The 57,671-nt window shown below is 69.3% G+C and carries 56 protein-coding genes, 1 tRNA gene and 1 pseudogene (2 of these 58 running past the window's edge); 50 read left to right on the forward strand and 8 right to left on the reverse strand.

Annotation, left to right across the window (positions count from 1 at the left end; translation table 11 throughout):
* The 36 genes from BX283_RS40560 to BX283_RS09045 all read left to right on the forward strand — a co-directional run.
* A protein-coding gene (locus BX283_RS40560) for a hypothetical protein (RefSeq protein WP_180357112.1) crosses the window boundary here: on the forward strand, positions 1–356 show its 3' portion. Its footprint begins 340 nt before the window's first position; only the last 356 of its 696 coding nucleotides appear in the window; the start codon falls outside the window, past its left edge; it ends in the stop codon at positions 354–356.
* Positions 357–391: 35 nt separating this feature from the next.
* Positions 392–1,759, forward strand: coding sequence for an ATP-binding protein (locus BX283_RS08865; RefSeq protein ID WP_101387088.1), 1,368 nt, complete (start codon positions 392–394; stop codon positions 1,757–1,759).
* Between the two features lie 84 nt (positions 1,760–1,843).
* Positions 1,844–3,316 carry an SCO6880 family protein gene (locus BX283_RS08870; RefSeq protein WP_101387089.1) on the forward strand — a complete coding sequence of 491 codons (1,473 nt, stop codon included), beginning with the start codon at positions 1,844–1,846 and terminating at the stop codon, positions 3,314–3,316.
* Positions 3,313–3,891: a hypothetical protein gene (locus BX283_RS08875; RefSeq protein ID WP_101387090.1), complete on the forward strand. Its 579-nt coding sequence runs from the start codon at positions 3,313–3,315 to the stop codon at positions 3,889–3,891. The genes BX283_RS08870 and BX283_RS08875 overlap by 4 nt, the downstream gene beginning before the upstream one ends.
* 41 nt (positions 3,892–3,932) lie before the next feature.
* Positions 3,933–4,406, forward strand: coding sequence for a DUF6238 family protein (locus BX283_RS08880; protein ID WP_101387091.1), 474 nt, complete (start codon positions 3,933–3,935; stop codon positions 4,404–4,406).
* Positions 4,407–4,486: 80 nt separating this feature from the next.
* The gene (locus BX283_RS08885; protein ID WP_101387092.1) at positions 4,487–6,001 is read left to right on the forward strand and encodes an ATP-binding protein; all 1,515 of its coding nucleotides are present in this window, start codon (positions 4,487–4,489) and stop codon (positions 5,999–6,001) included.
* A 16-nt stretch (positions 6,002–6,017) separates the two neighbouring features.
* Positions 6,018–6,587: a hypothetical protein gene (locus BX283_RS08890; protein ID WP_180357113.1), complete on the forward strand. Its 570-nt coding sequence runs from the start codon at positions 6,018–6,020 to the stop codon at positions 6,585–6,587.
* A gap of 164 nt (positions 6,588–6,751) precedes the next feature.
* The gene (locus BX283_RS08895) at positions 6,752–7,531 is read left to right on the forward strand and encodes a hypothetical protein (protein WP_101387093.1); all 780 of its coding nucleotides are present in this window, start codon (positions 6,752–6,754) and stop codon (positions 7,529–7,531) included.
* A gap of 145 nt (positions 7,532–7,676) precedes the next feature.
* Positions 7,677–8,027 carry a hypothetical protein gene (locus BX283_RS08900; RefSeq protein WP_143676410.1) on the forward strand — a complete coding sequence of 117 codons (351 nt, stop codon included), beginning with the start codon at positions 7,677–7,679 and terminating at the stop codon, positions 8,025–8,027.
* Positions 8,024–8,638, forward strand: a complete 615-nt coding sequence (locus BX283_RS08905; RefSeq protein WP_101387095.1) for a hypothetical protein — start codon at positions 8,024–8,026, stop codon at positions 8,636–8,638. The genes BX283_RS08900 and BX283_RS08905 overlap by 4 nt, the downstream gene beginning before the upstream one ends.
* Positions 8,639–8,846: 208 nt before the next feature.
* A complete protein-coding gene (locus BX283_RS08910) occupies positions 8,847–9,866 on the forward strand; it encodes a hypothetical protein (RefSeq protein ID WP_257582308.1) in 1,020 nt (339 codons plus the stop codon).
* A gap of 130 nt (positions 9,867–9,996) precedes the next feature.
* On the forward strand, positions 9,997–10,569 hold the full coding sequence (locus BX283_RS08915) for a hypothetical protein (RefSeq protein ID WP_257582310.1): 573 nt from the start codon (positions 9,997–9,999) through the stop codon (positions 10,567–10,569).
* 64 nt (positions 10,570–10,633) lie between these two features.
* Complete coding sequence (locus tag BX283_RS08920) at positions 10,634–11,380, forward strand: glycosyltransferase (protein WP_306822862.1); 747 nt, start codon at positions 10,634–10,636, stop codon at positions 11,378–11,380.
* Positions 11,380–11,925, forward strand: a complete 546-nt coding sequence (locus tag BX283_RS08925) for a hypothetical protein (RefSeq protein WP_101387097.1) — start codon at positions 11,380–11,382, stop codon at positions 11,923–11,925. Before BX283_RS08920 ends, BX283_RS08925 begins: the two co-directional genes overlap by 1 nt.
* 13 nt (positions 11,926–11,938) lie before the next feature.
* Positions 11,939–13,351 (forward strand): hypothetical protein, encoded by a 1,413-nt coding sequence (locus BX283_RS08930; RefSeq protein WP_257582312.1) that lies wholly within the window; start codon positions 11,939–11,941, stop codon positions 13,349–13,351.
* Positions 13,341–13,559 carry a hypothetical protein gene (locus tag BX283_RS08935; protein WP_257582313.1) on the forward strand — a complete coding sequence of 73 codons (219 nt, stop codon included), beginning with the start codon at positions 13,341–13,343 and terminating at the stop codon, positions 13,557–13,559. The genes BX283_RS08930 and BX283_RS08935 overlap by 11 nt, the downstream gene beginning before the upstream one ends.
* Before the next feature lie 48 nt (positions 13,560–13,607).
* A complete protein-coding gene (locus tag BX283_RS08940; RefSeq protein ID WP_101387099.1) occupies positions 13,608–13,859 on the forward strand; it encodes a hypothetical protein in 252 nt (83 codons plus the stop codon).
* Positions 13,843–14,436 (forward strand): hypothetical protein, encoded by a 594-nt coding sequence (locus BX283_RS08945; RefSeq protein ID WP_101387100.1) that lies wholly within the window; start codon positions 13,843–13,845, stop codon positions 14,434–14,436. The genes BX283_RS08940 and BX283_RS08945 overlap by 17 nt, the downstream gene beginning before the upstream one ends.
* Complete coding sequence (locus BX283_RS08950; RefSeq protein ID WP_101387101.1) at positions 14,433–15,701, forward strand: MFS transporter; 1,269 nt, start codon at positions 14,433–14,435, stop codon at positions 15,699–15,701. The genes BX283_RS08945 and BX283_RS08950 overlap by 4 nt, the downstream gene beginning before the upstream one ends.
* 29 nt (positions 15,702–15,730) lie before the next feature.
* Positions 15,731–16,171: a hypothetical protein gene (locus tag BX283_RS08955; protein WP_143676411.1), complete on the forward strand. Its 441-nt coding sequence runs from the start codon at positions 15,731–15,733 to the stop codon at positions 16,169–16,171.
* A gap of 275 nt (positions 16,172–16,446) precedes the next feature.
* Positions 16,447–16,668 carry a hypothetical protein gene (locus BX283_RS08960; protein WP_101387103.1) on the forward strand — a complete coding sequence of 74 codons (222 nt, stop codon included), beginning with the start codon at positions 16,447–16,449 and terminating at the stop codon, positions 16,666–16,668.
* Between the two features lie 194 nt (positions 16,669–16,862).
* Positions 16,863–18,005 (forward strand): AAA family ATPase, encoded by a 1,143-nt coding sequence (locus BX283_RS08965; RefSeq protein ID WP_180357430.1) that lies wholly within the window; start codon positions 16,863–16,865, stop codon positions 18,003–18,005.
* Positions 18,002–19,801, forward strand: coding sequence for a hypothetical protein (locus BX283_RS08970; protein ID WP_101387105.1), 1,800 nt, complete (start codon positions 18,002–18,004; stop codon positions 19,799–19,801). The genes BX283_RS08965 and BX283_RS08970 overlap by 4 nt, the downstream gene beginning before the upstream one ends.
* 34 nt (positions 19,802–19,835) lie before the next feature.
* Entirely contained in the window at positions 19,836–20,333 is a 498-nt protein-coding gene (locus BX283_RS08975; RefSeq protein ID WP_101387106.1) for a hypothetical protein, read from the forward strand.
* A 249-nt stretch (positions 20,334–20,582) separates the two neighbouring features.
* Entirely contained in the window at positions 20,583–21,413 is an 831-nt protein-coding gene (locus BX283_RS40020) for a hypothetical protein (RefSeq protein WP_143676412.1), read from the forward strand.
* 551 nt (positions 21,414–21,964) lie between these two features.
* Positions 21,965–22,321 (forward strand): hypothetical protein, encoded by a 357-nt coding sequence (locus BX283_RS08990; RefSeq protein ID WP_257584273.1) that lies wholly within the window; start codon positions 21,965–21,967, stop codon positions 22,319–22,321.
* Positions 22,318–23,220 (forward strand): hypothetical protein, encoded by a 903-nt coding sequence (locus BX283_RS08995; protein ID WP_101387109.1) that lies wholly within the window; start codon positions 22,318–22,320, stop codon positions 23,218–23,220. The genes BX283_RS08990 and BX283_RS08995 overlap by 4 nt, the downstream gene beginning before the upstream one ends.
* A 23-nt stretch (positions 23,221–23,243) precedes the next feature.
* Positions 23,244–23,951, forward strand: a complete 708-nt coding sequence (locus BX283_RS09000; RefSeq protein ID WP_101387110.1) for a hypothetical protein — start codon at positions 23,244–23,246, stop codon at positions 23,949–23,951.
* A 20-nt stretch (positions 23,952–23,971) separates the two neighbouring features.
* Positions 23,972–24,712 (forward strand): hypothetical protein, encoded by a 741-nt coding sequence (locus BX283_RS09005; protein WP_101387111.1) that lies wholly within the window; start codon positions 23,972–23,974, stop codon positions 24,710–24,712.
* Positions 24,713–24,740: 28 nt separating this feature from the next.
* Entirely contained in the window at positions 24,741–25,151 is a 411-nt protein-coding gene (locus BX283_RS09010) for a hypothetical protein (RefSeq protein WP_101387112.1), read from the forward strand.
* 672 nt (positions 25,152–25,823) lie between these two features.
* Positions 25,824–26,213: a hypothetical protein gene (locus BX283_RS09020; RefSeq protein ID WP_101387113.1), complete on the forward strand. Its 390-nt coding sequence runs from the start codon at positions 25,824–25,826 to the stop codon at positions 26,211–26,213.
* The gene (locus BX283_RS09025; RefSeq protein WP_101387114.1) at positions 26,210–27,019 is read left to right on the forward strand and encodes a DUF317 domain-containing protein; all 810 of its coding nucleotides are present in this window, start codon (positions 26,210–26,212) and stop codon (positions 27,017–27,019) included. Before BX283_RS09020 ends, BX283_RS09025 begins: the two co-directional genes overlap by 4 nt.
* A 45-nt stretch (positions 27,020–27,064) precedes the next feature.
* Positions 27,065–27,424 (forward strand): hypothetical protein, encoded by a 360-nt coding sequence (locus BX283_RS09030; protein ID WP_101387115.1) that lies wholly within the window; start codon positions 27,065–27,067, stop codon positions 27,422–27,424.
* A complete protein-coding gene (locus BX283_RS09035; RefSeq protein WP_101387116.1) occupies positions 27,421–27,789 on the forward strand; it encodes a hypothetical protein in 369 nt (122 codons plus the stop codon). Before BX283_RS09030 ends, BX283_RS09035 begins: the two co-directional genes overlap by 4 nt.
* A gap of 106 nt (positions 27,790–27,895) precedes the next feature.
* Complete coding sequence (locus BX283_RS09040) at positions 27,896–29,692, forward strand: type IV secretory system conjugative DNA transfer family protein (protein ID WP_101387117.1); 1,797 nt, start codon at positions 27,896–27,898, stop codon at positions 29,690–29,692.
* A gap of 158 nt (positions 29,693–29,850) precedes the next feature.
* A complete protein-coding gene (locus tag BX283_RS09045; protein ID WP_143676413.1) occupies positions 29,851–30,309 on the forward strand; it encodes a hypothetical protein in 459 nt (152 codons plus the stop codon).
* Positions 30,310–30,361: 52 nt separating this feature from the next.
* On the opposite strand, the gene BX283_RS41505 is transcribed toward BX283_RS09045, so the two are convergent.
* Positions 30,362–31,750: a hypothetical protein gene (locus tag BX283_RS41505; RefSeq protein WP_257582324.1), complete on the reverse strand. Its 1,389-nt coding sequence runs from the start codon at positions 31,748–31,750 to the stop codon at positions 30,362–30,364.
* Positions 31,751–32,790: 1,040 nt separating this feature from the next.
* Here BX283_RS41505 and BX283_RS09055 point away from each other — a divergent pair.
* From BX283_RS09055 to BX283_RS09075, 5 genes are all read left to right on the forward strand, one after another.
* Positions 32,791–33,663 carry a hypothetical protein gene (locus tag BX283_RS09055; protein ID WP_101392237.1) on the forward strand — a complete coding sequence of 291 codons (873 nt, stop codon included), beginning with the start codon at positions 32,791–32,793 and terminating at the stop codon, positions 33,661–33,663.
* Positions 33,660–34,901, forward strand: coding sequence for a DNA cytosine methyltransferase (locus BX283_RS09060; RefSeq protein ID WP_101387119.1), 1,242 nt, complete (start codon positions 33,660–33,662; stop codon positions 34,899–34,901). Before BX283_RS09055 ends, BX283_RS09060 begins: the two co-directional genes overlap by 4 nt.
* Complete coding sequence (locus tag BX283_RS09065; protein ID WP_101387120.1) at positions 34,901–36,019, forward strand: DnaB-like helicase N-terminal domain-containing protein; 1,119 nt, start codon at positions 34,901–34,903, stop codon at positions 36,017–36,019. The genes BX283_RS09060 and BX283_RS09065 overlap by 1 nt, the downstream gene beginning before the upstream one ends.
* Positions 36,020–36,076: 57 nt before the next feature.
* Positions 36,077–37,459 (forward strand): DUF317 domain-containing protein, encoded by a 1,383-nt coding sequence (locus BX283_RS09070; RefSeq protein WP_101387121.1) that lies wholly within the window; start codon positions 36,077–36,079, stop codon positions 37,457–37,459.
* Between the two features lie 458 nt (positions 37,460–37,917).
* The gene (locus BX283_RS09075) at positions 37,918–38,517 is read left to right on the forward strand and encodes a thiol:disulfide interchange protein DsbA/DsbL (RefSeq protein ID WP_101387122.1); all 600 of its coding nucleotides are present in this window, start codon (positions 37,918–37,920) and stop codon (positions 38,515–38,517) included.
* A 305-nt stretch (positions 38,518–38,822) separates the two neighbouring features.
* Here the strand turns inward: BX283_RS09075 and BX283_RS09080 are convergent, their stop codons facing one another.
* Both BX283_RS09080 and BX283_RS09085 read right to left on the reverse strand, forming a co-directional pair.
* The gene (locus tag BX283_RS09080) at positions 38,823–39,692 is read right to left on the reverse strand and encodes an IS5 family transposase (RefSeq protein WP_101387123.1); all 870 of its coding nucleotides are present in this window, start codon (positions 39,690–39,692) and stop codon (positions 38,823–38,825) included.
* A 405-nt stretch (positions 39,693–40,097) separates the two neighbouring features.
* A complete protein-coding gene (locus BX283_RS09085; RefSeq protein WP_101387124.1) occupies positions 40,098–40,985 on the reverse strand; it encodes a DUF5655 domain-containing protein in 888 nt (295 codons plus the stop codon).
* Between the two features lie 96 nt (positions 40,986–41,081).
* On the opposite strand from BX283_RS09085, the gene BX283_RS09090 reads away from it, so the two are divergent.
* From BX283_RS09090 to BX283_RS09100, 4 genes are all read left to right on the forward strand, one after another.
* Positions 41,082–41,345 (forward strand): AlpA family transcriptional regulator, encoded by a 264-nt coding sequence (locus BX283_RS09090; RefSeq protein ID WP_257582331.1) that lies wholly within the window; start codon positions 41,082–41,084, stop codon positions 41,343–41,345.
* A gap of 668 nt (positions 41,346–42,013) precedes the next feature.
* Positions 42,014–42,442 carry a hypothetical protein gene (locus tag BX283_RS40025; RefSeq protein WP_143676414.1) on the forward strand — a complete coding sequence of 143 codons (429 nt, stop codon included), beginning with the start codon at positions 42,014–42,016 and terminating at the stop codon, positions 42,440–42,442.
* Positions 42,443–42,619: 177 nt separating this feature from the next.
* Complete coding sequence (locus BX283_RS40030; protein WP_143676415.1) at positions 42,620–43,543, forward strand: hypothetical protein; 924 nt, start codon at positions 42,620–42,622, stop codon at positions 43,541–43,543.
* A gap of 141 nt (positions 43,544–43,684) precedes the next feature.
* Positions 43,685–48,034 carry a hypothetical protein gene (locus BX283_RS09100; protein WP_143676416.1) on the forward strand — a complete coding sequence of 1,450 codons (4,350 nt, stop codon included), beginning with the start codon at positions 43,685–43,687 and terminating at the stop codon, positions 48,032–48,034.
* Between the two features lie 63 nt (positions 48,035–48,097).
* On the opposite strand, the gene BX283_RS09105 is transcribed toward BX283_RS09100, so the two are convergent.
* Both BX283_RS09105 and BX283_RS42415 read right to left on the reverse strand, forming a co-directional pair.
* A complete protein-coding gene (locus BX283_RS09105) occupies positions 48,098–48,706 on the reverse strand; it encodes a hypothetical protein (RefSeq protein ID WP_101387127.1) in 609 nt (202 codons plus the stop codon).
* Between the two features lie 317 nt (positions 48,707–49,023).
* Positions 49,024–49,284 carry an IS3 family transposase gene (locus BX283_RS42415; RefSeq protein ID WP_101387128.1) on the reverse strand — a complete coding sequence of 87 codons (261 nt, stop codon included), beginning with the start codon at positions 49,282–49,284 and terminating at the stop codon, positions 49,024–49,026.
* 287 nt (positions 49,285–49,571) lie between these two features.
* On the opposite strand from BX283_RS42415, the gene BX283_RS09115 reads away from it, so the two are divergent.
* Both BX283_RS09115 and BX283_RS09120 read left to right on the forward strand, forming a co-directional pair.
* Entirely contained in the window at positions 49,572–50,693 is a 1,122-nt protein-coding gene (locus tag BX283_RS09115) for an endonuclease VII domain-containing protein (RefSeq protein WP_257582334.1), read from the forward strand.
* Between the two features lie 283 nt (positions 50,694–50,976).
* Positions 50,977–51,053: transfer RNA gene (locus tag BX283_RS09120), tRNA-Pro, on the forward strand.
* A gap of 167 nt (positions 51,054–51,220) precedes the next feature.
* Here BX283_RS09120 and BX283_RS09125 read toward each other — a convergent pair.
* The 3 genes and pseudogenes from BX283_RS09125 to BX283_RS09135 form a co-directional block, all read right to left on the reverse strand.
* Positions 51,221–52,258 carry an IS110 family transposase gene (locus BX283_RS09125; RefSeq protein WP_257582336.1) on the reverse strand — a complete coding sequence of 346 codons (1,038 nt, stop codon included), beginning with the start codon at positions 52,256–52,258 and terminating at the stop codon, positions 51,221–51,223.
* 756 nt (positions 52,259–53,014) lie between these two features.
* Entirely contained in the window at positions 53,015–54,514 is a 1,500-nt protein-coding gene (locus tag BX283_RS09130; protein WP_101387131.1) for an FUSC family protein, read from the reverse strand.
* A gap of 163 nt (positions 54,515–54,677) precedes the next feature.
* Positions 54,678–55,565: pseudogene (locus tag BX283_RS09135) on the reverse strand (FUSC family protein); the annotation flags it as partial.
* Between the two features lie 280 nt (positions 55,566–55,845).
* Between BX283_RS09135 and BX283_RS09140 the strand changes: the two are divergent.
* The 3 genes from BX283_RS09140 to BX283_RS09150 all read left to right on the forward strand — a co-directional run.
* The gene (locus BX283_RS09140; protein ID WP_101387132.1) at positions 55,846–56,355 is read left to right on the forward strand and encodes an Lrp/AsnC family transcriptional regulator; all 510 of its coding nucleotides are present in this window, start codon (positions 55,846–55,848) and stop codon (positions 56,353–56,355) included.
* 175 nt (positions 56,356–56,530) lie between these two features.
* A complete protein-coding gene (locus tag BX283_RS09145; RefSeq protein WP_101387133.1) occupies positions 56,531–57,229 on the forward strand; it encodes a type 1 glutamine amidotransferase domain-containing protein in 699 nt (232 codons plus the stop codon).
* Positions 57,230–57,394: 165 nt separating this feature from the next.
* Positions 57,395–57,671, forward strand: the 5' portion of a protein-coding gene (locus tag BX283_RS09150) for a cupin (protein ID WP_101387134.1). The gene runs 47 nt beyond the window's last position; only the first 277 of its 324 coding nucleotides appear in the window; its start codon is at positions 57,395–57,397; its stop codon lies off the right edge, out of view.

Below are 57,671 nucleotides of genomic sequence, written 5' to 3' on the forward strand. Positions count from 1 at the left end.
AGCTCGCCGGCATGAGCGCGTGGATGACCACGGAATCCACGTACGCCGACTGGACATCGGTCACCGCTCAGGTCCCGGATCCGACCCTGTGGTCGCGCATGGCCGACAACGACCAGCACGCCAGCGCGACGGTCACCGAAGGCCACTTCCCCTCCGCGTTCAAGGCGGCCCTGGCCCAGGACCCGTCCGCGATCACCAAGGCGTACGTCTACGTCGTCACCGTCAACGGCAAGCAGCAGATCGCCTGGAACAAGGGCGGCCAAGGAGCCGAGGACCGCGCCGTGACCCTGGCCGTCCAGTGCCGCCCCAGCCACGACTGCACCCTGGCCGCCATCGCCCCGAACGTCACGCAGTGACCCGCGCCTGACACAAGAAAGGAGGCCAACTCCCCGTGGGTTTCTGCGATATCCCCCTCGCCGACAAGGTGTGCGGTGCGGCCGGCACCGCCAAGGGCGCCATCGACTTCGCCAGCGATCCGGGCAAGGTCATCGGCGACTGGATGGCCAAGTCCTCCGGCGAACTCGCCGCCGCCGCAGCCGACCTGGCTGCCAAGGCCGTCAACGCCACCACCCGCGTCGATCTGAACGCGGGCTGGTTCCGCGACAACTACGAGATGCTGCTGCCGATCGGCCTGGTGATCCTGGTCGCGACGTTCTGCGCCCAGCTGGTGCGCGCCGCGATGAAACGCGATGGCGAGGCCCTGACCCAGGCATTCACCGGCACCGCATCCGGCGTGATCTTCGCCTTCAGCGCCATCGCCTTGACCACCGTCGCCATCGAAGTCGTCGACGCCCTGTCCGACGGATTGTTCAAGGCGTCGCACCTGTCGATCGAATCGGCCGTGCGGCGCATCGTGAAGGTGAGCGCGATCCCGGCACTCGCCGGACTGGGCTGGCTCGTGGCGGTCTTCGCCGCCATCGGAGCCGCCATCGGAGCGTTCCTGTACTGGTGCGTGATGATGGTCCGCAAGGTCGGCATCCTCGTCATGGTCACCCTGGCGGTGTTCGCCGGTGCCGGCGGCGGCTGGGAAGTCGCCCGCCGATGGCGGCGCGGCTGGATCGAAGCCACCGCGACCTTGGTCGTCTCGAAACTCCTGATGACCGTGATCTTCGTGCTCGGCATCTCCGCCATGGGCAAGACCGAAGCCTCCAACGGCCTGGCCGCGCTCGCCGACGTCATGTCCGGCATCGTGATCATGGTGCTGGTCCTGTTGTGCCCGTACGCGACGTTCAAGTTCGTGCACTGGGCAGCAGAGGGCTCGGACGGCGAAACGATTCACCGTGCAGGCGGTGCCGGCGCCCAGCTCGCCCGGCAGCACACCGAGCGCGCGGGCCGCAAGGCCGCCGCGATGGCGGCCACCGCCGGAACCGGCGGAGCGGCAGCCGGAGCAGGCGCCGCCCCGCAAGGGCCCGACTCGGTCCCCGGGGGCGGCTTCCCCGGCGACCTTGCCGCCAACCCCACCGGTGGCGGCCAGGGCTCCGGCGGCTCCTCTGGCAGCCAGGGCATGAAGGACGGTCTGGAAAAGGCCGTTCAGCCTCCGCCGACGAGCACGCGCGATGACACCAGCGGCCAGTTCGGCGGCAGCACCGGCCAGGGCGGACCCGGCTCAGGCTCGGGCTCCCCGTCCGGCGGCGGGTTCCTGTCGAACCCGGCAGGCTCCACCACGCCTCCGCCGCAGGGCGCGCCCCCCACGCCGAACTCCGCTTCCTCGCCGGGTGCCGGAGCATCCCCTCCGCCGCCTCCGTCCACCGGTATCTGACCCTGCCCCTTTCGCACCGGAGCGGCACGCACCACTGTCTGTGCGTGCCGCCCCGGCCCCGCCCGCGCACCACCGGAACGGCCCTTGTCTGATCTCTCCATCACTCCCCTCACGGTCAAATTCCCCCACAGATCGAAGCGCGGCATCCTGCTCGGCCTCACCCTTCCCCAACTCGTCCTCGTCTCCTCGGCGTTGGCGCTGCTGCTGGTCACCGTCGTCAGTACCGGGCTGCTCGGCGCGGTCGTGCTCACCCCGCTGTGGGCCGCAGTCGCCGCCCTGGTCGCCATCCGCCGGGGTGGCCGGTCTCTGATCGACTGGGCGCCGATCGTCGTCCGCTTCTCCCGGCGCCGCAGCAGCGGGCAGACCCTGTGGCTCGCCCGGCCGGTGACCCGCCCGCGCCAGGACGGCACCCTCCACCTGCCCGGCACCGCCGCCTCCCTGCGCGTCGTCACCCCCTCCGACTCGGCAGGCGGCGCCGCCGCGGTCCACGACCCGCACCACCAGACCCTGACCGCCGTCGCCCGCGTCTCCTCCCGGGCCTTCGCCCTGCTCGACCCCGCCACCCAGAACCACAACGTCACCGGGTGGGGACGAGCCCTGGCCGGCATCGCGCGGACCGGACACGTCGCCTCGGTGCAGGTGCTGGAGCGCACCGTGCCCGACAGCGGCGACACCCTCGCCCGCCACTGGACCCAACAGGGCTACCCCAACACCCCGGTCGCCGGACAGGTGTACTCCGACCTCGTCGCCTCCGCAGGCCCGGCCGCCGCCCCGCACGAGGCGTACCTGGCCATCTCCCTAGACCTCAAGGCCGCCAAGCGCCTCATCTCCCAGGCGGGCGGGGGCTTCCCAGGCGCGTTCACCGTGATGGAGCAGACCACCAGCGCCATCGCCCAGGCCGCCCGCAGCGCCGGGCTGATGGTCACCAGCTGGCTGAGTGCCCGCGAGATCGCCGCCGTCATCCGCACCGCGTACGACCCCAAGGCGCTCTCCGGACTGCAGCAGTGGTCCCAGAGCGGGCGCGCCGAAGCCGACCCCGCTGCCGCCGGGCCGGTCGTCCAGGTCGAGGAGTACGACCGCCTCGCCACCGACTCCGCCCGGCACGCGACCTACTGGGTCGAGGACTGGCCGCGCACGGAGACCGGCGCCGGATTCCTCCACGGGCTCATGTTCACCGCCGGAGTACGGCGCAGCCTGTCCCTTACATACGTGCCCCAGGGCCTGGAGTCGGCGATGCGCGACGTGCAGCGCAAGAAGGCCGCGATCATCTCGGACGCCGCCGAACGCTCGCGGCGCGGACAGGTCGACTCCGAGGCCGACAGCGTCGAGTACGCCGACGTCAAGAACCGCGAGCGCCAGCTGATCGCCGGGCACGCGGACGTCGCCCTGACCGGGCTGCTCACCGTCTCCGCCGAGACCGACACTCTGCTGGACGCGGCGTGCGCGCAGATCGAGACCGCCGCCGTCACCGCCCAGGTCGACCTGAGAAGGCTCTTCTACCAGCAGCCCGACGCCTTCACCCTCGGCGCGCTCCCGCTCGCCCGGACCGCGCTGTGACGCCCCTCCCGCGCCCCGGATACCTGTTCGACGAACTCCGCACTCTGCTCGCCCCGGTGCAGGAACTCCAGCGGCGCCACCAGCAGCGGCTGGACGCCCACCGCACCATGGGCGAGGAGGTGATCGAGGAACAGTACGCCGCGTACGACGACGCCCGCCTGGAGACAGCCCTGGAGGCCAGCGACACCCTGGACACCCTTGTGGCGCAGCTCGAAGTGCTGGTCGCCGACCCGCCACGCCGGGCCTTCACCCTCGCTCTGCGCGGTCCCGGCGCCGACGAGGGCCAGCTTCCCTGGCTGTTCGTCGTCAACGGCGCCGACCTGGACGACGCCTACCAGAAGTTGAGCCAACTGCCGTCCTTCCAGCAGTGGTTGGACGATGTCCGCAGCCCCGGCACCTCCCGCCACGGCGAGGAAGACCTCGTCGCAGGCCAGAGCCACCCCGGCGTCCGCGGGCCTGGGACGTATATCGACCTGCGCCGCGAACAGGCCCGCGTCCTGGCCCGCCGCGCACGGGCGTGCGGCCCGCTCCTGCCTCCAGCACCGCCCCCGTCAGCGCCTGGCCGCGCCCGCTGACCTCCCCCAGCCCCCTGCCGCCCGGCACGAAGGACTCCTCTTTGACCACTCCCTCTCCGCTCGCCGACGCCCACCCGTATCTGCGGGCCGCCAGTGCCGGCGTCCGCCACCACACCCGCGCCCTGTCCCCCCGCGGCCAAGCTGGTCCCGATCCTGCGGATCGCGGCCACCTCGACGTACTGCATTCCCATCTGATCGCGCTGCACCAGCTGCTGGACCGGCTCTCCGCCTCGACGCGGCCCCCGCATCCGGCGGCCGGGCGGCACCTGGCCACCGCGGGCACCCGGCTGTGGCAGGCCAGCGCCGCCGTCCACGACGCTTTCCACCTCATACCGCCCGTCCACGAACCGTCCGTGGACGAGGCGGAGTGCCATCCCGAGCGGCTCCCCGAAGGCCCTCCGGTGCTGACCATCTGCCAGCGCCACCTCGCCGCCGGACACCTCGTGCGCCGCACCACCACCCCCAGCGACCTCACCCGCCCCGCGCCCGCGCACACCACCACCTGTGTCCAGTAACTCCCGCCTCCTGAATGGCGCCTGCCCGTACTGGTTCACGGGCTCCACCGCGCCCGCCGTCCTCTGAAAGCCGCTCCGCCATGACCCACCGGCCCGCCCGGCGCGCCCGCCGCGCCTCGGCCTCTCCACTGTTCACCCCGCACAGCACCGACCGCGCCAGCCGCAAGGCCGCACGCCGCCAACTCGCCGAGGCCGCCGCCAAGGCACGCGCCGAAGCCGCCCAGCACCCCTCCGGCACCGAGCCGGCAGAACAGGAGATGCCCGCTGCTCTCTTCCCGCCCCACGGCCGCCCCGGCCCCGCCTCGGCACGCGGCGGCAAGCTCAAGCTGCCCGCACACCGCATGACCACCGCCACCGTCGCCGGTGCCTACCCCTTCCTCGCCGAGGGCGGACTGGGCGCCGAAGGCATCTACATCGGCCGCGACATGCACGCCGAAGCATCCTTCTGTTTCGACCCGTTCGCCCTGTACGGCAAGGTCGAGGGCTTCACGAACCCGAACGTGTTGATGGCCGGGGTGATCGGCCAGGGCAAGAGCGCCCTAGCCAAGAGTTTTGCCCTGCGCTCGGTGGCCTTCGGCTACCGCGTCTACGTGCCCTGTGACCCCAAGGGGGAATGGACTCCGGTGGCCGCCGCCCTCGGCGGCACCTCCATCGCGCTGGGCCCCGGCCTGCCGGGCAAACTGAACCCGCTGGACGCCGCCCCGCGCCCGCCGTCGGTCTCCGAGACGGACTGGGCGAACGAGATCCGCAAACGGCGCCTGCTGCTGCTCGGCTCCCTTGCCCGCACCGTCCTCGGGCGGGACCTGCTGCCCATGGAGCACACCGGCCTCGACGTCGCCCTGGACGCCGTGGTCACCCGCGCCGCCGCCAACGGACGCACCCCGCTGCTCGGTGACATCGCCACCATGCTCAACAGCCCCGACCAACTCGACGCGGTCGGCGGCCTGATGTCCGGACACCTGGGCGACGCCTCCCGCGACCTGGCCCACGCCATGCGCCGCCTCGTCCACGGCGACCTGGCCGGCATGTTCGACGCCCCCTCGACCGTGATGTTCGACCCCAACAGCCCGATGCTCACCATCGACCTGTCCCGCCTGGGCGGTTCCGGCGACGACACCGCACTCGTCCTCGCCATGACCTGCGCCGCCGCCTGGATGGAGTCCGCACTCTCCGACCCAGGCGGCGGCCGTCGTTGGATCGTCTACGACGAAGCCTGGCGCCTGATGCGCCACCCCGGACTGCTCCAGCGCATGCAGTCCCAGTGGAAACTCAGCCGCGGCCTGGGCATCGCCAACCTCATGGTCATCCACCGGCTCAGCGATCTACTCACCGCCGGCGATGCCGGATCCCGCGGAAGGGCGCTGGCCGAAGGTCTGCTCGCCGACTGCTCCACCCGCATCATCTACCGCCAGGAGACCGACCAACTCCAGGCCGCAGCAGCCCTTTTGGGCCTCACTTCGGTGGAGGGCGACGCGATCGCCCACCTCAATCGCGGACGCGGCCTCTGGAAGGTCGCAGGCAGATCCTTCATCGTCCAACATCAGCTCCATCCGCACGAACTGGCCCTATTCGATACGGATTCCCGAATGCATTGAAGGGTCCGGGAGTTCCATGAATTTCGATGTGCAGCGCGACCTGATACCCCGCAACATTACCCTCCACCTTATCGACGCGTTCGATGTCATGAAGGCCAAACTCCTCGCCGCCGCCGAGCAATCAGAGCTACTTGACGAGACCGGCCGCGTGCCGGCCACTCCGTCCTATTCGGAACTGCTCCAGCACGCCGCCGACGCACAGGCCCTCTCCCGCGACGTCGTACAACTGACTGTCGACTTCGCCCGGAGCACCCACAGCACGAACCGTGCAGGCAGTGCCGTTCTCGCCCATCTCGCGACGGCAGCCACCATGTCGAGCCAGGCCGCACCGTACTTCGCCGAGACCGCGGAGACCGCCCTTGCCCTGCCCCGGTCCCCCGGCCCGACCGACCGGCAGTACCGGAAGAACCGCATGGTCATCAACCACGCCACGGCGCGCGCCTATCTGCGCCGCACATCGGAATCGCTCCGCGACGCGGCCAAGGAACTCAAAATCCACCTCGAACTCCACCAGCACTTCCCAGCACCGACCCCGCAGCAGAGCCCGGCGCCCCCGCCACCCCAGCCCAGCGCACGCCACCGCTAGAGGCAGCGACGCACCAACGCCAGCATCACCCTCTCAAGACGCCCCCTGAATCGCCCCGCGCCCGGCGCTCCGCCCAGCTATCGCCCCCATCCCGGAGGCAGCCGGAGCGACGCCCGTCCGCGCGACGCGCACCGGCAGCCCTGCCTCTCGCCTCCAAGGAGCCCATGCCTGCATCCCGCGCCGACCTCGCTTCCTTCGCCGACGCGCTCGCTGCCCGTCTGCCCGGCCACTGGCACAGCGCATATCGCCAACACGTGGAATACAGCGACCAGTTCCCCCTCGGCGAAGAGGTCTGGGACGTCGGCCACGTCCATTGGGCCGTCGACGTATTCGTCCTGGGCCATGACGCGCAACTGTCCGGCCCCAATGGCCAGCGGCTGTGCGTCATCGACCGTCCGCTGTATCGCGACCAGTTCCTCGTGGCTCCGCTCACCCCGGACGAGGGCCTCAAGCCGCACCACTTCACCGGCGTCGAGGAACCCAACGGCATCAAGGTCGGCAACGATCCGCTGCGGGCGGCCGTCGCGGTCAGCCGCCGGGTCCTGCCCCGCTATCGCAGCGCCCTGGCGGCCGTGCGCCACAACCGGCAGGTCCGGCCCGAGCCCCCGCTGCGCCCCGCTCCGCCCGAGGTCGACCAGGTCCTCACACTGACCCGGTACGCCGACGGCGTCCTCCGCGCGCCGTACACGACGGTGCCCGCCGAGGCCCGGGACGCGCTCTACATCCACGGCTTTCAGTACCTCCCGCACCAGGGCGCCTTCCTGCTGCCCGCCGCGTACGGCGCGGCCGGGCAGGCCCTGCGCATCCAGGCCGTGGCACAGCAGCTCGCCGCCCACGGCATCGGCGTGAACCTCCGGCACACCCCGCCGCCGCCCGGCGCGGCGCCCGCGCTGAACACCCGCGCCGCGCTGCCGGGCTCGACGCCCGTCACCCACCGCCGTTAGTTCCGCCCCGGGCCTCGCCGCCCCTCCCCTGCTCCAGGAGATCCCCCCTGCCCACGTCCCTCCCACTCCCCGCGGTCCCCGCCGTGCGGGTCTCACCACCCCCACCGATCCCAGCGGCCGTTACGTGTGCGGCCGTCAGGTGCTCGTGCTCACCGACCAGCTCAACGGCACGACGTCGTACGAGCACGCCGCCGACCTCACCGACCAGGTCCTGGAGCCGACCGACGGCCTGCTGGAGCGGCTCGCCGAGTTCTTCGAAGCGGCAGCCGAGAAGGCCAAGGAGTCCGACCACGACGACGCCTTCGACCCCCACTACGACCTGGAGGACGCCGCGTCCACCTTGCGTGGGCTCGGTGAAGACCTCCACGTCGCCGCCGACCGCATGCGCGCCCTGGCTCCCCGCCCTCCCGTACGCCAGACGACCAAGGCGACGGTTGCGGGCTTCGGCGTCGGGCTGCCGACGGCGGTGGCGCCCCCGCCTGGTCGCACCCGGTGACGCCGACCGAGCCGCCCGGTCCGCTCGCCGGCCTGGACCAGGCAGCGCATCTGCACTCGCTGGCCGAGCGCATCCACCATGCCGCCGACGACCTGCCTGCCCCGGAGTCCGCCCACTCGCTGGCCAGCATCAGCGAGGAGGTAGAAGACCAAGTCCATGTCGTTGCGGGCATCTTCGCCTCGCTCGCGCATGAAGCCGCCGTCCATGGCCGGGCGGTGAGGCAGCATACCGGCGCCCCGGACTCCGTTGCCCACCACAAGGTCGTCCTGATGACCCGTGCGGCTGATCCTCTCGGCTGGGCCCTGGCCAAGCTGGGCGAGGCCGTCGTCCAGATCGGCCTCCTCCATGAGATCAGCGCCGACCCACGCACACCGGAGCGGGCCCAGGCCCTCAGCCGCGCACGCACGGTCCTCGACGAACGGCTCCACAGCGCCCACCGGCACCTGACCGACGCGGCCGGCGACCTGCACCGGGACGCCGACCTGCTCGTTGCGGCGGCCGTTGGCACACGCCGTGCGCCGTCTCCCTCTCCCCATCACCGGACCCGGCCGCCTGACGCACTGCCCGTGCCTCCATCTGTATCACCCGCCACCTCCAGAACCCGCCGCTGACCTGGGCGGACGTCGCGCGCCGTCCCACTGCGGGGAGCTTCGCGCCCCGCGTCACCGGCCAGGGGAGGGCGAAACATAGCGGGCAATCCCCGGTTAGCAAAACCGGGGATTGCCCGGACCCTAGAGGCGGATCACCCACCCCCTTCCCCAGGAGCACCTCATTCGCCGCACCCTCCACCGATTCCCTCTGGCCATCGCCGCTGTTTGCGTGGCGCTGGCCGCGACCGCCTGCAGCAGCGGCAGCGACAGCCCCGAGGCCAAGAACCCCGCGCCGTCCGCCAGCGCCGACAAGCAGCGGGAGCTGCCGCCCGCGCTCACCAAGCAGCAGGCTCTGGCGGCGATCGACCGGTACTCGCAGGTCAATAACAAGGCCAACGCCGACGCAGACACCGCCCTGCTCGACTCCGTCGAGGACGGCCCGATGTATGCCATGTCGGTCTCCGAGTTCAAGGAGTCCGAGGGCCTGACCGCCTCCGAGCGCAAGGCGTACAAGCCGTGGGCGTACGACACGCAGAACGCCCAGCTGTACATCCCGCGGATCGCGGACGGTCAGCCGCGCTGGTTCGCCGCCGCACTCTCCGACACCCCGGGCAAGGCCCCCAGCAGGCTCGCCGTCTTCGCCGAACAGCCGCAGCACAAGCGGTGGGAGATGGTCTCCGCCGCCGACCTGTACGGCACAGACCTGCCCAAGGTCGCCCTGGACACTGACGGATACGCCACCGCCGTCGCGGCCAAAAGCAACAAGGACCTCGCCGTCGGGGCCGATCAGCTCAGGGAGGGCGTCCTGGACAACTTCGCCACCGGCGGGCAGAACTCCGGGAAGAAGACCTTCACCGAGAGCAAGACGAGCAGCCTGCAGATCAAGGTCCACGACGAGACCGTCACCCAGTACGGCAGCCAGGGCACCAGCACGTTCACCGGCGCCACCCACCGGTACGGCGACGCGTACGCGCTCAAGACCACCGACGGCGGCACGCTGGTCTTCTTCTCCCACACCCACACCCAGACCGACGCGGTCGCCCGCCACGGGCTGCAGCTCAACCCCGGCAAGGACGACCGGGCCTGGCTGCACGACATTCCGCGCAGCTCCATCCAGTACACGTTCGTCTGCAACGACGCCGCCACCGTCCCCGCGAAGTCCGCGCCCTCCACGCTACTGGCCTACACATGCGCCCGCACCGACGCCTCCGGCCCGCCGGTGAACTCCGCGTCCCTGCCCCGCGTGTAGCGCACGCCCTTCGGCGCACCGCACCTGGAACGGCCCGCGGCCGATCCTGGCGTAGAGCTGTCCGACGACGTCGGTCGCGACGCCGACCAGATCACCGCCCCCCCGGCCACCGCCACCGTTTCGAGGTTCCTTGTCCACCGGATCCTGCATTGCCCGCCCCACCGAGACCGGCTACACCGCCATATACGTCCACTTCGACGGCTACCCCAGCACGCGCCTCCCGCTGCTCCTGGCCGCCTACCAGTACCGCTTCGCCCGCGACGTCGAGGCCATGAGCGCTCACCTCATCGACCAGGTGACCATCGCCTGGGACGAGCTGGGCACCGACCTCCTCGACGGCGCCCCCACGCCGCTGCTCAAGCAGCTGGTCGGCGGGGAGAGATGGCCCAGCTGCGAGATGGACGACATCATCACCGCCGACGGCTCCCCGCCGGAGCAGGAGGTCATCACCGAAACCAACTCCGACGATCTGTCCTGGAGTTACGTCCTGCATCCCGCCAGCATCGAGGTCATCAGCTTGTACGCGCCCGACCGCGGACCGATCGTCGACTGGAACACCGACCCGCGCACCCGGTTCAGCGACCACCACTCCCTGTGGCTTCCCGGACAACCGGTGCCCGCCACCCGACCGCCGCGCACCGCGCCGCCCCTCGCCGCGCCGGCACCCGCCTCCACTCCCGCACGGCCCGCCACCCACCGCTGACTTCACACCCTCGCCTCTGGAGAACGTTCTGTCCTCGCACTCCCGCCCCGACATCACGGTCGTCATCGCCACCCGGCTGCGGCCCGAACGCCTGGGCTACCTCGCCGAACTGCACGCCAGCCTGATGCGGCAGACCGTGCCCTGGGAGGCCGTCCTCGTCCTCGACGGGGCCGACCGTGCGCTCCTGCCCGAACCGCTGGCCGCCGATGCCCGCGTCCGCGTGGTCGAACTGCCCCGCCCGGTCGGCGCTGCCGCCGCCCGCAACCTGGGCCTGCGCACCGTCCGCACCCCCCTGGTGTGCTACATGGACGACGACGATCTTGTCCCCGACGACAGCCTCGCCGTGAGGCATCAGCGGATCACCGAGACCGGCCTGGGCTGGGTCGCGGGCTGGAGCGCCGACCTGCACCCGGACGGCTCCACCACGATCTGGCGCTGCCCCACACCCCCCGGCGTGCACCAGCCCGGTGACGTGACCGGGTACTGGACCAGTCCCGACGCCCAGATCCCGCTCGGCCAGACCATGCTCCTGGCCCAGACCGACCTCGTCGTCGCCGCAGGTGGGCACGGCGGGCTCCCCGCCGGGGAAGACTTTCTGATGGTCAATGGCGTGACCAACCTTGCCGCGGGCGAACTGCTGCCGCACGTCGTCTATTTCTACCGGCAGCATTCCGCCCAGATGACCGCCGGCGGGGCTGCCGCCTACCGCGATCTTCGGGGCCCTTCACGGGAGTTCGCCTTCCGGCACGGACGTGCACTGCGCTCCACGCTGCAACACTCCCGCGCCCACGGGCAGGAGCTCGCGTCCTGATGACCTCCGGCGTCACTCAGGCGACCTTGGGCCACCTCGCCCGGCGGCTCAACGACATCGCCATGCAACTGCCCACCACCCACGCGGATGTGGACCCGAAGGCGCTCACCGACGACATCGCCCTGCTCGCCCATCACCTCACCTACGCCAGCGAACGCGCGCAGGAACGCTTCGCCGCCCCCGAGACAGTGCACCTCCCCGAGCGCCACACTCTGATGCGGCTCGCCGAGGCCATGACCGCCGTCACCCGCGCCATGGGCCACCTCACCGAAGCCCTCCACTGCGTGTCCACCGGCTTCCACCGCGAAGCCATCCCCGGGGTAGAGACCTCGCACCTGCGAGGCGGCCCCAAGGCACTGCGGATCATCGCGGCCGAGAAGTGCAGCACGGCCCGGACCCAGCTGGTCGCCACCGCCGCACAGCTCCATACGGAGGCCGGCGGCGGAGCCCAACAGCCCCGGCTGGCCACGATCGCGGTGGCACCTCGGCCCGTTCAACCCCTGTCCCCCGCGGTCACGGTCGCCGTGTCGCGAACTGCACGCTGACCACCTGGACCCCATGTCGCCCACACCCCCGACTCAGATCATCCTCAGCACCAGTCGCGCCAACGGACTCGTTGCCATCCCCTACGGCGAGGAGCACCGCCACGCCGCTCGCGCCCTGGAGGAAGCCGGATTCCAGCGGCTCCCCGGCGGCGCCTTCGCCGCGCCACTCACCGACGCAGCGGCCACCCGCCAAATCGCCAGCGCCCTGGTGCACCGCGCCTACGAGCACGGCGCGACCATCACCACCAGCCCCCGCCCCTACCTCGGGGACTTCGGCGACGCCCTCGCCGCCCGGCTGCCCGGCACCTGGAGCGCGCGCCTGGAGCTCTACTACAACCCGCTCGTGCAAGAGGACCTCATCGGCCCGCTGTGGGACAGCGGCGACCTCCTCCAGGCGCTGCTGCACGACCCCGTGCCCAGCGGGGCCGTCCTCAAGAACGGGCTGGGTACCGAACTGCTGCTGATCGAACGCCCCGGGCACAGCAGCGGCTACCTCCTGGGCGCCTTCGCGACCGAGGAGTACGACGACAACTGGGAGGAGCCGAATACGCCGCGCAGCATCGTGCTGCCGGGCGAGCCGGACCTCGCCGCCCGTGCGGTCGCCAACACGTTCCTGCCCGCCTACAGCCGGGCCCTGCACCACCGCCGTCTCGACACGGTCCTGCGCGCGCTGGACCGCATCCGCTCCGAGCACGAGACCCTGCAGGCCATCAAGGAATCCGGCCGCTACAGCGACGGCGTACCGCTCGCCGACGCCCGGATGATTCCCGAGATGGAGCGCACGTTCGCCGACTACGCCTGGCTCTCCTTCCGTGACGTGCTGGAGCACGCTCCCGTCCTGCTCAGCCGGTGCCGCCCCGCCATGACCCCCTGGCCGCAGGACGCCGCTGCACTGGACCGCCTGCGCACGGCACTCGCCGACAGTCAGGAAACGCGGGACGAGGACGCGGTGTCCTGTTCTCCGTCGACGGGTGGAAGAGAGCCCGCAGCCGCTTCGGGCTCGCCGCCCTGCCCGCGATCGAGACCTGGCTCGCCGGCAGCGAGGGGTTCGAGCGCCAGGCCCGCGCCGCTGTGCCTGGCGGACCGGTGGCGCTGGCAGCGCCGAGCCCCCGCCTGCTCACCGCCCGCCCGGCCCCTCCGGCCGTGCCCCGGTCGGCGGCGGCACGCCGCTGACCCTCGCAGAAAGGATCCGTCTTCTGTCCGACCACTTCCACTTCGCCGTCCATCCCGAACACGGCTTCGTTGTCGCCCCCACGGCGGCGGTCACCGAGCACCTGGCCGAGTGGTTCCTCATCCGCGAGCAGTTCGAGCCCGTCCCGGACCTGCCGAGCGTGTACCGGATCACCCAACCGGACCAGGACGGCCAGCGCCGCACCCGCCAGGCCGTACGGGACCTGCGGCGACACGGATTCACCGTGCAAGCTGACTACTCGCTCGACCCCGCGATCACCCCCGAGCCCGCCCGGCCGTACGTCCGCAATGGGCTGCTGGAGCGCCGCCAGCGCATCGCCCAAGCCGCCGCGGTCACCTCGCCGCAGCGCACCTCCGCGCTGTCCACGGCCCCGTCAAGGTCCGCGGCCCAACCGGTCGCCGTCCCCCTCGCCCAGCACGCCCAGCCCGCACGGGGGCGGTGAGCCTGAGCACCGAGCCCATCCGCATCGCCCGCAAGAGCGGCGGCGAAGTTGTTGTGGCCCTACGTTCTGGCCTGGGCCGAGCGTTCCTTCATCATCAGCGACCTCGCCGAACAGCACCGCCCCACCAGCCCGCCGCTGACATCCGAGGAACAGCAGCTCTGGACGGATCTGGCGCAAGCCGCGTGGCGGCGCGGCGACTTGGAGGCCGACGACGTCTGGTACAGCGCCGCCAACGAACTGATCACCCGGGGCCTATCTCGTCGAGAACGGCGAGCAGACCGTAGTGGTGCTGGCCGGTGAACTCGGCAGCGAGCAGATGCGGGTCCTCGGCCACTACGACACCGTGAACGAGGCGATCCAGGCGTCCCCGCCCGCGGTGCCGGCAGGGGTTCTGAACCAGAACTTCGCGCCCTTCGCGCCCCAGGCTCCCGCAGTGGAGGTGCCGGTCGCGAAGCTGGTCCGGCAGGTCGACGAGGCGCGGCACACCGGGGACGTCTACATGGCGCTGCTCGATGCCGTGGACGACTCCGGCCGCTCCCGCAGCCCGCTGCCCCGCCTGGCCGAACTCCTTGACCGGGCAGCATCGTTCGCCGACGCGCTGGAGACGAAGCAGGCGCAGCGCAGCGCCGCCCGCCTGTCCGTCCTCGCGCGGCAGCTGGGTGCGCTGCGAGAGGAAATCGAGTCCGCGGCCGAGGGCCTGGGGGCCGGCGTGCTGCCACCCCACCGCACGCCACGCCCCGTGTTCCACGTCCTTCCCGGACCCCCGGCACCTGCGCCCACGCCGCCCGCCGGACCGGCCGCACCCCCGCCCCTGGCGCGTCCCGCCGCCGCTAGCGGCCCCGCCCCGGGGTGCCTCACCCCAGAAAGCTCGCGTTGACCTCCACCATCGGCTCCGGCCCGCTGCTCGCGCAACGCCACGTTGCCCGCCTGCTGTTCGGCACACTGATCGGCCGGCTACCCAACGGCATGGCGCCGGTCGCGATCCTTCTCCTCGTCGCCGACCAGGGCGGACCGCTGAAGACAGGCGGGCTGCTGTGCGCGCTGTACGGCCTGGCCAGCGCCATCGGACAGCCGGTGCTGGGGCGCCTGGTCGACAGGCGCGGACAGACCGGCATCACCACGGCCGCCGTCGTGATCACCACGGCCTGCCTCCTGGCGTTGCCGTACGTCGACGCCGTCAGCCGGTCGGCGCTGGCGGCCGGCGTCGTCGTCCTGGCGGGGCTGAGCACACCCCCGTTGGAGGCAAATCTGCGCGCATTGTGGGCCACCGTGCTGCCTGATCCGCAGCGGCGGCGCGCCGCCCTCGCGCTCGATACCGGAGCCCAAGGACTGATCTACGTCGCCGGACCGCCTCTGGTCGCCGTGCTGGTCGTCCTGCGCGGGCCCGGCGCCGCCATGACAGTCACCGCGGTGCTCGGGCTGATCGGAGCGGCCCTGGTGCTCAGCGCCGCCCCGTCGCGGGCGTGGCGGCCTGCCACCGCACGAGGCGGCGGGTTCCTCGGGCCCCTGCACCATGGCGGACTGCGGCTGCTGTTCCTGGCCGTCGCCGGTGTCGGCTTCTCCTTGGGTGCGATGAACGTGTGGGCCGTGGCCATGGCCGACCGCCACGGCATGGCGTGGCTGTCCGGGCTGATCCCCGCCGCACTGTCCACCGGCAGCCTCGTCGGCGGCATCCTGTACGGCCGGCGCCGCTGGCCCGGCCGACTCGGCAGCCAACTCCTGGCCGCGGCAGTGATGTTCGTCTGCGCCTGGGCGCCGATCGCCACCAACCCCGCACCGCTCGCGGCGACCGCACTCGCCGCGCTGCCGGGCCTCTTCCTCACCGCACTGATCACCAGCGCCTTCTTGACGGTCGAGGCGTTCGCGCCCGACGGCACCCTCACCGAGGCGTACGCCTGGCTGATCGCCTCCGTCGGCGTCGGGCAGGCAGCCGGGACCGCACTGGCCGGCCTCTTCGCCGTGCAGCCCGCCCTCGGTGCCGCTCTTCCTGCGGGCGGCGCGGTGGTTGCCCTGGCCGTGCTGGCTGGTGCTCGGCGCCAGCTGTCCTCCCCGCACAGCGCCCTGTGCCGCGGCCGGCACCGCCGCAACGACACCAAGACCCGCTCCACCCGAGGCCGGCACCGCCGCGCCCGGATCGCTTAACCACCCCTGACTGAAAGGCCCTTCACCCCATGCCCCGCACCACTTCGCCCACCTGGAACTGCCACCAGGAGGCATGCGCTGCCTGCACCGCCTCGCCCCGAGACAACATGACCCTGCTGCGCTGCTCCCTCCTCGTCCTACTGGAGCACGGACGCTGGATGGCCTCCGATGACATCCCCCTTCCGCAGATCCTCAGTGCCGGCGGCGACTACCTGAACCACCTGGGCGGCCCCGACGGCGATGCTGATGTCCCGGTCCCCCCGCCGGAGCAGTGGGCCTGGATCGAGGCGGAGATGCGCCTTGCCGTGGCCCGCGCCGCCGGACTGGACGCCGTCAGCGCTCTCGACCCCCGCATCAAGAAGGTCCTGGCGAAGGCCGCTCGCCGCTCCTGGCGACACCACGTGGACCTGCTCGACCTGGCTGCCGAACAGCTCGCCGAGCACCTCCCGCAGCACACCCGTACCGCCTGAGCCCTGCAGCTCGCCGCACCGCACCCCGACATGAGGAGATCACCAGTACATGGCCGTTGTTGGTACACCCGGCTATCGGAACGTGCCGAGCTGCGGGGCGGTGAGGCCCGCCCTGGAGCATGTCGGCAGTCGCTACCCATCGTTCGTGGTCGTCCAGCCACGCACCGTTGATGTGCTGAAAGCTCCGGCCCCCCTTGCCTTCGCCAACACCCCACGGCTTTCCCACCATCACCGATAGGAGATCCGCCTTGCCCGAAGCACCAGCAGAGCCCTTCATGACGATCCGGCACACCATCACCGGCGAGATCACCACCACCGGCTACAACGCCGCCGCCCGGCGGATCCTGCTCCAGGACGGCTTCGAAGCAACGCCAGGCTGCGCCTGCCGAGCGACAGAACCCGGTACGGAGCAGACGCTCGGGCCTGCTCGGCGGCCAGCGAGCTGCTCGTCGACGGCCATCCCGTGCACCTGGACCGACCCCTCGGTCGGCCGGTGAGCGCCGACGATACGCGCCGGTTGGCCCGGTCGTCGATGTCGGCACAGTCCGTGATCCGCTCCGAGAGCGGCCAGCCTCTCCAGCGCATCGCCAACCCCGTTCGCACCCGCACCTGTTGAAGGATCCTCGTTTTGACCACACCCGGAACGCCTACCGGTCCAGCGCGCACCAAGGGCGGCGAACTACGGGCCAAGGTGGCCCGACTGCTGGCCGACAGGCCAGCGGACACGCTCACCATCGGGGACATGGCCAGGCAGCTGGGCCACTCCCACGGCGCCGTCCGCAACGCCGCCCTCACCCTGGTGCGACGCGGCGAGGCCGACCAAGGCGGAAGTGGACAACCGGAGTTCCGCGCGAACGCGAAGACCGCCGCAGCCGCGCAGAGGGCTGTGATCAGCCCACCGGGCACCCACTCTCCCCGCGCCCAGGCGGCCACGGCCCGCACGACCATTCCCGCAGCAGCCACGCCCCGGCAGACCGGCCCGATCCGCCGCGCGGGGGGCCAGATCTACCACCCCCGGGAGCTGGCCGATCTGCCCGACGTCGAGGCGCTGAACCGTCTGCGCGACGCCGACGTGCCGGTGCTGCTCTACGGCCCTCCGGGCACCGGCAAGACGTCGTTGGTGGAGGCAGCGTTCCCGGACCTGCTCACCGTCGCCGGTGACGGCGACACCACGGTCGGCGACTTGATCGGCGAGTACACACAGGACGACGCGGGAGCCTACGTCTTCCAGTACGGGCCGCTGGTCACCGCGATGACCGAGGGCCACGCCCTGCTGATCGACGATGCCACCTTGATCTCACCCAAGGTCCTGGCGGCGCTGTATCCCGCAATGGACGGGCGCAGGCAGATCCAGGTCAAGGCCCACAAGGGCGAGACCATCAAGGCCGAGCCGGGCTTCTACGTGGTGGCGGGCCACAATCCCGGCGTCCACGGCGCGGTGTTGACGGAGGCGCTCGCGAGCCGGTTCAGCGTGCAGATCCAGATCGGCACGGACTATGACCTCGCCCTGGCGCTGAGGATCGATGCCCGGGTGGTCCGGGTCGCCCGACACCTCGCCCGCCAGGTCGAACTCGGCGAGCTGGGCTGGGCCCCCCAACTGCGAGAGCTGCTCAGCTACCAGAAGACCGAGGCCGTCCTCGGCACCAAAGCAGCCCTCGCAAACCTGGTCGGCATCGCCCCTGTGGAGGATCGCGGCGCCGTCGCCGCTGCCGTCATCAAGGCTGCCGGCGTCAAGGAGATCGCGCCCCTCACCCTCGGCAAGCAGCTGTCCGCCTCGGCCGTCCGGCAGCCCGCGGGCAGCACCGGCTCCGCGCACCGGGGCCGCTCGCGATGAGCGCCCACCGCCACGTCCAGTCCCCCGCCACCGCGCCGGACGTCGACGCCGACCTCGCGCGCTGGGACGACGACGGCGCCCCGCCCCCGCAACCCCGTTCCTCCCCGGCCGCGTGGCTGCGCGTGGGAGCCGAACTCGGCGATCGGCTGGTCGCCCTCTCCGGCCGCCAGGACCTCCTCGTCACCTGCCGCCCCGGCACCCGCAGCGGCGCACCGGCCGCGTTCTTCCCCACGCTGGGTGAGGTCGAGTTCGATGCCGGCCTCTTCGCCCCGCTTAAGCCCCACGAGATCCATCCGCGGATCGTGGGCGACGAGGAGCGGTATCCCGCCGCCTGGGGAGTGTTCGTCCACGAGGCCGCGCACGCGGCCCACTCCGTCTGGGCGGAGCCTGCCGGAGCGGACCCCCGTGTCGTCGAGGCAGCGCTCCTGCTGGAGGAGAGCCGTGTCGAAGGCGCACACCTCATCGCGCGGCCCACGGACCGCACGTACCTGCGCACCAGTGCCCGAACCCTGGTCATGCCCGACATCGCCCACCCCACCCTTAAGGGCATCGAGCACGCCGCCGCCGTGGCGGCCCTGATCCTCGGCCGCCGTGACGTCGGCATCCTGGACGCCGGCGAGACCCGGGCCGTCGCCGACCTGTGCGAAAAGGTGCTGGGCGCCAACCTGCTGGCCACACTCACCCGCATCTGGACCGCAGCCCACCAGTGCGCCGACCACGACGCCACGGCCATGCTCGCGCACGCAAAAGAATGGTGCGACGCTTTGGACGCCGCGGCCCCGTCCCTGCCCGTGCCGGAGAACCTCACCGATCTGCTGTCCGGCGCCGTGGGGGTCGTCATGGACAGCGCGGCAGCCACCGACGCCGCCGACCTCGCGGCACAGACCGCAGCGACCAACGCCATGGCCACCCGGTCAAGGGCACAGGCCAACGACCGTGCCCAGCAGGTCAGTCGGCGACGCCAGGCCGCCGCCACCGCGAGGTCCGTCTTCAACTCCGGCGGCGGCACCGTCACCCCCGACGGCACACCCGCGCCCTACAGCAACCCTGTCACTGGCACCCGCCGGCCTACCACCGCTGAGAAGAGTGCCGCAGCTCGCCTGAGCCGCGCGCTGCGGGCCGCGGCCTACCGCGAGCGGACCGAGGAGCGGACCACCAGCCCCACCCCGCCCGGCCGCCTCAACATGCGCGCGGCCCTCGCCCGCGACGCTCAGCGCGCGGCCGGGTCGGTCCCCACCGCGGAACCGTTCACCCACACCCGCCGCCGGAACTCCCCCACCCCACCGCTGCGTGTGGGTATCGCCGTTGACGTCTCCGGCTCCATGCGTGCCGCCTGCGCGCCCGTCGCGTCCGCTGCCTGGATCGTGGCACGCGCAGCAGCCCTGACCGACCCCGACTCCCTTACCGCCACCATTGCCTACGACACGCATCTGACCGCGCTGACCCGACCCACCCACCGAGCACCAGAGCGCGTGACAACGTTCGGTGCCAACGGCAGCAGTCACAACCTCGGCGACGCCATCGACGCACTCGACCACGGCCTCGAACTCAGCCGCCCCGGCGCCGGCCGCCTCCTCGTGATCGTCACCGACGCCATCTACACCCCTGACGAAACCGCTCAAGCCGTCACCCGCGTCAAGCAGCTCACGACCGCCGGCTGCGCCGTACTCCAACTCACCCTCGCCGCGAAGTCCCACCACTTGCCGGGGACCACCTTGCTGCACCTTCCCCGGCCCTCCAGCGCTCCCGCCGCCATCGCCACGGCGGCCACAGACGCCATCCGCAGGACACGCTGAAACGACACAGAAGACAGAAAGCAGGAACAACCACGTGGCAGTTCGATCGTCCTATGAAGTTGTCCACGCCTGTGGGCACACCGTCACCCACAACCTGTCCGACCGCCCCGCCGACAAGCGGGCCTCCTTCGCCCGCTGGCTCGCCTCCAAGGACTGCACCAACTGCTGGAAGGCCGCCCGCGACAATGACAGCGCGGGCAAGGCGGAGTGGCTCGCCGCCCGTCGCGCCGCCGAACAGCAGGCGGCTGCCGGCTGGGCCGCCCAGTTCGACATGCCCGCCCTTGAAGGCCCCGAAAGGGCTCTGGAGTGGGGGGAACGCTCCCGCCACCAGCTGGTCACCGCCGCCTACACCGCGCTGGTCACCGAGGGCACCTGGGACGAGGCGGACTGGGCCGCCCTCGAAGAGAAGATCCGCACGATCACCCGCGCCGGGTGGTGGATCGACCAGCGGGACGCCGAAGGAACCGATCTTCCCGAGCTTCTCGACGCCGCCACCGAGGCCGATCGCGGCACGGAGAACCCCTTCCGCTAGGACTTGTCCGGCCGATCACGTCGGGCTGCTCGGCTTTACGGCTCAGGAACGACGGTCAGCCGAAGGTGATCGACGCCGTCGAAGTCCTCGGCCTGGACTTCGATGGCTGAGGTGTCCAAGCGAAAGGTGAAGTGAGCTGTTCCCGTCCTCACCTGCCCTGTCCACGCCATCGGTGCCGCCAGGCATCGTGAAACATCGGCAGTTAACATGAAAGTAAATTCACCTCACGATAGTTGAGGGGTTAATAAAATGGGCTGGTCGGAATGGCGTAAGGTCGCCGACGGATACACCATCCTCGCCGCTACTTACGAGCCCTGGAACAAGCAACATCTGTTCGCCGCACATGACGGCGCCGTCTACCACCAAGGAGACTGGGCCGACGACTCGTGGGACAAATTCGATACCCCTCCCAACGGCTGGGCATGGGGACTGAGCGCCGCGTCCTGGGACAGTAGCCGACTCGATGTCGTCACGAACTCCAACGCGGAGCCGTCGCACAGGTACCGTCAGAATTTCCCATTCAATGAATGGTCCCCCTGGACCTCGCTGGGCGGGATAATCGGACATGCTCCGACCATCGACTCCGAGAAACCCGGGCAATTGAACATGTTCGCCATCGGGAAGGATCTCGGTATGCATCACCGCTGGTACGTCAACAACCAGTGGTCGTGGTGGGAGCCGCTAAGTGGCGACTCCTTCGCATGGGGTCCTACGTCGTGCAGCTGGGGGCCCGGCCGCCAGGACGTCTTCTGCCCCCGAAGCTATTCCTACCGCAACAGCGTCTGGCACAAGTGGTACGACAACGGCTGGTCCGGTTGGGAAAACCTAGGAGGGTCCACTGCCATCCGCCCCGCCGCATGTTCGTGGGGCCCCGGTCGCATCGACTTGTTCATCAGCGGCGACGACAGGAAGATCTACCAAAAGACCCTCGAAGGCGGTCACTGGTCCGACTGGATATCGCTGGGCGGGATCGTGTATGAGGAAGCACGGGGGATCGCTGCCTGCGCGGGCAAAGGAGGGCCCCTCCGCATCTTCCATACGGGGACTGACCGTGCCCTTTATCAGAAGCAGTGGATATAGCCCTGAGACCGCATTTTAGATCTCGGCTGGGGCGGCACAGGCGTGCCGAAAGCCGGTTGAGTTCTGTCGCTGCGTCCCCCTTTAGGGCGGGCGCTGGCGGTGGTTCGGTGCGGGAGCGGATCTTCGTCACGCAGCGACGTGCCTGCTGGCTCAACCTGCAAGAAGGCTGGTGGCGCCTCTTCCGCAAGACCGCGCTGGCCAGCCATTCCTTCTGCAACCCCACGACATCGCCCACGCCACCGAGCTGGCCACTGCCCAGCTCAACACCCGTGCCCGCCCCTGGAGCTGGGGACGACCAGCGCCTCCCACCCGCACACGCAGGCGTCGCTATGTGTACGTCCTATGAGGAACGCAGCACTAGGGAGCCGGCGGGCACGTCGGGGCAGGCGAGGGATGCCTTATACCCCACGATCCCCGGTTAGCGAAACCGGGGATCGTCCGGACCATTGTCCTTCCACCGCCACCCCGTGCCGTTCGTGGAAGGACCCCTCGTGCCCGAAGTTGTTCGCCCGCCCTACGTTCCCGACGACATCCTCACGCCCAAGAGGGACATGCCCCATGGCCACTTCCGGCCCGGCGACCAGGTCGTCATCCTCAAGGGCGTGGCCGGCGGGGAGCTGTGGGGCGATGCCATGACGGTGGTGACCCCGTCCTGGCACACACCCACCGACGAGGACGGGTGGCGGCTGCGCGACCCCAACGGCGGGCGGCAGACCTTCGTCACCGCCCACCCCCGCTACCTGGTCCACCTCTCGCGGCGCTGCCCCGACTGCCTGATCTACCTGCGCGCCCTGGAGGACTACCTGATCCCGAAGTTCACCGACGCGGGCCATGTGATCGACTGCGCCTGGTACTTCACCACCGACAAGAACCAGGTCGTGCACATCGCCGATCGGGGCGGCAGGTGATCCCGTACATCCACGAGGCGGAGTTCTTCCCCTCCATCGCGCTGTCGGCGGCGCTGGACCGGCCGGTCGCCGAACAGGACGTGCTGGGGGATCTCGTGGTGGCCAGCGCGCCCCTGGACTCCAGCGTCGCCGCGGGCGGGATAGAGGAGTGGATGTTCGCCGACTGGGAGGATTACCTCCTCGCGCCGGTGAGCCTCCACCCTTACGCCGCCGGGCCGAACGCCAACGATCCCGAGATCTTCCACATGGCCATCCGGCTGCACCCCGCCGACCGGGACCTGCACCCGCCGGAGTGGGCGGAGATCGCCCAGCGTCTGACCCGCGTCGCCGGTCTCGCACCCGCCGGGAATGAGCACGCCTGCCGCTGGGTGGCGCTGCAGGCCCGCCCCGGCCGACTCGACGTGATCGCCAACCTCATCCGCAGCGACGGCGCCTGGGCCCGCCAGCCCTACCCGCTCGCCCGGACGCTCATGGTGGAGTGCCGGCGCATCGAGGCCGACCTCGACCTGGTGCCCGCCCAGCCCCACGGCGGGCGCCCGCCGACCGCGCAGCTGTCGGCCCAACGCCCGCTGCTGTCACGGGCGGTGGCGGACCAGTCCCCGTCATTCGTCGCCGCCCAGCTCGCCACGCTGATGTGCCAGCTCGCGGATGAGACCAACGGCCCGATCGCCTCGGTCCGCGGCCTGGTCGAACAGGCCGCCCACCGGCTGGAGGAGCTGCCCCACGCCTACGGGCCCGGCGCGGCCCACCGGCTGGAGTGGATCGCCCGGCGCCTGCACGGCATCCAGCAGGACCTTGAAGCCACCGCCGCGGATCTGCCCGGAGCAGGCCAGCGTGCCGCCCTGGTCCCCATCACACCGCCTGCACCTCACGCGGCGCCCGCGCGCCGCTCCCGCTGAACACCCCCCAGAAAGTCCTGCCCTTGGCCCTTGCCGACCGCTACCTGACCCTGCAACGCGACGTGCATTCCGGCGAAGTCCTCGCCCGCGGCGGCGACCCGGAAGCGCACAGCATCCTTGAGCGCACCGGCTTCGTCCCCGTGGTCCGCGTGCACGAGCACTACCACCGGCTGCCCACCGGCCTCGACGAAGCTGAGGAGGAACGTCTCGCCACCCGGGCCGTGGCCCGGCTGCGCGCAGTCCAGTACCACGTCGCCTGCGACACGGCGTTCGAGACCGACCTGCGCGAGGCGCACGACCTCCCCCTCGGCGCCTTGGTCGCTCACCAGGCCGAACGCATCCGGCAGGCGACCACCACCGAGGACGTCGCGGACGCGCTGACCGAACTCACCGCCGCCCACGACGGCGTCCTTGCCGCCCTCGACGAGATCCTCACGGCCACGGCCGAGTTCCACCTGGGCCTCGGCGGGCCAGCCGACATCGCCACCGCCGCCCGGCTGCGCCACCTCGCCGAAGGCCGCCTGGACGTCATCCGCGCCGACCTGGCCGCCGTACGCACCGACCTGGCCGACCGGCACGAACCGCACCCGCAACGGAGCGTGTGCAGCGCCGAGGTCGGGCCGAACGAGCGCGAAGCCTCCGCCGTCTGTGGCTGCCCGCCCCCGCTCCGGACCACCCCAACGCCCAGCCCGCCGCCCGCTCTCCCGGCCCCCGCCGCACGGCGGCGCTGATCCCCATCCCCGAGGAACCCATGCACGACCACACCCCCGCCCCCGATCTCGCGTCCTTCGCCATCGCCCTCGCCGACGAACTCCCCGGCAACTGGACCAGCGAGCACCAGATACACGAGCAGTACCCCGACCAGTTCGCCCGCGCCGAACACGTCTGGGACATGAACCTTCTCGCCCACGCGATTGCCGAGCACGTCCTGGACCAGGACGCGGTCCTCACCCGCGACGACGGCGCCCGCCTGTACGTCATCGCGCGCCCACGCAGCGGCGAGGAGTTCCTCGTCGGCGCCATCGCCCCACCCGGCCTCCCCGCGGAAGCCTTCCGCGCCGTACGAGAGCCCGACGGCATCGTCGTCCCCGACAACCCGGTCCAGGCCGCAGCCGATATCACCACCGGCCTGCTGCCCCGGTACGACAAGGCGCTCGCCCAGGTCCACGACCATGCTGCCCGTCTCGCCCCGGCCGCGCCCCCGGAACTGGTGGTGATCACGCTGACCGGCCGGGACTTCCACGTCGCCAAGCCCGAAAGCCCTGATGCCGCCCAGATCCTCACCGCCAACGGCTGCGTCTACGACCAGGACCAGGACGTGTTCGTGCTGTCCGGCAAGGACACCGCCGCACAGGCCCAGGCCATCCAGCGCGCGGCAGCGCAGCTGGACCGGCTCGGCATCGGCGTCAGCGTGCGGCTCCCGCAGTCCAAGCCCGCCCTGGAGACCGCCCCGGTTACGGCCCCGTCCAAGTCGCCTGCCCGACGGCGATAGCCCCGACAGATAGGGAGAAGGCTCGCCCGTGGGCAACAGAGCCGACGACTACGGCAGCGATGTCGAGATCTACCGCAAGCCCCTGACCGACACGATCTATGCCGAGACCCCCACCGGTGCGCCCGAGCAGCTCCTCGCGCTGCTCGACGCCCTCGGCCTGGAACGCAAGACCGTGACCACCGCCGGACCCGTCTACGTCTGGCACGAAGTCCCCGAACACCTGGACGAGGCCGAGCAAAAGCAGGCCGCCACCCGGGCCATCCCCTCCCTGCTCCTGGCCGGATACGTGGTCAACATCCCCGACGACCTCTTCGACCCCGCCGCCTACCAGGAAGCGGTCGCCGACATACGCAACCACCGTCACCCCACCGCCGCACCCTCGGCCAGGGCCCGGCCCGCGCCCACCGCCCCGAGCCGCGCCCGCCCCGCCCGGCGGTGAACCACAACGCCCCGGAACACCCGCCCATGACGCTCGCCGACGAACACGACGTCGACGTGCTGATCTACCACCGCGACGGCACCGTCTACGTCGACAGCCGCACCGGGGCCCCCGAACACCTCCTGGGGCTCCTCGATGGCCTCGGCCTCGACCGCCACTGCATGCCAGAAGAGAACGACGCATGGCATCAAGTCCTCGAGCGCTGGGGGGAGATCGCCATGAAGGAGATGGCCGACCGCGCCGTTCCCCTGCGGACCGGCTCCGGGTACCGCATCGCCATCGACACCGTCTTCGGCGGTACCGCCGGGCAAGCCCGCCGTCGCAGCACGGCCGTCGCCGCCCCCATCCGCTGCGGCGCCACCTGCCGCAGGACGCCACCGCTCGCGCCGCTCCCCGTAACCGTCCACCGGCCGGCCCCCGCCCCGGGGGCCGGCCCCGCTACCCGAGAGAGATCCCCATCCCCGCGCACGACCGCACACCCCCGCCCATCACCACCAGCAGAAATCCGCGCCTGGCCGCGGCCCTGTTCCGCCGCTACCTGCGCGCCGTCGCTGTCGGCAGCCGCGAACGGTCCATCCCTGTGGCCGGCGCCCGGCCAGAAGCCGTCCTCAGCGAAGCCCACCGCCTCGGCCGACGCAGCTGATCATCCCTCTCCCTCGCCCCAGGAGGCCCATGACCGACCCGTCCAACTCCCCTGCACACCTCGCCAAGGACATCGCCTTGCGCTTGAGGGTCCTGGACGAGTACCTCACCGAGGCGACCCCGCGCCAGGCTGCCGAGATCCTCAGCGAGGTCCTCGACATCGACAACGGGCTCCTGACCGGAGTGACCCACCTGGTGGAGACCGGGTCCCGGTTCGCCCAGAGCCAGGCCCACCGCGGGATGCTCCCGCCCGTGGTGTGGCTCGCGATGGGCCGGGCCGCCAACGAACTCCACAGCGTCGGCATGGATCTTGACGAGCACGCCGAGGCCATCGAGCAGCTCGGGACACCGCCCACCACGGCGAGCACCCTGCCGCCCACGCCCGTCGCCTCCGCCATGGTCGTCAGGAGGAGCCGGTGAAACAGCAGCAGTGGACCGGCTGGGGCCCCAACGCCCAGCAAGCCGAACAGCACTACCTGGTCGAGCCCCGCTACCTCGCCGGCGGCGGCGACATCCGCTACGTCAGCGAGTTCCTGCGCGCCTCCGGCTGGAATGACAAGTCCAAGACCGGCGGGCCGCTGGTCTTCGACAGTCCGGACAAGTCGATCCGCATCGGATACGACCCGCACGTCCAGCCCGGCGGCTGGACGATCTCCGGGAAAGCCGCTCCCGGCCAGGAAGCCTGGCACGCGACCTTCACCCGCCAGGTGCCCGTCGAGATCGTCGCCGGATTCACCGACGCGCTCACCCGCCCCCGCTCCGCACACGCCCCCAACGTGTGGGCACCCCTGCAAGAACAGCGCTGGACAACCGAGCAGGGCCAGCACGTCACCGCCATGAGCCCCGACGGCGGCGCCTGGCTCCAGTTCCACCAGTCCAAGCCCGGCGAGGCGCACTGGTGGGCCGGCGCCCGCAACGAGCACGGCCGGGTCTGGGACGCCCACTTCACCCTCTCCACCCCGATGCACCTCGTCGAAGCCTTCAGCGCCGCGCTGGCCGACCCGCAGCAGGTCATGCGCCCGCGCGGACATGTGCCGCCCTCCACCCGCATCCGCACCACCTCCGTGTCGGTACGGCCCGAGGAACTGTCCGCCTGGCAACAGGCCCGCGTCCGAGCCGCCCGCGCCGCCACCTGGGCCCGCAACTCCTGGGCCACCACCCGGCCCCGACGCCAGACGCCCACTCCCGGCCCGTACGCCCAGGCAGGCGCCCGCGCCCGCCGCTGACCACCCCTCAAGCCATCCCCGGCCTCAAACCGAAAGCACCCCGACTTGCCCCACCTCACCCCCGATGCCCCCACCCCCGACCAGATCCGTCAGGCCACGAGCACCCTCGCCGACCTCGCGGCGTACCTGCGCACGCATCCCCCGCTCACCGACGCGCTGCCACTGCTCGCGCCGCTGCTCGACGAGGACGACGGCGTCCCGATCCTGCTCGGCAACGCCCTGCGCTGCACCGAGCACCTCGTCGGCCAACAGGCCGCGTTCCCTCCGCCCGACGAGACCCGCCTGATCCTGGAAGCCTTCCGTGAAGCCGCCCAGGAAGTCACGGACTGGCACGTACTGCACTGGGACGTACAGCGCCTGAACGCCCAGAACACCGGCCACACCGCTCCAGCGAGCGGCCGATGAGCCCCGCCCGGCGTGCACCGAGCGCCGACGAGATCGCCGAGGCACTCCACGTCCTGGACGAGGTCGACGAGTATCTCCGTCAGCCCTCGTCACTCGGCGAAGCCCGCAGGGTCCTGGCCCAGGTCCTCGACGAGGAGGGCGGGGTACCCATGGCCCTGGGCAACATCCTGCGCTCCACCGCCGGCCTCATCGAGGGATACGCACTCGGGCCATGGCCCGTCGAGATCCGTCACATCATCGCCCGGATGCGAGCCGCCGCCCCCGAAGTGACCGACTGCCATGCGCTGCACCAAGACGTCCGCCGCCTGGGCAGTCATGAATTCGACCGCCTTCGCGCTGGAACGCCGCGCCACCGCCCTCGCTAAGCGGCGCACCCCTCCGCCAGCGACGGTGCCCGGCCCACCGAGCGAGCCCAAGCCACGCCGGGCCCGCTGACCTTCCAACGGCCAACTTTCCTCTGGAACCGCCCTCTTGCCCCAACCCTCCTCCACCAAATCGACCGACGCGACCGACATAGCCTTCACGGTCCTTCTCGGGGTGCTCGCCGTCGGTGTTCCCCTGTCCAATCTCGCCTGGCTCGGCGGGCAGATCACCGTCTGGGCCACCGACTCCGGGCCCGGCGCCCCCTATCAGCCCGTACAGGCCCTGCTGCATCCCGATCAGCTGTGGCCCACCCTGGGAGAAACGTCCCTCCTGCTCGGCACGCGCATCCTGCCCGGCGCCGCACTGCTCGTCCTGGGCATCACCGCCGCCGTCCTCTACAAACGCCACAAGGGCGGCAGCGGTGGGCGCAAGAAACGCGTCGCCGGGATGGCCCAGCGCAAGGACATCGAACCGCTGATGTCCCAGGCCATCACGGACAAGGCCCGCTCCCTGCGCCCGAGCCTGAAGGACGCCAAACACATTGAGGCCAAGGACACCGGCATCCTCCTCGGCAACCTCCAAGGCACCAAATACGAGGTGCGCATGGGGTACGAGGACGTCGCTGTGGCCATCATGGCGCCCCGCTCCGGCAAGACCACATCGCTGGCGATCCCCTCCATCCTCTCCGCGCCCGGCCCGGTCCTACTCACCTCCAACAAAGCCGCGGGCGACGCCTACACAACCAGCATCGACGCGCGAGCAGCCGTCGGCCGAACATGGTCGATGGACCCCCAACAGATCGCTCATGCAGCCCGGGAGATGTGGTGGAACCCCCTCGCCGACGCCAAAACCCTTGACGGAGCCGGCCGGTTGGCCGGGCACTTCCTCGCCGCAAGCGTGGACGCGAGCCAGCAGGGCGACTTCTGGTCCAAGGCCGGCAGCAACATCCTCAGCCAACTCTTCCTCGCCGCCGCGCTCGACGAGCGCCCCATCACAGACGTCATGCAGTGGCTCGCCTTCCCCGCCGACCGGACCCCGCTGGACATCCTGCGCGACCACGACTTCGCCGCCGTCGCAGCCCAGCTCAGAGGCACCGTGGAAGGTCCGCCCGAAACGAGGGACGGCATCTACGAGACCGCCAGGCAGTACGCCGCGGCCCTCCTCAACAGCGAGATCGCCCGCTGGGTAACCCCGCAGAAGGACGTGCGGGAGTTCAAGCCAGGCGACTTCGTCACCTCGAAGGACACGCTCTACCTGCTGTCAAAGGACGGCGGAGGCGGCACCAGCGCCCTGATCGCCGCGTGCGCGGACTCGGTGATGCGGGCCGCGACCGCCCAGGCCGAGCGCGCCGGCGGACGCCTGGACCCGCCGATGCTCGCGATCCTCGACGAGGCCGCCAACGTGTGCAAGATCAGCGACCTGCCAGACCTCTACTCCCACCTCGGCAGCCGCGGGATCATCCCGATCACGATCCTGCAGAGCTACCGCCAGGGTCAGAAAGTCTGGTCGGACGCGGGCATGGACGCCATGTGGTCCGCCTCTACGATCAAGGTGATCGGGAGCGGAATCGATGACCCGGACTTCGCCGACAAGCTGTCCCGCCTGATCGGCGACCACGACGTGGAGACCACCTCCACCTCGACGTCCGAGTCCGGGAAGAGCACGTCGGTGTCGATGCGGCAGGAGCGGATCCTGGCCGCCGACGCGATCCGCGCCCTGCCCAAGGGCACTGCGCTCTGCTTCGCCACCGGCATGCGCGCCGCCATGCTCGACCTGCGCCCCTGGTATCTCGAACCCGGCGCCGACGAGCTGTCCGCCGCCTCCGCCCGCGCGTCCAAGGGCATCACCGCCCGCGCCGTCGCCAAGGCCGCCCCGAAACAGTCCCACTACGGCCCCGCCGCATAGCCCTCCCCGGTGGTTACTCACGGCTGCTTGGCCATCCGACGTCCCTCGCGGAACCACAACCTGCCACATCCCCTTGGTGCCTACGTGTTCCGCCTGGATAGCGGTGAGGCCGCCCTAGGATGCTGGGCAGGCAGGATCAGTTGACTGTGAGGACACGCATGGCCGCGATGATCAAGCGCCAGGAGTTATCGGTGTACGTGGAGCACTACAGCATCTGTCTCGAAGACCGTGACACCAGCTGGATGCCCCACCCCTTCCCGGACGAGTACGACCCCGGCGTGTTCCTGAATCCGTTTCCGGGCCGTCTGGACATCCGCAGTGCCGGTCACACGCACACGGCTCATTTCACCGTGGAGGTGTGGGACGGCCCGCCGTCCGAACCCGAGGGCGACTGGGATGAACGCGATACCGCCTCTCTCCACTGTGTCTCGGGCCAGCTTCGTCTGCACGGCACGAGCGGCGGGCCGGCCACCGATGACGTACACCTCCCGCAGGCTCCGGCCACCTGGCAGGTGCGTCTGCTGTGCACTGGCCGCTCCGCGGTAGCCGCAGAGACACTGCGCCGTGCGGCCCACAACGTGGAGCGGTACACGGCGCAGTTCTGGCCCGCCGCATGACCGCACGGGGCCGGTGCGCTGCCGCACCGGCCCCGGCCGTCACCAGTGGTGCTCAGTGCGTGATCTGCACCCAAAAGCCGTCGTCAGGACCGTCGATGACCCGGTTCTTGTTGTAGAAGTCCAGCAGGAGATTCCCCCCAGCCCCGTTCTCGGTGCCGGGGACGGGCATGACGCTGAAGTTGTCCTTCAGCTGGTGCGGGTCGTAGTCGCCCGCGGCCGCTCCCTGATAGGTGCTCTGGAACGGGTACTCGTCGCACTCATCGCCGTTCTTGGCGTAGTCGTCGCCGAAGTACTTCAGGCAGTTGTACCGGGACTTGTTGTAGTTCGCTTCCCTGCGCTTGGTGTCGTTGTAGAGCCGGGACAGCGGGTCGCCGGGGTTTTGACCCGGGACCTTCTTGGTGGCACTCGGCGGCACGGTCGAGCCGGGGTTGGTGAACGCCTTCTCTATGTGCCGGGCCACGCCGCGTTCCGGCGCGTTATCCGCCGCGCTGTACACGAGGGGCGTCTGGTAAGCGAGGCTGGCTGCGCCGGTGTTCGAGTTGGGGAGGTAGGGCGCCTTGTCCCACCGCAGGGCGAGCCAGAAGGGTTCCCCGCCGGTGGCGCCGTCCAGCTTCCAGGCCAGCGGAGGCTTGATCTTGAAGGAGGGCTGGTAGATAGCGCTGATCAAGTCCACCGCCCCGCCGTTGCCCTGCCCCGCCGAGGCATTCACGGTCTGACTGAAGGTGCCATTGCTACGCAGGGCCACCCACGGCTTCGTGACCGGAAGCTGTGTGCCGCCCCAGCTGTACTGGACACTGGCAGGCCAGCTCTTGGCTATCGCCGCCGAGGTCTCGATGCCGGTGGTCGTGATCCCCGTCTCCCCGCTGGAGAGCATGTCGGTGAACTGGTAGGTGAGCTGGATCTCCCGGCTGACGGATGGGACCGTCGCGATCACGATGACGTTGAAGTGACTCTGTCCAACCGGCTTGCCGCGCTGAAGCCAAGTCTGGTTGAACGTCGCGCCCGAGCAGACCGCGTAACGGGACTTGACGAAGAACTTGTTCGTCGTGCCCAGACCTGCCACACACTCCGCTGCGGTCATCGTGCGCGGCGGATCCGGCAGGGACACCGCCCCCGCCACTCCTTGCCTCTCCACGGGTGCGGGATGCCCGGACTCACGCCGCGCACGCGGAGCGAACGAGGCCGCGGGTCCCACCGTCTCCTTGGCGAGCCGCGCCTGCATGTCACCGTCGTCGGCTAACGCGCGCAGCTCTGCCAGCCCCTGGCCGCTCTTCAGCTCCGCAAGGGAGGGCGTGTGGGCACCGTAGGGCAGGACGTAGGTGTCCACCCGCTGGTCGAGCGGTACGCCGTGAGCCGCCACCGGAGCCGCCAGCGGCCAGACCAGCACGGAGGCAGCCAGCGCCATTGTGCAGGCACGCGCGTTTTTGAGGAATCGTTTCATCGTCCCCCCTGGACGTAGGAATTCCGCCCTCACAAGGAGCGGCAGACATCATGCCTATCAGCCCCGGCCGCTAAGCCCGAACGCGCTTGTTCTGTTTGGCGCGATCACCGTCGCAACCTGACCGAACACGCCGCGTCGCAACAAATGAGTGGACAGCAGCTCGGGAAGTCCACCAAGCCGATGCCTATCGCGGAAGACCTGGCTCTATCGGTGAGTTCGGAATGCCTTTCAGGCCACCGAGAGAGTGCGACGGTCATGAACCCAACCGACCGATTGCGCCCCCACGGCAGGAGAAGGTGACCAAATCGCGGTGACCCGCCCCGCCATCCTGCGGGGCCGGCGGGCATAGATCTGGTCACTTTCGGCGCTGCCCCCCTGACCTCCATCCCGTGAGCCCCCCTTACACATGGAGAACTGGCCTGCTCACACGACGAAAGGACTGCGCATCCCCTCTGCATCTCTTGCCGAATTCGCTGCGCGACTATCGCTTCGGCTGCCCGGCTACTGGTCCGTTGACATCAAGCACCATCTCAGGCCGAGCGCGCGAGCCGAGCGCACCGGCCGAGTTTGGACCCCCTTCGATGAACGCCCCTCGCTCGCCCGGTTCGAGCCCGTTACGGACGCCGTGCTGACCGGAGCGGGTGGACGGCGTCTGTATCTCCTGGCCCATTGAGCCGGGCGTGTCCTGGTCTGCCCCCTCGTGCCCGACGACCTGCACGAGGGGATCACCGACCGCGTGCCTGCTCCTCCCTGCATCGCAGTGCCCGCCGAGGCAGTTCGCGCCGCGTGGCGTCTGCAGAACCGCCTGCTGCCCCACTACGCCCGCGCTGTCGATGAGGCCCGCCGCGCTCAGACGCCACTCCGGGCGCCCGGGCGCGCCATCGGCCTGCCGCCTCCCCCGGCCGCGCCGCCCGCCACGGCACGCAGACGTTAACTCCCCTCCTGTAATGAGATCCCTGAACTCCCCTGATCGGAATACCTTTTTGACGCAGCCCGCATTCACAGCACTTTCCCTGGGCGCTGGTGTACAGAGCACGGCCCTGCTCTGCCTTTCCGCCGAAGGCGTCCTCCCAAAAATCGACTACGCGATCTTCGCCGACACGGGTTGGGAGCCCGCGGCCGTGTATTCGCATCTCGACCGCCTGGAGCGGGAGATAGCAGAACCCGCCGGCATTCCCGTCCTCCGGGTCTCCTCCGGAAACATTCGCAACGACGCGCTCGATCCGGAGCACAGGTTCGCCTCCATGCCGCTGTACATCCTCAACAAGGATGGCAAGCCCGGGATGACCAGGCGCCAGTGCACGGGCGAGTACAAGATCAAGCCCTTGAAGAAGCAGGTGCGCCAACTCATCGGTTACCCCTATCCCACGCGCATTCCCAGGAGCATCTTCGTCGAGCAGTGGGTCGGCATTTCGACGGATGAGTTCCACCGCGCCAAGGACTCCGACGTCAAGTACATGCGCAACCGGCACCCGCTCATCGATATGAACTGGTCACGGTCCGACTGCACGCGCTACCTGACCTCGCTCGGCCTCGCGGACACACCCAAATCGAGCTGCCTGGGCTGCCCCTTCCACGGAAACGCCCAGTGGCGGCACATCCGCGATACCTCGCCGCAGGAGTGGGAGGACGTAGTCGCCTTCGACGCCGCCATCCGGAAGGGGAATGCACGAGCCAACGCCACCGGCAACCGCCTGCTGGGCGAAGCGTTCCTCCACCGCTCGCGCGTGCCTCTCGGCCAGGCACCGATCGACCACGTCACCGCCACCGAATGGGCCGCGCAGCAGCAGGAACTCGGCGACGGTGACGCTCACGTCCAGGAGCTGGAGGACGGCGTGGTCGACGGCTGCTCCCCGTGGGCGTGCCGCGGTGAAGTCGGGCCGGTCCAGACTGATTTCCAGCTGGCCTCTTGATACTCGACCTGTTCGCCGGCCCCGGGGGGTGGAGCCAGGCCCTGGCCGCGCTCGGCGTACGGGACGTGGGCCTGGAATGGGACGAGTGGGCCTGCAAAACCCGTGCCGCGGCCGGGCAACTGACGATCCGCACGGATGTCGCCACCTATCCCCTATGGCCGTTCCTCGGCCGGATCACCGGGCTGATCGCGTCCCCGCCGTGCCAGGCATGGTCGATGGCCGGCAAACGCCTGGGCCTGGTCGACCAGCCCCTGGTCCATCAGGCCGTCGCCGACCTCGCCCAGGGCCGCGACACCCGCAAACAGCTCCTGGACGCCTGCCGGGATCCGAGGAGTCTGCTCGCCGCCGAACCCATGCGCTACCTGCACGCCCTCCACCAGCACGGCCAGCCGGAATGGGTGGCGATGGAAGAGGTCCCCGATGTGCTGCCGCTGTGGCGCCAGTACGCCGCGATCCTGCGGACCTGGGGGTACTCGGCCTGGACAGGGGTGCTGAACGCGGCCGACTACGGCGTGCCGCAGACGAGGCGGCGGGCGATCCTCCTCGCCTCGCGTACGCGTACCGCCGAGCCGCCGCCGCCCACCCACGCCAAACTCGCCGAGCCCGACTCGCTGTTCGGACCGGGCCGCGCCCGCTGGGTATCCATGGCCGAAGCCCTCGGCTGGGGCGCCACCGACCGCCCCGTCCCCACCGTATGCGCCGGCGGCGGCCCCGGTGGCGGGCCCGAGCCCTTCCCCTCCGGCTCCCGCAAAACCCTCAGCGACGCCCGCGACCGCGGCACCTGGAAGCCCCACCCGCCCGCCGCATCCCCGGCCACACCTCCGGCACATGCTCTGGAGAAGCAGACCAACAGTGTGGAACACCCTGCCACAGGGACGGCGGTGACAGCGTGGCGCTGGTCTCTGCGCAACAACAGCCAGACCAACGCCACCACCCGCAGCCTCGACGAACCCGCCGGGACCCTGTTCTTCGGCCACCGGGCCAACGAGTGCGTGTGGCAGGCCGAACCGAATACCTCCGCAGCTCCGGGCACTATCCCTGCCCCGGATCCGATCCGGATCACCGCTGCCGAGGCCGGGATCCTGCAGACCTTCCCCGCCGACTATCCCTGGCAGGGCAACAAGGGCCAGATCTTCAGTCAGGTCGGCAACGCCGTCCCACCCCGACTCGCCGCCCATCTGCTAGCCCCCCACCTCGACAAGACCCTCACCCCCGACGACTTCACCCTGGCCGCCTGATGCCCCACCCCACCCCCGACCACACCAACGACCTCAACGACACTCCACCACCGCCTCCCGTGCACTACGCCGAGCAATCCCTGCTCGGCGCCCTCCTCCTGGACCCCCACCGCCTCGACGAGATCGGCCCGCTGGAGCCAGGCCACTTCACCCACCCCGCCCACAGCGAGCTGTTCCGCGCCATGCGTACGGCGCCAGCACCCGAGGCCGAACAGCACCGTACGAGCCCGGTCTGGCTGAACTCCGTCCTGGACGCGGCCCGCCCCCACGCACCCGGGCTGACCGCCTCATACCTGCATAGCCTCATCCAGGTCTGCCCTTGGCCCCAGCACGCGGCGACGTACGCGCGGATGGTCCGCGCCGACCACGCCCGCCGCAGCCTGCGCCTGCACGCCGAGCGCCTGGCCCAGACCGCGGTGGACATCGCCCTGCCGCACCGCGCGAAGGCCACCGTCCAGCAGGCCGCCACCCTCGCCCACTTCCTGGACGACCTCTCCGGCCGCTTCACCCCGCACCCCAGCTCCCTGCCGCGCACCGCGCTGCCGCCGGCACCCGCCCGGGACACCAGCGAGGAAGCCCTCGACGAGGAACGCCTCCTGATCGCCACCGCGACCGCATACCCCGCCGAGACCAGCCAGATGCGCTGGCTCGTGCCCGAGGACTTCGCGCTCCCCCTCAACGCGGCGCTGTGGCAGTGCCTGGCCGCGCTCGCCCATCGCGGCGACCCGCTCGACCCGGTCACCGTGCTCTGGGAAGCCCAGCACCGCGGCCTCCTCGTACACGGGATCACCCCCGCGGATCTGCTGGCACTGCTCTCCACGCCGGTCGGCTCCCCCGAGCACTGGGGCGAGAAGGTCCTTGAGCGTGCTCTGCTCAGCCGCGCGCAGACCGTCGCCGCCAGCATCGCTGCCTTTACCGACGATCTGGCCAACAGCCCCCACCAGCTGATCACCGGCAGCCGGCGGGCGCTGGCCGACCTCAATGCCGTGCGCGGCCGCTGGCGCCAGGCCACCGGCCCGGCCACGCCGCGCACCACCCGCCCGGCCAGAACCCCGGCCGCCCCGCGGGCCGGACCGCCCGCGCGGATCGCCCCACGCCCTGTCCGAGTCAGCCGCTAGCCCCCCGGTCCGGGCCGAACCTCTTGCGTCGGCCCGGACCGGCGAAACGAGCCCTCTATGCCCGACACTGCACCCGCCGCTCACGCTCACGTTCATCTCGCCCTGCACCCCCATCACCCCAGCGCCGTCGTCGCCACCCTCACCGGCCCCACACTGCACACCGCCCGTGCCACCCTCGCCTCGGAAGGCTTCCGGCCGGTCACCGAGACCACGATGCTCCTCGTCCGTATCGACCACGAGGAGCCCTACTACGCCAACATCACCGCGAGCCTCCTGCGCGACGCTGGCATCCGCGTGGAGATCACCGAGCAGCTGCGGGAGGAGACCAACACCGAGTGGACCTGGGCGGACCACCCGATGACCTGGCTGGACCGTGAGGAGATCCGGCTCGTGTCCGCCGACGCCCAGAAGATCCACGACGACATCGCCTCCGGCCTACTCGTTGTCCACCTGCACGCTCACGACGGCCACACCACCGTCGCCGTGGGCACCTATCAGCACGCCGACAGCGTCCACCTCCACGGCGAGGACCACCTGCGGGTCGTCAGCGGCACCTACGACACCCCCAGCGAAGCCATCGCCGACTTCGAGCGCCTGTACGGCAACGCCGTCCGCCCCGGCCCGCCGCCGCCCACCGACACCGAACAACAGGCCACCCGGGCCCTCGCCGCCGTGTCCACATCAGCGTCGGCCAGCACCCCTGACGCACCCACGGAACCGCAGGCAGCGAAGCCAGAGTTGGTACCGGTGTACGCCGCCGATCCCGGCGACCACGAAGCCCTCCTCAAGGACTTCCTCGACTCCCAACCCGCCTGGGAGAAGTACCGCCCGTACGACGAGACCACTATCGCCAACCACGAATCCCTCACCCTGCGCGTGGAGTTCGAGCACGAGACCGGGCCGCGCAACATCAACTGGACCGTCGCCGCCTACGAGAAACCGGTGGGCGACCGCCTGTGGCACGCAACGGCCACCGCCTCCACACCGGTCGCGATCATCAACGCACTGCTGGACACGGTCGCCACCGAGAACGTGGGAGTGCTGCGCCTGTCCCCCCGTGCCACTGAGGCCGCTATCGCCGAGGCGACCCGTCCGCTCACCGATGCGGGCTGGAAGCACTCCATCGACGGGAGTTACATCGTCTGGGAGTCCCCCGGCCCCGAGAGAGGCGGCGTACAGTTCGACGCCTTCGCCCCCCAGCAGCCCAACAACACGCTTCCCACATGGACCATCTGGGGCGGCCACACCGCCCACCAGCCCACCTGGGCACTCCATCTTTCCGCCCACGCACCCCCCGCCCTGGTGCAGAACATCACCTTCGAAATGACCGAGGGCCAAGGAAACCGCCCCGTACCCCCAGCAACTGGCGGCCCGGCACTCCGCAACACACACGCCCCCGCTCGGGTGGCAGCACCGAAACTTCCCGGACGCAGGCGATGAGCCCTGCCCGGCGCAGCCGACGATGTTCTGGGTGGACCTCGCCGTCCTGGCCGACTTCGGGACCTCCTGCTTATTCCCGGCGCGACAGCTGATCGGCCACATGCGCTCGGTCACGAGCGGCATCACCGCGGACGGCCGCTGCATCCGCCGGTGCGTCAGAACGCAGCGAGGGCCACACCTACTGGCACCACCAGGGGGCCGATGCCTCCGGACAGGGCATCCGGGTTGCACCTCCCTCTTGGTCATGCCCCACTCCGGACATAGCCGCCTCGCTGAGCGCCTAGGCCGTGTTTTAGGTTCCAGCACCGCACCGCCCAGTGCCGACCCGGAGCCGGCCGGGCTCGTAAAGCCTGCCTATACCGCAGGGCATGACGGTTCGTCACTACCAGTGGACAAGCTGTGCGTGTTACGGCTTGGATCTTGCAAGCCGGTATCCATACACGTGAGGAGCTACTTCCATGGCTGACCCCCAAGCAGGAACTGACTACAGCGTGCTGGCCGCTCCGCAGCCCGTTCAGGACAGTACAAAGGTTGAGGTCATCGAGTTCTTCGGTTACTTCGACAAGTTCAGTGCCGCCCTGGAGCCGTCCCTTCAGAAGTGGCAGACCGGGCTGTCGGCCGACGTCCTTGTCCGCCGCGTGCCGGTTGCCTTTGGCACTCAGGCCGCTTACGTAGCCCAGCAGAAGCTCTACTACACCCTGGAGGCGCTGGGTAAGGTCGACGCCCTGCACCAGAGTGTGTTCGACGCGATCCACGGCCCCGCTCGGGCGCGCCTCGACAGCGATCAGAACGTCCTGGCCTGGGCGGTCAAGCAGGGTCTCGACGAGAAGGAGTTCAGCGCCAACTACAACTCCTTCGCCGTCACCCGGAAGGCCACGACGGCCACGAAGGAACAGAACGACTACCGGCTCGCAGGAGTACCCACGCTCGTGGTGCAGGGCCAGTACACGACGAGCCCCTCTCAGGCCGCATCCACGGCGACGGCGACAACGGAGGCTGCGAGCATCGAGCGGACGTTCCAGGTGCTGGACTTCCTGGTTGCCAAGGCGCGGTCCTGACGGACTCTCGCTCGCCTGTCCGTTCCCAGGGTTGACCCGCTCTGTGACCGAGGCAGCTCCGGCGGGCCCGGGTGCCTCTCTTCCCCGTGCCACGAGGAAGAGAGGCACCCGGGCCCGCATGGGAGACAGGGACGGCCGCCCCGTACCAGCCCCTGGGGTGAGGCCGTTGTCCGTCAGCTTCGGCTGGGGAACAGGGTGTAGACCCACGCTTCGTTCGTGGGGGTCGGGTTCAGGGAGGTGGAGAAGGCGTCAAGCCCGGTGAGCACTTCCTTTGGCGGTGATGGTGCTCTTGCGCTTGGCTGCCCTCAGAGCCACTGCTGTATCGCCGCCACGTGCACGGTCGCCTCGAACCGGCAGGCCAGCTTCTCGAACCGCGTGGCGACCGCCCGGTGCTGCTTGAGACGGCCGATCCCGCACTCCACCGCGTGCCGGGCCCGGTAGTCGTCCTGGTCGAAGGCCGGCGGCCGGCCACCCGAGCGGCCCCGCCGCCGACGGTTGCGGACCTGGTCGGCCGGCTCGGCAATCGTGCACCGGATTCCGCGCCTGCGCAGGTAGGCGCGGTTGGCCACCGACGAATACGCCTTGTCGGCGCGCACCCGCACCGGAGTCCGCCGCGGCCGACCCGCACCCAGTCGCGGCACCCGGATCGCCTCCAGCACCGGCACGAACAGCGGACTGTCCCCCCGCTGACCCGCCGTCACCAACAACGACAGCGGCTTCTGGCCCTGCTCGCAGGCGAGGTGGATCTTCGTGCCGAAGCCGCCCCGGGAGCGGCCCAGCCCGTGATCGTCCGGCTCGCGGACCACGCCGCCCGGCGGCTCCTTCTGCCCGGCCCCGTCCCCGCGTGCACCGGCCGCGTGCTGATGAGCTCGGCAGACCGTCGAGTCGACGCTCACCTCCCAGACGATCAGCCCCGCCGCATCCGCCCGCGCCTGCAACAACGTCAGCATCCGCGCCCACACCCCCTGACGCTGCCACCGGCGGAACAACCCGTACACCGTTTGCCAAGGCCCGTACTCGGGCGGAACGTCTCGCCACGGAGCACCGGTCCGGACCCGCCACCGAACTCCATCGATCAACCGCCGCCAGCTCCTTGACCTGCGACGCACACCTGCTGCGGGCAGCACCGACTCCAACACCGACCAGTGCTCATCCGAGAGATCCCCACGCCCCACACCGCGATCATCACGGCTCACCAGACCCAGCGGATCCGGAACCTAAAACACGGCCTAGGCCGCTCAGTCACGTCTCCACACCCAAGCGGCGAATAAATGGCTCCGCCCAACAGTCAACGTCACGGCGATCCGTCGGGCAGGCTCGGCTCGCTGATGATCAAGCAATTCTGCGGTGCGGACGGCCCATCGGGCCCTACTGGCGGCAGGGCCACTCCTGCTGCCCAGCAGCCACAGCATCAGCGGCAGGGCGATGCATAGCAGACGATCCCCGGTTAGCAAAACCGGGGATCCTCCGGACCATTAGCGGTCCACCGCCATTCCCTGCCCGTCACGTCGGAAGGCAGCACCACGACGACAGCCCACAACTCCACACACCGTTCGGACCGATGCCGTTGCGAGAGAGTTCTATGCCGCGGCGTAGCTGAGGCGGAGAAGGTCTCCAGCGCGCTCCAGGTCCCGCTCTGTACGCAGTTGCAGCTCCAGGTCCCCCGTGCCGTGGTGGCCGAGTCCCGTCACGTCCCGGGTGAAGCCGGGGACGAGGTCGACCTCCTTCGGGTCGGCCTTGAGGTAGACGAGGATCTTGGTCTGCTGCGGCGGGCAGACGCTGGCGAAGTTCCTCAGCCGTCGGTAGGCGCGGTACTGCTTGCGCTGTACCCGGGTGACGCCGTCGCCGAGCCCGACCAGGACCTCGTCGACCGCGTCGGCCAGCTCGGCCATCGCACCGTCCTGCGGCCGGACCGGCGGCGCACCGGTCGCGCGGCGGCGTACCCGCTTGGCCGGAGTCGAGCGCCCCGTGACGGAGGCAACGGTCTCCAAGCCGAGGTGTTCGCTGCCGAAGTACCGGTAGCGGACCAGGTCGATCGAGCGCCGGTGCTCGCGTACGGCGTGCGTGTCGTAGCGGGTGAAGTCGCCGGCCACGCAGATCAGCCGCGGTGCGCTCCACAGGACCTGGGACGCCGCCGTGGCCCCGAGCCGGTCACGGACCAGACTCCGGAAGGCATCCTTGTGGCTCGTCAGCCAGGCCATGTAATAAAGGCCCTGGTTGATCACACCTGCGTCGGTGCCCCGCTTGTACTCGACGATCACCGGAGCGCCGTTCTCATCGAGGCCCAGCGAGTCGATCCGCCCGCCGTCGACACAGTCGATGACGAACTCGCTCGCCAGAAACCTGACCCCCAGCATCGTTTCCATGTGCGCCTCGACGAGGTCCTGCACATCCGCCTCGACCTCAGCCAGACGCGGCATGACCTCACTCACGCCGCCCGCCGTGTTGAACAGCTTCAGGCCCACCACTCCCCCTCCGTGCTCACGGTGTCAGAGGGGAACGTCACAAAGTCCAGGGATATTTCCGCGACCGGGGCCACCTTGAAAGGAACCAAAGAGCCACACATGCACAGCCAGAACAACGTGATGCCGGACCCGGCCGCCCAGTACAGTCCCTCGCACATCCGCGCCACCTGGGGCGGAACCGGCAGCGTCGAGGACGCCTCCCGGGCCTTCGGGTTCTCCAGGGCGAAGGGCTACGACCTAGTCCGCCGAGGGGAGTTCCCTTGCCGTGTGCTGCGCATCGGCCGTTGCACACGAGTTGTAACCGCCTCCTTGCTCCGCGTCCTCGACAGTGGCGAGCCGGAGTACAGCAATACCCACGCCTGACGCATCATCCTGCAGAAGCTAGCCTCCAGGCTGACAGACAACCTCGACTGCTCCGTTTCCCACCCTCGGCCGCAGCCTTCCCCTCGCATCACTCGCGCCCAGGCGCCCGCGCCTCGTGCGACGGCCGTCTCGGCACCGCAGCGAAGCCAAGGGCCCACGGCGCTCCGGAACCCGTGATGCGAAATACGCCCGTCAGATGTCTCGGTTAGGCGATGCCAGCTGGCGACGCCCTCGGCGCGGCCGAATATCTGCCCTCCGGAATTCGACTGAAACCGGTATGGGGATTGGCCGGATCGAGCAAAACTCTCCGTCTGTCAGCGCACGGAATGAGACCCGCCGGGATGATCAGAATGGCTCATTCTCCCTCATGCCAGCTGGAACCAATCGGCGTTTCCGCAGGCAGAAAGAGCAGGCAGCGAAGCGCATGGCTTGATCACTCCTGTCTCATAGGCGTCATTCGCAGATCATCTCGAGCCGCTCTCAGCCCGCTTCAAGACCCTGAGCGCTTAGGCTCCTTATTCGGACCTAACAGCTTCGGAACATGGTCAACACAAAGAATCCGTGCGCCCGGTCCGTGACGAGACCAGCTGCACCCGGAGTGTGTGATCCGGGATCCCGCACGAGCTGGAGCATGGCCCCACGTCTGCCCATCGAACGGAGGAGATTTGATGAGGGTGCTCAGATTATTGGCTGCGACTGCTTGCGCAGCCGGGCTGACCTTCGGTCTGGCCCCTACTGCGAACGCCGGCATCATCAAGCCGGTGCCGACGGAGCGCTGCTATCCCGGCCGAGCCTGCTTCTACTACAACTCGGGGTGGCAGGGTGCGCTGGCGCCCCTCACCACAGTTGCATGGTGGGAGATAGATTTCGTATTTGCCCCAGGCACAGGAAATGGTGCTGGAAAGCCAGTTAAGAACGCTGCAGCCTCTGCGGATAATCGAGATGAAAGCGGAGCCTACTGCATCCACTACAACAGCGGATGGAAAGGCCCATGGGAGTACGTTCCAGCACAAAGTCGACTCATCATGGAGACGACCAAGAATAACAATGCTTCAACGAACTGGTTCCCCAGGCATCAAGATGGCGGAGGGCATTAAGATCCATTGCTCCTTCAACAGCAACAGCAACTCGCCGAGACCGATCACTGCAAACAGAAAGACGGAATTATGAACAAACCCTGCGCTTTCAGGGCGCCCTTAGGGGTGCTTTCAGTCGCGGTTCTGTCGGCACTGCTGGCAGGCTGTTCGGGTTCGGAATCCGACGGAGCTTCGCGGGTGAAGCCCGCCCAGGAGCCGGGACACGGGGCTCCTGGGACATCGGCAGCCAACAGGGCCACCAATGTTCCAAAAAGCGCGGCCCCAGGGAAAGTCTCCGCCGCCTTCCAGCTGCCTCTCACCGCCTACCGTCCGACAGGCGCCGAGTACACACGCATCGAGGAGGCCAAGGCCGATCTCACGCGCCAATGCATGGAAGGGTTGGGATTCACGGGTTTCCAGCCCGCACCGGTGCAGTCTCTCGGACCCGGGCGTGATGGCGCAGATGCCATGGAGGATCTGGACGACCTCCGCTACGGCACCTATGATTCGACACAAGCCGCCAATAACGGCTATAAACCGGAATTCGTAGTGAACAGGACAAACGCCTTTGTCGATCACCCTGCCCCTCCGGATCGCAGTCCGGATGAGTGGCTGGCGCTGACCGGCACCAAGAAGGAGCGCAGCGACGCCCCTCAGAGTGGATTGGCTGCACCGAGGCTCAAAAGCGGTGCGACCGTGCCGTATGGTGGCTGCATTTATCAGTCTCTCCAGAAGGTCACCGGGGGCAAGCCGGTGATCGCTGATCTCGTAATTAATCTAAGCGGCCAGAGCTTCAAATCCTCGCTGGAAGACCGCAGAGTCAAGGGCGCCTTCGCCGACTGGTCGTCCTGCATGAAGAGCAAGGGCTACTCTTACACAGATCCGATGAAGGCGAACGACGACCCGAAATTCTCCGCGAAGAACGCAACAGCGGCAGAGATTGAAACCGCCAAGGCTGACGTCGCCTGCAAGAACAAAGTCGATCTCATCAAGACCTGGAATTCCGTTGACGTGGAAATCCAGAAGCGTCTCATCCAAGAGCACAGCGCGGAACTTTACCAGATCAAGCAGGACAAGGATTCTGCACTCAAGATCGCAGCTTCGGTTAACTCGCGGGACTGAAGCAGTACCGGGTTGCCTTCGCCCCGCCTTCAAGGGCGCAAGGCAACCCGCACTCCTATGCCATGAAACACTAATGGGGAGACGGTGTTGAAACGTAAAGGAAGAAGCCGAGCCTGCTTAGCGGTGTTAGCCGCCACGGCTGTGCTCGCCAGTCTGACCCAGATATCGGTGGCTGCCGCCGCCAATCCGGCAGCGTCTGAGCAGCCCGGGCCGACAGCCGACCCGGCGGCGGTCCCGCCGTCCCAGCGCGCGCAGCTGCTGGGCAAGGACTGGAAGCGGTCTGGGGACCGGGCATGGACCACCAGCGGAGATGCCGACGGCTTCCACGTCCTGACCGCCGATCAGAAGGACGGTTACGCCTGGAAGACGGCGGCCACGTTGTCCGAGCCCGGCTTTGACGCGGATGCCTGGATCGGCAATACGTGTGTCACCGCTTCTGGGAAGCGGGCGGTGGTGGTGTACGCGCCGCGTACGTTCACCAACAAGCCGCAGCTGATGGCCCGCGGAGGCTTCACCGCGATCGTCGATCTGGAGACGGGTCAGGTCAGCAAGCTGGATCTGCTGGCGTCACTGTCGTACTACAACCCCGGTTGCGGGGCCGGTGAGAGCGCCGTGCTGACCCAGTCCGGCGGCGACGACAAGCCCGGCACCCGGCTGATCCGGGTGGATGCCGCTACCGGCAAGCTGTCCGCACCGATTGAGACCAAGGGACAGGTCACTTCTGCCATCCCAGCCACCGGCAGCAGAATCGTTGCTGCGTCCGGTGCCGAGGTCATCCAGGTCGACGCCCGGGGCCGCCACACCCTGCTGGCCCACACTGCCAGCGTGCCTTACCGGCTGACGCCAGATGGTGACGGCGGCGTCGTGTTCCTGGACAAGAAGGGCTCCACAAGCACGGTCAAACGGATCACCACAGCGGCCGTGACCCACCCTGACGCCCGCCGCACTCAGCCGACCGTGCTGGCTACGGGCCCGGCGGCCGAGATGAGCCTGGCGCGCAGCGCCGGCACCGTATACATGACCGGCAACGCCAGCCTCGCCCCGAAGACTGCACTGCCCTCCAACGTTCGACAACTCACCGGCGTCCGCAAAGACGCCCTTGTCACCACCAAGGGCGACGGCTTCCTCAATCCGCCCGAGTGGGGTGACGGCAAGGGAACACTCATACCTCCCGGCGAGGCCGCCCGGGCCCGCCCGGTGAAACTCGCCCTCACCATGGCCGCAACCGGCCAGCAGGCCGCGTTCACCGTCGACCCGGCCAGCCACACCACCTCCCACCCCGCTCAGGGGCGCGAAGCATCCCCGGCCCTGACCAGCCACACCCACCGCCCCGCCACCACCAGGGCGAAGGGCGTCGCGGCAGCTGGCTCGCCGACCGATCCGGTCGAGGCTGAGCGGACCTGCTCTGTACCGCGCAACGATCCCCGCAACCAGGCGATGCAGCCCAAGCCACGCCAGGTGGAGTGGGCCGTGGACCAGGCGGTCACCGGCAACTTGAACATGCTGGTGAAGCGGCCGGCTAATTGGAAGAACCTCGGCATGCCCGAGTACGCCCCGCAGAACCTCTTCCTGAACCCGGTCGTCGAGGGCGGGGACCGGGCGATCGCGCAGGTCATGCTCGGGGTGGCCACTCAGGAATCCAACATGTGGCAGGCGGGCCGCGAGGCCGTGCCCGGCGTCACCGCCAACCCTTTGATCGGTAACTACTACGGCATCAACCTCTACGATGGCGACTCCGGCAACGACTGGGACGTCAACTTCGCCAACGCCGACTGCGGCTACGGCATCACCCAGATCACCGACCACATGCGCATGGCAGGCCGCGAGGACGGCCACGGCGGTACGGCCTGGGACTACCAGAAGCAGCGTGCCGCGGCCCTGGACTACACCGCCAACATCGCCGCCGGGCTGCAGACGCTGATCTCCAAGTGGAACGAGACCCGCGCCGCCGGCCTCATCGCCAACCACGGCACCTCGGCGCGCCCGGAGAACTGGTACTTCGCGCTGTGGGCCTACAACTCCGGCTTCCACCCCAAGACCAGCGACGGCTCCCCCTGGGGCCTGGGCTGGGCCAACAACCCCGCCAACCCCGAATGGGACGCCGGGCGCCTGCCGTTCATGGAGAACGCCAACGGCGACGACGACGCCAGCGCCGCCGCCCGCCCGCAGAACTGGCCCTACCAGGAGAAGGTCCTCGGCTTCGCCGCCCACCCGCCGGCCTTCCTCGAATCGCCCGGCAAGATGGTGCCCGCCTTCCGCGCCGCTTCTTGGAACGGCACCAACGACGGCGTCACCACCAAGGGCAGCGCCAAGTACAACCGGGCCCACGTCAAAGCCCCCGAGGACTTGTTCTGCGACACCTCGAACACCTGCGACCCGAGCCGGATCTCCGACAGCGCCACCAACGACTCAGCCACCAGCGGGCCCTGCGGGCGCGCCGACTTCAAATGCTGGTGGAGCAAACCCGCAACCTGGAAGACCGACTGCACCACCACCTGCGGCTATGAGTTCATGCGGTTCAACAACACCTACCCCGAGGAAGCCGACGGCACCGCCTACCCGCCCAACTGCACCACCAGCGGCCTGCCTTCCAACGCCCTCATCGTCGACGACGTCCCCACCGGCACCCCAGTGATGCGCCCTGGGTGCACGAACTCGTGGACGAACTCGGGCAGCTTCTCCTTCGCCTTCGGAAACAACGGCACCGAAGCGGTCTACCCCTCCAAGGCCGACCTCCACCAGCTCGGCGCCGGCTTCGGCGGCCACTTCTACTACGGCCACACCCGTCAGGACGATGCCAAGGGACAGCGCCTGAAGATCACGGGCACGTGGAAGCTCAACACTCCGATGACGGGACAGGCCCAGGTCCTGGTCCATCTTCCGGACCACGGGGCGCAGACTCACAAGGCCACGTACGAAGTCGACACGGGCTACGGAACGCGAAGCCGGACCATTGATCAACTCGGCAGCTCGAACCGGTGGGTCTCCCTGGGGTACTTCCGCTTCAACGGCAAAGCAGCGGTGAGCCTTTCGACCCTTGCTCCCGACGGCACGGGGGATGCGGACATCGCGTTCGATGCGGTGGCCTTCGCGGCAAGCGACTACAACCCCTTGCCGAGCATCAACATCCCCAACCCGAACCCGAACGCCCCGGATCCTGACAACATGCAGCAGGAACCGGAAAACTTCTCCCCTCCCACAGCATCCCTCCGAGCTGCTGGCGAGCAGTCCTGCGGTCCTCTTGACGGCCGTGGACTTCGCACCTGCATCACCATGGGAACTCCGCGGGAAGGCATACCCTTCCGCGCCGCTCCCACCAAGGGGCATCGAGCCGGCTTGGCCGCGACATCGCTGGTACCTCGATGCGCCACCATGACCACGACGATGACCCGGACCCGCTACGACTCCTGTATGAAGGCGAATTTCACCGCCACGCTGGCTGATAAGGAGGGCAAGGTGGTGGGATGGGTCACGTTCGACGCGTTGCAGGAAATCAGGATCCCTGACAAGTACTCCAAGCCTGCTTGGTCGCGCGGTTTTAATACACAGGTCACCATCAAACCCGTCAACTGGTCGCCGAGCGCCACGAACATTACCGCAGGCGAGTTCAAACCCTCCTGCAGCATCACGGAGTGCCAGGCGACCGTACCGCCGTCGCTGCAGTGGCGAGAGGGGGCCACTTGGGTCAACAACGGCAACGTAAAGGATTCACACGAAGCATCCGCCTTCGGGAGCATCGAATGGACCAACGGTGCACCCAGCACCATGCAGGAATTCGATCTCTTCACGAAGATTGCATTCTCTATGGACGGCGCTGTAGCGGTTGAGCCCTACGCGGGATGGAACACCCTCTATCTCGGGGCAATCCGTTGCGACTCCAAGTTTCCTGCGAACTCGGTTGGATGCGTGAACAAGGCATACCAGCCTACATGGAAGATGAATGATCAGAGGTACCCTGCCGCTGCCGCCTACTACTGGATGATGCGTGAGAAAATGGCGACTCACCCCGGCAGTAAGGCACGCAAGTCTCCTCTGCACAGAGAGGGCGACTCTGCGGTAGCGACCAGCAACCGCGCGAAGGTCTGCGATCGTGGAACCAAGGCTTTGCTTGAGCCATGGAGCCGCCATCCGGATGCGACCGGAGACGAGAACGACGAAGTCCAGTGCGACGAGTTCCCCTTCGCAAGCACGAAGGAAAGCGGCGGACAAAAGCTGGCCAATGGGAAACCCTGTGTCCAGCTCTATGCCAAGCAGGAGAACAACAGGTGGCATCTCTACAATGACGATCGATACGATCCCCCGACAGGTTCCACGTGGCCGCAGATCTGCGGACGCGCTGGAATCCCAGCGATCCAGAACATGGATGCGGGCAGGACGCCGGGACTCGCGACCTTCGTCAGTGACATGAGGCTCCAGGACGACGATGCCTACTACTTCGAGGCACCTCGATATGAAGGATGCAGCGTCGACTCGGTGTGCACAGTGAAGTAATCCAGCAATAGCGAAAACGTGTTGGGGCCCCCACGCCGGCGTGGGGGCCCCAACACGTTCAACCTAGGGAAATCTCGGGTGATACCATTCGAGACTCAAAGAATCCGAGTGCAGCCGAGGAATATATCCGCCAGCATCACCCTCACCGCGCAGAGCTGCGTTCATACTGGCAACCATCGAGCCAAGCGAGGGCCAGGCCATCTGGTAGATTCCATCCCCGTCACTGTACTGCAGCACTGCTCCATAGGAATCGCCCTTCCTGTGGTCAACCACCAACTCATCGCCCGACACTGTGCGCGCAAAGGGCACCCACTCATCATGCAGTGTCTGACCGAGAGCGTAAGAGGCTGAGCCGTCCTCGATACTCGACTCCACATTGCGAAGCATGTACGAATAGGCAAGGGCGGCGCGTTGAGCGCTGTACGGTGCGTAATACTGAGGCAAGAACGCCTCCGGCGCTCCCCCCGCGTCAAGCCTACTGAATCCGTCGTGGAGCAGAAGCCACTGCTCAAACTCCGGATGGACGGCGAAACGCCCGTCGGCGATCTGCCGGATAGTCTCCACATCTGCTGGAGGGCGCAGAATGCCGTAGGTGACCGGGGCATTATCTCTAAGCCAGGTCTCAAACCACTCCCACTCCTCAACTAACCCACTCGCGTTCGACACCGTCACGCTAATCTCCTTTTTGTACATGTGAGCGCGAAAGGCACTTCACCGCCGGAAGGCACGCCAGCCCCCGCGCCAGTGGACCCGTGGGCTCGACGAGCAACGATATTAGTACGGCGAAAATATGCAGGTACCAGTCCCGGAATCATTGACTCATTCTGGCCTGCCGGAGGGGACCACCGCGTTCCGCGCAGCCTGGCACCACCCACTCGCACTCGGTCACCTACGCGCCAGTGGACTCGCCGCCGAAGCACACTGAACCGCCCCGGGTTCGGTAGAGACCTCGGAGTGCCCCGGGTTTCGTGGAGCTGAGTTACTTGGTTTCACGCTACCGGTGGTGTGCGGAGTTCGTACTCCACTGGGCTGAGCATGCCCAGGGCCGAGTGTCTGCGCTGTCGGTTGTGGAAGATCTCGAGGTACTCGAAGAGCGCGGTGGACAGCTCGAGTCGAGCCCTCCATCGCCGGCGGTTGAGTAGTTCGACCTGGACGTGGGCCCAGAAGGACTCAATCATCGCGTTGTCCACGCAGTCCCCGATGGAGCCGGTCGAGGCCGCGATACCGGCCGTATCCAGGTGCTCGGCCAGCTTGAAACTGGTGTACTGCCTGCCCGGAGATCCGTCGCCGCGTTGCGGGCCGTTAGCCTGTTGCCATGTCGGAGCGTGTCGTGACCGGTCGCGCTGGCGGTCTGATCAGCCTGGGCGTCGCGGACGCGTTGTGGGCTGATCTGACGGCTGACAGCGCAGTGCCGACGGCTTCTGGGGCATTGACCCGCTCTTCTTCCCGTTCCCGGGCGGGCTACGTCCTGCTCGGTGCCCGTGCGGTGACGACGGTGAGGGCGAGCAGCGGTTCGTGGCGTGTTTCGGAAGGTGAGGTGCGCCGGGCGGCCGCGGAGTTGAACGCGGTGGCGATGGACCGGCAGGACCTGGTCCGCATCGGTCCCTTCCGCAGGGAGCCAAGGCAGGAGGCCGCCGAGGAAACGACGCTGCGCTGGCGCCGGCGCATCGCGCGGGAACTGCATCAGCCGGGCAGCCCCGAGCGCACAGCACAGTATGAAGAGGGCCGGTCGTACCATCTGGGGGGAATCGACTGGCGACAGGTACTCGTGGAGCAGCTCCGCGACGGGGCGCAGCGGACGTGGTGGCTGCCGCGCACCGTGGTCCGGCTGCTGGATGCAGCCGAACACGCCGAAACACAGTGGGGGCACGCCACGCACAGGCGCCAGACACACACAAGCGTCACTGACCCGCTTCCCCACCCCCGACAAGCCCCGGACGCGGACAACCGGCAACCAATCGGTCCCGAGGGTTCCGCCGCCACGCTGCGCCGGTACAACAATGAACTGGAAGGCCAGCTGTACTCGGTGCTCAGCAAGAAGCCCGGCACCTCCCGCAGGGTGACCGGATGGGCGTGCGCCGTCTGCAACACCGCACCCGCCGCCGTCCTCGACCATTGCCATGAACACGGCTACGTCCGCGGCCCGGTCTGCCAGTCCTGCAACACCCAGGAGCGCCCCGACCATCTGTACAGCAACGACATCCGCGTGGCCGGCCGCTACACCCGTCTCTTCCACACCGACACCGAGGACTGGCTCCGCCACTGGCACCGCTGCCCCGGCTGCCGCGCCCGCACCACCCTCCCGTTGCCGCACCTCGCCGCCTGGACCGCCCATGTGGCCTGCCGCTCCCTGCGCCCCACCCACCCCGCACCCCGCGGACGCAAGCCCTGCGGCACGCTGCGCGTGTCCTGGAGGGGCAGTCACCACGCGCCCCACTCCTGTCTCCTCACGGTCTCCGTCGACTTCTGCCCCTCCGGCGAGCACCGCGTCCTGGCCCAAGTCCCCTACCGCGAGGCCGCCGAGCAGTTCCGCACCTGGCTGGCCCCGACGGCCCCTGCCGTGGCCGCCGCGGCCGGCCCCGACCGCCTGGACAGCCTCCCCGACCGGCCCCGGCCCGTCATCGCGGACCCCAACGGCGAGGGCCTGGCACTGTTCTGAGCGAGCACCAGCGAACCTGCCAACGCAGCTCGCAGCTCCAGGCTCCGACACGGTCTCCCCGCACACCTCAGCGAAATGCGCAGCAGAGCTACCTGGAGCCCTGCTGCACAAGGGGCACGATGGGCCGTCGACGCGGCGGAAGGATCCCCTTGATGCCCAGGCACCCGGTCGCACGGGCCGGATTCCTCCGGCACCCGCTTTTGACGGGCCCAAGCGTGCACAGTCCCCCTGATATGGTTCCCATGCACGAATGGCCGGTGGAATCCCCAGGTCAGACGGGCATCGGGACGTGGCGCAGCTTGGTAGCGCACTTGACTGGGGGTCAAGGGGTCGCAGGTTCAAATCCTGTCGTCCCGACCAACGCTTGACGCTGGTCGAAGATCGTCTCTGCAGAGGCGAGAAGACAGCCTCCAGCATCCTCCGGGGCGGGCTGGTCACAACGATCACCCTCCATCTGCGAGCTCGGCATCGCAGTCGACGACGGCCCACCACGCGCCCCGCGCAGAACTCCCCCTGACCGGCCCCGTTCACGAGCAAGCCGGCCCTCGACGCTGCCCCTCAACAAGGCGGTAGACCTCCCGGGCCACATACCGCTTCAGGCAGCGGATGATCTCGCGCCGGGTCTTCCCTTCCGCCATCCGCCGCTCGTAGTACGCCTGGGTACGCGGGTCCCAGCGCAGCCGGGTCAGCACGATCCGGTACAGCGCGGCATTGGCCTGCCGGTCACCACCCCGGTTGAGCCGCCGATGACATCTACTCCCCGAGGAATACTCAACCGGGCTTGCCCCACACAACGCGGCGAACGACGCTTCGCTGCGCACGCGGCCCGCGTTGTCGCCCATCGTGATCAACAAGACAGCGGCGCTCCGCGGCCCGGCCCCCGCCGCCGCGAACAACGCCGGGTAGTGCGACTCAACCACCTCAGCCAGACGCTGCTCCAGCTCCCGGGCCTGCACGGTGAGCTGCTCGATCCGCTCAGCCAGTGCGCGCAACGTGAACTTCGTGGCCCGCACCACAGGGTCGTCACCCCTGTCATCTTCACGAAAGTTGGCACACGCCCGAATCAGCGCTCGACGCTTCAATGCCGCCAGCTCCTCCCGCAGGGCCGGCTCGGCCGTGACCAAGACCGCCTTGAGCTGATTGACAGCCTGGGTACGGGCCTTGACAGCGGAATCCCGGACCACGTTGTACATCCGGGCAATCTCCACCGGGCCATCCCCCGCCTTCACACGCGAGCGCGCACGACCACTGAGCACAGCACGGGCAGCGGCCTGTGCGTCGGCCTGATCAGATTTACTCCGCCGGCGACGAGCCGAACGGCCCGGCCCAGGGGCCTCCAATACGTCGATCCCCCGCGACAGCAGATACCGGGACAGCGCCGCCCCGTAATTACCCGATCCCTCCACCCCGGCACGCCGCACAACACCCAACTGGGCCGCCCACTCAACGAGGTGGCCATATCCGAGCGCGGTAGCCGGAAAGCCCTGCACAGCAAGCGTCTTCCCCACCACTGAAACCACAGCCGCCTCATGCGTATCCCGGTGCGTGTCGACACCGAGAATCACCTCCTCAGCACCCTCAGGGAAATTGAGGGGAACAGGGTTCGCGACGATCGTTCATCCACCGCCTTCGATAGGTTCACGTCGGCGTCGCCACTGGCCCGGAGGAGCGGTCATCAGTGAGACAGTGCACATTCCTCATGCAAGTCAGTGCTCTAGACACACTCCCCCGAGACAGGCCCCGCGCATGCCGCCCTGGACCGGTGATCGACGCAGGATCGTTAGGACACCTCGGTCAGAAATTTCAGGAGCCAGAGCCCGGATAGCGACAGCATCGCTGTCATTCTCCCCAGCCGCCCAACGTCGGCACACCGCTACCTGCGCACCAGTGAACCCCCGCGAAGCACACCCCGCCCGACGCAACGCGCGCTCTGTACCGGCGCGAAACCGTGCGCCCGCGCACACAGCAGACGCCTGCTGCGGCGCGTGCCCTCGACGCCGGTCAGCCCGGCGGACTCTCAGGTCCGTCCCCCAAACGCAGAGGCCCCCGCCGCTGCCCGGCGGGGACCTCCACTATCACCAAGTCTCACAAGCGTCTCACCAACACCGTCGACGCACCTGGACTACAAGGCCCCGACCAGCGCAAACGGCCTCATCCTGGACCACGTGGACGCCAGAAGACGCTTCCGCCCACCTGTGCCAGGTAGTACCGAGGTCAACACCGCGCCCCCAAGGCAAAGGGAGCAAAGCGAGTCACTTCACCGCGTAGTGGGAACCGTCACGACGCACGAACCTGGTGTCCCTCGTGGAGCCAGGCTGCCGTCAGGCGGGAGCGACGGGGCCTTGCAACGGGACTGCGAGTGCTTTCAGTGCCTGTTCCAGGCCATGCAGATGAGCCAGAGCCAGCTCGCCGCCCGAAGGGTGCGGGGCGACAGCGGGTGCGTCGATCTCGCTTCGTGCTGCTTCGGGCCTGGTCAGTGCCTGCACCGCCGCCTCCACTCGCCAGCACGCGGCAGCGAGCCTGGCGTCGTGGGACGCATCCGGGTCCGCCGCGACGGACGCCAGGCCCCGCACTTCCTGAGCGCACTGGTTCAGCAGCTCGATCACCTGACGGGCCCGCGCTTTACGGGCTCGCAGTGGGGTGAAGGGGTGCACCAGCGGGGCCACCGAGAGCCTCACCCGCCCCAGCAGCAGTTCCAGTTCAGCGACATACCGGGCCGGATCCGCAGTCGGCGAGCCGGCCAGGCGGGCCGCGGCCTCAGACGTGCACGCGTGGACGCAGTGCAGGGCGCGTTGGATCCACGCGTCGGTGGTGGCGTGCGTGGTCACCGGCAGCACCAGGAGCACAGCGAGTGCCGCGCCGAGCGCGCCCACCCCCGTCTCCATCACCCGCAGAGCCAGCAGTCCCGGATTCAGCACTCCCAGCAGGCCGTACAGCAGCCCGGCCATCACGGTCACCGCCAGCATCATCCACGTATACGACACCGCGGCCGTATAGAAGATGCCGAACACGCAGACCGCGACAAGCGCCGCGGTCGGAGCACCCGCTCCATCCAGCGGAACAGCAATCACCAGGCCAAGAGCGATGCCGATCACGGTCCCCAAGACCCTCCGGAAGCCCCGGACCAGGGTTTCGCCGCGCGAGGTGGTGTTCACGAAAATCCACCACACCGCACCCACAGCCCAGTACCAGCGCTCGTGCGACACCAACTGCCCGACCAGCAGAGCGAAGGCGCCGCCCGCCATTCCCTGGACCGCCTGGCGCGTGGTCACCCGGGCAAAACCCGAACCGCCGGGCGCCATCGCCGAAACAGCGGCCGGTGACAGCCGCCTCTCGTAACACCACAGGCCAAAGCGCACCGTCGACGACGCCAGCAGGGCAAGCGCCACCGCCCCATAAAGCTCCAGCAATTGGCCCGGCACCGCGTGCAGGAACTGCGCCGCGAAAAACATCATGAACGCGAATGTCCCCAGAGCGTGGCCGCGCGGCCCCCACCGGCGGGCATACATCCCCGCGCCGAGGACCGCGACGAAGGCCACGTCCCGCACCCACGGGAAATCGTGCAGTACCGCCGCGAGAGCCAGCACCGGGAAACCCGCCACCGGCAACAAAGCTGTCGTGAGCGCCTGTCCCCGCACCGACGGATCAGCCACCGTGAACAGAGCGAGAAGCGCGGCAAGCCCACCCGCGATCGCCGCCGGCAGCGAATGCGTCGCCAGATCCGACACCGTCACCGCCAGAGCAACACCCAGGACACCCCGCGCGGCACTGCGCAACCGCAGCCGCCCCGGATCAGGCGCGACGAACACCCGCTTCAGCACGACACCTCCCTGACACCCGGAACGATCAACCCACGAAACTGATAGACAGTCAGGAAAGTCAGCAAAGGGTCAGCATCCGTCCACCCACAGACTGCCGAAGATGCCCACACCCGCACATCAAGCGACGCCAAGAAAACCGTGCCTGATCTGCGAAAACACGCCCCAGGCCCGCCACCCCCGCAGCCCGTCCGGTTGACACTACGAAGAACATCATCCAGCTGTACGAAGGCGCCGCCGTATAGAAGATCCCGAAGACGCAGACCGCGACCAGCGCCGCCGTCGGCGCGGGGGCGCCGTGCAGCGGCAGGGCGATGAGCAGACCGGCGGCGATGCCCGCGACCGTGCCGAGCACCCGGCGGAAGCCGCGGACCAGGGTCTCGCCCCGCGACGCCGTGTTCACGAAGATCCACCAGGCCGTGCCGACGGCCCAGTACCAGCGCTCGTGGGAGAGGAACTGGCCCGCCGCGACCGCGAGGGCGCAGGCCACGGTGGCCTGGAAGGCCTGGCGGGTGGTGGGCCGGGCAAGGCCGCGGCCGCTGAGCGGGGCCGGGGCGGCGGGCGGCGGGGTGCGCCGCTCGATGCACCACAGCCCGAAGCGGACCAGCGCCGAGGCGGCGATCGCCAGCGCGATCGCCCCGTACAGCTCGGGCAGCTGCGCCGGGAGCGCGTGCAGGAACTGGGTCGTAAAAAACATCATGAAGCCGAAGATGCCGAGCGCGTGGCCGCGCGGGCCCCAGCGGCGGGCGTAGACCCCCGCGAAGACCACGGCCAGCCAGGCCGAGTCGCGCAGCAGCGGGGTGCCGTGCAGCGCCGTGGCCAGGGCGAGCACGGGGAAGCCCACGGCCGGCAGGAGCGCGGTGGTGAGCGCCTGGCCCCGGACGGTGGCGTCGCCGACGGTGAAGAGCGCGAGGAGCGCGGCGAGGCCCGCGGTGATGGAGGCGGGCAGGGACATCCCGCAGAGCTCGGCGGCGGTGACCGCCAGGCCGATGCCCAGGACGGCCCGTACGGAGACCCTCAGTCGCAACAGCCCCGGATCCGGAGCCACAAACATCCTCTTCACGGCGGTCGCCGCGCCCCCCTTCGCTGGAGCAGACACCCTCTTCGGCTTGCCGGTGCGCGGGCGCGAACGGCTGCGCAGCGGCCTCGGACATGGCAAAGGCGCCGCGGTCCGGGACCGGCGTCGTCGCCGCCCCGGCGCTGCGCAGCGCCATCTACTTGCTACGTACAGAGGAAAGCACCCGCAGTGACACTGGCTCAACTGCTCTCGTTCCGACTGGGCCATTGGTACAGTTGAATCGCGTAAGACAGGACCAGGAAGGGACCAACGGACCATGGCGGTGGACGCGCTCGACACCCGGATCCTGCGGCTCCTCATCGAGCGGCCGCGCACCAGCGTGCGGGAGTACGCACGGCTGCTCGGCATCGCGCGCGGCACGCTCCAGGCGCGGCTGGACCGCCTGGAGCGGGACGGGGTGATCACCGGGACGGGCCCGTTCCTCTCCCCCGCCGCCCTCGGCCACCCGGTCCTCGCCTTCGTCCACGTCGAGGTCACCCAGGGCCATCTCGACGAGGTGGGCGACGCCCTCGCGGCCGTACCGGAGATCGTCGAGGCGTTCTCGATCACCGGTGGCGGCGATCTGCTGACCCGTGTGGTTGCCCGGGACGCCGGGCATCTCGAAGACGTCATCCAGCGTCTGATCCAGCTCCCGGGCGTGGTGCGCACCCGCACCGAGGTGGCTCTGCGCGAGCGGGTGCCGCACCGGCTGCTGCCGCTGGTGGAGGCGGTGGGGCGGGCCGCCGGAGCACCGCAGGAGACCGGCACGGGCGCGCATTCCCGCTGACCCATCGGATTTCCCATGGCTGCCATGCGGTTCTCCATTGGCCGCCCAACGAAGACGGGTCTACGTTCGAGGACATCGGCGCGACGGCCCACCGGACCTTCGGCGCCGCAGCCCGCACCTTCCCCGGGCCGCCCGGCATCCCGGGCCGGCCCGACTCCCCTCGGAGACATCTGACATGGCAAAGATCCTTTTCGTGATGACCGGCGCCGACCAGTGGACGCTCGCCGACGGCACCCTGCACCCCACCGGCTTCTGGGCGGAGGAGGCCGTGGCCCCGTACGAGGCGTTCACCGGCGCGGGCCACGAGATCGTGGTCGCCACGCCCGGCGGGGTCGTCCCGCCCGTCGACAAGGGCAGCCTGGCCGCCGAGGTCAACGGCGGCCAGGAGAACGCCGACCGCGTGGCGAAGACGCTGGCCTCGATGGACGAGCTCCGGCGCCCGGTGAAGCTGGAGGAGGTCGACCTCGACGCGTACGACGCGGTGTTCTACCCCGGCGGCCACGGCCCGATGGAGGACCTGGCGGTCGACGCCGACTCCGGCAGGCTGCTGACCGCCGCGCTCGCCTCGGGCAAGCCGCTCGGTGTGGTCTGCCACGCCCCGGCCGCGCTGCTCGCCGCGACCGGCGAGGACGGCTCCAACGCGTTCGCGGGCTACCGCCTGACCGGCTTCACCAACGCCGAGGAGACCCAGGCGGGCCTCGCGGACAAGGCGAAGTGGCTGCTCCAGGACCGTCTGGTGGAGTTCGGCGCCGACTTCCAGGAGGGCGAGCCGTGGGCCCCGCACGTGGTCACCGACCGCAATCTGGTGACCGGGCAGAACCCGGCGTCCGCCGCCCCGCTGGCCGCCGAGCTCCTGAAGCGGCTGGCCGCCTGACGGCTCGCGGCCCCGACCGCTTCCGGCCCCCGAGTTGCGTCCCGCCCGGGAGCCGGAAGTCTTGGGAGCGACGCCCGTACGGAAGACGCCCGTGGGGACGGTGCCGTGCGGAAGCCGCCCGTACGGCATCGGAGCACGGCCGTCCGGCTCAGCAAGGGGAGATCCATGCAGGACCTCGCAGCGCTCGCGGAGGAGCACCTGGCCAAGGCACGCCTCGCCTCGCACGGCCGCAGCGCCCATCTCATCGTGCACGACGGCGCGCTGCGCCAGAGCGTGATCGCGCTGACCTCGGACTCCGAGCTCGACGAGCACAACGCGCCGCTCTCGGCCACCCTCCAGGTGCTGCGCGGCCATGTGCGGCTGACGTCGAACAGCGGCAACAAGGAGCTGCGCGCGGGCGAGCTCTGCGAGATCCCCAAAGAGCGCCACGGCCTGCTGGCCC

This window comes from Streptomyces sp. TLI_146 (assembly GCF_002846415.1).
Lineage (GTDB): Bacteria > Actinomycetota > Actinomycetes > Streptomycetales > Streptomycetaceae > Streptomyces.

Excerpts from the sequence above, each read along its gene's own strand:
- BX283_RS08960 (WP_101387103.1), top strand. The coding sequence starts at position 16,447 with ATGACGATCCGGCACACCATCACCGGCGAGATCACCACCACCGGCTAC.
- BX283_RS08930 (WP_257582312.1), top strand. The coding sequence starts at position 11,939 with ATGTCGCCCACACCCCCGACTCAGATCATCCTCAGCACCAGTCGCGCC.
- BX283_RS09045 (WP_143676413.1), top strand. The coding sequence starts at position 29,851 with ATGGCCGCGATGATCAAGCGCCAGGAGTTATCGGTGTACGTGGAGCAC.
- BX283_RS40025 (WP_143676414.1), top strand. The coding sequence starts at position 42,014 with ATGAGGGTGCTCAGATTATTGGCTGCGACTGCTTGCGCAGCCGGGCTG.
- BX283_RS08955 (WP_143676411.1), top strand. The coding sequence starts at position 15,731 with ATGCCCCGCACCACTTCGCCCACCTGGAACTGCCACCAGGAGGCATGC.
- BX283_RS09070 (WP_101387121.1), top strand. The coding sequence starts at position 36,077 with ATGCCCGACACTGCACCCGCCGCTCACGCTCACGTTCATCTCGCCCTG.
- BX283_RS09075 (WP_101387122.1), top strand. The coding sequence starts at position 37,918 with ATGGCTGACCCCCAAGCAGGAACTGACTACAGCGTGCTGGCCGCTCCG.
- BX283_RS09090 (WP_257582331.1), top strand. The coding sequence starts at position 41,082 with ATGCACAGCCAGAACAACGTGATGCCGGACCCGGCCGCCCAGTACAGT.
- BX283_RS09005 (WP_101387111.1), top strand. The coding sequence starts at position 23,972 with ATGCACGACCACACCCCCGCCCCCGATCTCGCGTCCTTCGCCATCGCC.
- BX283_RS09035 (WP_101387116.1), top strand. The coding sequence starts at position 27,421 with ATGAGCCCCGCCCGGCGTGCACCGAGCGCCGACGAGATCGCCGAGGCA.
- BX283_RS09140 (WP_101387132.1), top strand. The coding sequence starts at position 55,846 with ATGGCGGTGGACGCGCTCGACACCCGGATCCTGCGGCTCCTCATCGAG.
- BX283_RS08885 (WP_101387092.1), top strand. The coding sequence starts at position 4,487 with ATGACCCACCGGCCCGCCCGGCGCGCCCGCCGCGCCTCGGCCTCTCCA.
- BX283_RS08970 (WP_101387105.1), top strand. The coding sequence starts at position 18,002 with ATGAGCGCCCACCGCCACGTCCAGTCCCCCGCCACCGCGCCGGACGTC.
- BX283_RS09020 (WP_101387113.1), top strand. The coding sequence starts at position 25,824 with ATGACCGACCCGTCCAACTCCCCTGCACACCTCGCCAAGGACATCGCC.
- BX283_RS40020 (WP_143676412.1), top strand. The coding sequence starts at position 20,583 with ATGGGCTGGTCGGAATGGCGTAAGGTCGCCGACGGATACACCATCCTC.
- BX283_RS08890 (WP_180357113.1), top strand. The coding sequence starts at position 6,018 with ATGAATTTCGATGTGCAGCGCGACCTGATACCCCGCAACATTACCCTC.
- BX283_RS08990 (WP_257584273.1), top strand. The coding sequence starts at position 21,965 with ATGCCCCATGGCCACTTCCGGCCCGGCGACCAGGTCGTCATCCTCAAG.
- BX283_RS41505 (WP_257582324.1), bottom strand. The coding sequence starts at position 31,750 with ATGAAACGATTCCTCAAAAACGCGCGTGCCTGCACAATGGCGCTGGCT.
- BX283_RS09145 (WP_101387133.1), top strand. The coding sequence starts at position 56,531 with ATGGCAAAGATCCTTTTCGTGATGACCGGCGCCGACCAGTGGACGCTC.
- BX283_RS08925 (WP_101387097.1), top strand. The coding sequence starts at position 11,380 with ATGACCTCCGGCGTCACTCAGGCGACCTTGGGCCACCTCGCCCGGCGG.
- BX283_RS09065 (WP_101387120.1), top strand. The coding sequence starts at position 34,901 with ATGCCCCACCCCACCCCCGACCACACCAACGACCTCAACGACACTCCA.
- BX283_RS08895 (WP_101387093.1), top strand. The coding sequence starts at position 6,752 with ATGCCTGCATCCCGCGCCGACCTCGCTTCCTTCGCCGACGCGCTCGCT.